Origin of the sequence: Vibrio satsumensis (assembly GCF_050337435.1) — a bacterium.
GTDB lineage: Bacteria > Pseudomonadota > Gammaproteobacteria > Enterobacterales > Vibrionaceae > Vibrio > Vibrio satsumensis.
Genome location: NZ_JAKJSX010000009.1, coordinates 57,672 through 115,342, shown reverse-complemented (window position 1 = coordinate 115,342; position 57,671 = coordinate 57,672). Strand labels below are relative to the sequence as shown.

At 44.9% G+C, this 57,671-nt stretch carries 51 protein-coding genes, 4 tRNA genes and 1 other annotated feature (2 of these 56 cut by a window edge); of the genes, 28 read left to right on the top strand and 27 right to left on the bottom strand.

What is annotated here, in order from left to right:
• Positions 1 to 325, bottom strand: partial view of a ferredoxin-type protein NapF gene (napF, locus tag L4C44_RS13065; RefSeq protein WP_428805188.1) — the 5' portion only. Its footprint begins 191 nt before the window's first position; the window shows 325 of its 516 coding nt (coding positions 1-325); the start codon lies at positions 323 to 325; its stop codon lies beyond the left edge, outside the window.
• On the bottom strand, positions 325 to 891 hold the full coding sequence (locus tag L4C44_RS13060; RefSeq protein ID WP_146489864.1) for a molecular chaperone TorD family protein: 567 nt from the start codon (positions 889 to 891) through the stop codon (positions 325 to 327). Before L4C44_RS13060 ends, napF begins: the two co-directional genes overlap by 1 nt.
• Before the next feature lie 198 nt (positions 892 to 1,089).
• Between L4C44_RS13060 and L4C44_RS13055 the strand changes: the two genes are divergently transcribed.
• The 3 genes from L4C44_RS13055 to L4C44_RS13045 are packed head-to-tail and all read left to right on the top strand — an operon-like array spanning position 1,090 to position 5,007.
• On the top strand, positions 1,090 to 3,528 hold the full coding sequence (locus tag L4C44_RS13055; protein WP_146489863.1) for a DmsA/YnfE/YnfF family dimethyl sulfoxide reductase: 2,439 nt from the start codon (positions 1,090 to 1,092) through the stop codon (positions 3,526 to 3,528).
• A gap of 11 nt (positions 3,529 to 3,539) precedes the next feature.
• Positions 3,540 to 4,160: a DMSO/selenate family reductase complex B subunit gene (locus tag L4C44_RS13050; protein ID WP_004733360.1), complete on the top strand. Its 621-nt coding sequence runs from the start codon at positions 3,540 to 3,542 to the stop codon at positions 4,158 to 4,160.
• 1 nt (position 4,161) lies between these two features.
• Complete coding sequence (locus tag L4C44_RS13045) at positions 4,162 to 5,007, top strand: dimethyl sulfoxide reductase anchor subunit family protein (RefSeq protein WP_146489862.1); 846 nt, start codon at positions 4,162 to 4,164, stop codon at positions 5,005 to 5,007.
• A gap of 160 nt (positions 5,008 to 5,167) precedes the next feature.
• Here the strand turns inward: L4C44_RS13045 and L4C44_RS13040 are convergent, their stop codons facing one another.
• Positions 5,168 to 6,406, bottom strand: a complete 1,239-nt coding sequence (locus L4C44_RS13040) for a CinA family nicotinamide mononucleotide deamidase-related protein (RefSeq protein WP_146489861.1) — start codon at positions 6,404 to 6,406, stop codon at positions 5,168 to 5,170.
• Positions 6,407 to 6,616: 210 nt separating this feature from the next.
• Between L4C44_RS13040 and L4C44_RS13035 the strand changes: the two genes are divergently transcribed.
• From L4C44_RS13035 to L4C44_RS13020, 4 genes are all read left to right on the top strand, one after another.
• The gene (locus L4C44_RS13035; RefSeq protein WP_146489860.1) at positions 6,617 to 7,525 is read left to right on the top strand and encodes a DUF3943 domain-containing protein; all 909 of its coding nucleotides are present in this window, start codon (positions 6,617 to 6,619) and stop codon (positions 7,523 to 7,525) included.
• Positions 7,526 to 7,757: 232 nt separating this feature from the next.
• On the top strand, positions 7,758 to 8,270 hold the full coding sequence (locus L4C44_RS13030; protein ID WP_050646057.1) for a glycine cleavage system transcriptional repressor: 513 nt from the start codon (positions 7,758 to 7,760) through the stop codon (positions 8,268 to 8,270).
• A gap of 191 nt (positions 8,271 to 8,461) precedes the next feature.
• A complete protein-coding gene (locus L4C44_RS13025) occupies positions 8,462 to 10,102 on the top strand; it encodes an Lcl C-terminal domain-containing protein (RefSeq protein WP_428805187.1) in 1,641 nt (546 codons plus the stop codon).
• Positions 10,102 to 10,641 (top strand): Lcl C-terminal domain-containing protein, encoded by a 540-nt coding sequence (locus tag L4C44_RS13020; protein ID WP_048659590.1) that lies wholly within the window; start codon positions 10,102 to 10,104, stop codon positions 10,639 to 10,641. The genes L4C44_RS13025 and L4C44_RS13020 overlap by 1 nt, the downstream gene beginning before the upstream one ends.
• 77 nt (positions 10,642 to 10,718) lie before the next feature.
• Here L4C44_RS13020 and nspC read toward each other — a convergent pair whose 3' ends face one another.
• The 10 genes from nspC to uvrY all read right to left on the bottom strand — a co-directional run bounded on the left by nspC (position 10,719) and on the right by uvrY (position 20,993).
• Positions 10,719 to 11,852: a carboxynorspermidine decarboxylase gene (gene nspC / locus L4C44_RS13015; protein WP_428805186.1), complete on the bottom strand. Its 1,134-nt coding sequence runs from the start codon at positions 11,850 to 11,852 to the stop codon at positions 10,719 to 10,721.
• Positions 11,853 to 12,063: 211 nt separating this feature from the next.
• Positions 12,064 to 13,314, bottom strand: a complete 1,251-nt coding sequence (locus tag L4C44_RS13010) for a carboxynorspermidine synthase (protein WP_428805185.1) — start codon at positions 13,312 to 13,314, stop codon at positions 12,064 to 12,066.
• 8 nt (positions 13,315 to 13,322) lie between these two features.
• Entirely contained in the window at positions 13,323 to 16,274 is a 2,952-nt protein-coding gene (locus tag L4C44_RS13005; RefSeq protein WP_428805184.1) for a pyridoxal phosphate-dependent class III aminotransferase, read from the bottom strand.
• A gap of 895 nt (positions 16,275 to 17,169) precedes the next feature.
• Positions 17,170 to 17,245 (bottom strand) — tRNA-Gly (locus L4C44_RS13000).
• Positions 17,246 to 17,277: 32 nt separating this feature from the next.
• Positions 17,278 to 17,364: transfer RNA gene (locus tag L4C44_RS12995), tRNA-Leu, on the bottom strand.
• 80 nt (positions 17,365 to 17,444) lie between these two features.
• Positions 17,445 to 17,520: transfer RNA gene (locus L4C44_RS12990), tRNA-Gly, on the bottom strand.
• Between the two features lie 36 nt (positions 17,521 to 17,556).
• A tRNA-Cys gene (locus L4C44_RS12985) sits at positions 17,557 to 17,630 on the bottom strand.
• A 266-nt stretch (positions 17,631 to 17,896) separates the two neighbouring features.
• The gene (gene pgsA, locus L4C44_RS12980) at positions 17,897 to 18,454 is read right to left on the bottom strand and encodes a CDP-diacylglycerol--glycerol-3-phosphate 3-phosphatidyltransferase (RefSeq protein WP_019821134.1); all 558 of its coding nucleotides are present in this window, start codon (positions 18,452 to 18,454) and stop codon (positions 17,897 to 17,899) included.
• 46 nt (positions 18,455 to 18,500) lie between these two features.
• A complete protein-coding gene (uvrC, locus tag L4C44_RS12975) occupies positions 18,501 to 20,333 on the bottom strand; it encodes an excinuclease ABC subunit UvrC (protein ID WP_102432892.1) in 1,833 nt (610 codons plus the stop codon).
• A 15-nt stretch (positions 20,334 to 20,348) separates the two neighbouring features.
• On the bottom strand, positions 20,349 to 20,993 hold the full coding sequence (gene uvrY / locus L4C44_RS12970) for a UvrY/SirA/GacA family response regulator transcription factor (protein WP_004729778.1): 645 nt from the start codon (positions 20,991 to 20,993) through the stop codon (positions 20,349 to 20,351).
• A gap of 426 nt (positions 20,994 to 21,419) precedes the next feature.
• Between uvrY and L4C44_RS12965 the strand changes: the two genes are divergently transcribed.
• Positions 21,420 to 23,783 carry a DNA polymerase II gene (locus L4C44_RS12965; protein ID WP_428805183.1) on the top strand — a complete coding sequence of 788 codons (2,364 nt, stop codon included), beginning with the start codon at positions 21,420 to 21,422 and terminating at the stop codon, positions 23,781 to 23,783.
• 84 nt (positions 23,784 to 23,867) lie between these two features.
• Here the strand turns inward: L4C44_RS12965 and L4C44_RS12960 are convergent, their stop codons facing one another.
• Positions 23,868 to 24,635 carry a nucleotidyltransferase family protein gene (locus L4C44_RS12960; protein ID WP_146492137.1) on the bottom strand — a complete coding sequence of 256 codons (768 nt, stop codon included), beginning with the start codon at positions 24,633 to 24,635 and terminating at the stop codon, positions 23,868 to 23,870.
• Between the two features lie 137 nt (positions 24,636 to 24,772).
• Here L4C44_RS12960 and efpL point away from each other — a divergent pair, with 137 nt between their 5' ends.
• From efpL to L4C44_RS12945, 3 genes are all read left to right on the top strand, one after another.
• Positions 24,773 to 25,342: an elongation factor P-like protein EfpL gene (gene efpL / locus L4C44_RS12955; protein WP_017055115.1), complete on the top strand. Its 570-nt coding sequence runs from the start codon at positions 24,773 to 24,775 to the stop codon at positions 25,340 to 25,342.
• A 10-nt stretch (positions 25,343 to 25,352) separates the two neighbouring features.
• On the top strand, positions 25,353 to 25,682 hold the full coding sequence (locus tag L4C44_RS12950; RefSeq protein WP_004741258.1) for an HI1450 family dsDNA-mimic protein: 330 nt from the start codon (positions 25,353 to 25,355) through the stop codon (positions 25,680 to 25,682).
• Between the two features lie 147 nt (positions 25,683 to 25,829).
• Positions 25,830 to 26,312, top strand: a complete 483-nt coding sequence (locus L4C44_RS12945) for an RNA methyltransferase (protein WP_017061495.1) — start codon at positions 25,830 to 25,832, stop codon at positions 26,310 to 26,312.
• 249 nt (positions 26,313 to 26,561) lie between these two features.
• Here the strand turns inward: L4C44_RS12945 and rluB are convergent, their stop codons facing one another.
• From rluB to rnm, 3 genes are all read right to left on the bottom strand, one after another.
• Entirely contained in the window at positions 26,562 to 27,596 is a 1,035-nt protein-coding gene (gene rluB / locus L4C44_RS12940) for a 23S rRNA pseudouridine(2605) synthase RluB (protein WP_017055112.1), read from the bottom strand.
• A gap of 159 nt (positions 27,597 to 27,755) precedes the next feature.
• On the bottom strand, positions 27,756 to 28,376 hold the full coding sequence (locus L4C44_RS12935) for an L-threonylcarbamoyladenylate synthase (protein ID WP_009848751.1): 621 nt from the start codon (positions 28,374 to 28,376) through the stop codon (positions 27,756 to 27,758).
• A 62-nt stretch (positions 28,377 to 28,438) separates the two neighbouring features.
• Positions 28,439 to 29,293, bottom strand: coding sequence for an RNase RNM (rnm, locus tag L4C44_RS12930; RefSeq protein WP_048659601.1), 855 nt, complete (start codon positions 29,291 to 29,293; stop codon positions 28,439 to 28,441).
• 120 nt (positions 29,294 to 29,413) lie between these two features.
• Here rnm and trpL2 point away from each other — a divergent pair, with 120 nt between their 5' ends.
• The 7 genes from trpL2 to trpA all read left to right on the top strand — a co-directional run bounded on the left by trpL2 (position 29,414) and on the right by trpA (position 36,547).
• Positions 29,414 to 29,539, top strand: coding sequence for a tryptophan operon leader peptide (gene trpL2, locus L4C44_RS12925; RefSeq protein WP_009848753.1), 126 nt, complete (start codon positions 29,414 to 29,416; stop codon positions 29,537 to 29,539).
• Positions 29,486 to 29,600, top strand: a sequence feature (Trp leader region). It overlaps the preceding gene by 54 nt.
• A 125-nt stretch (positions 29,601 to 29,725) precedes the next feature.
• A complete protein-coding gene (locus L4C44_RS12920; RefSeq protein ID WP_285953268.1) occupies positions 29,726 to 31,333 on the top strand; it encodes an anthranilate synthase component 1 in 1,608 nt (535 codons plus the stop codon).
• A 2-nt stretch (positions 31,334 to 31,335) separates the two neighbouring features.
• Positions 31,336 to 31,944, top strand: coding sequence for an aminodeoxychorismate/anthranilate synthase component II (locus L4C44_RS12915; protein ID WP_428805182.1), 609 nt, complete (start codon positions 31,336 to 31,338; stop codon positions 31,942 to 31,944).
• A gap of 9 nt (positions 31,945 to 31,953) precedes the next feature.
• Complete coding sequence (gene trpD, locus L4C44_RS12910) at positions 31,954 to 32,949, top strand: anthranilate phosphoribosyltransferase (RefSeq protein ID WP_146492139.1); 996 nt, start codon at positions 31,954 to 31,956, stop codon at positions 32,947 to 32,949.
• A 25-nt stretch (positions 32,950 to 32,974) separates the two neighbouring features.
• A complete protein-coding gene (gene trpCF / locus L4C44_RS12905) occupies positions 32,975 to 34,414 on the top strand; it encodes a bifunctional indole-3-glycerol-phosphate synthase TrpC/phosphoribosylanthranilate isomerase TrpF (RefSeq protein ID WP_428805181.1) in 1,440 nt (479 codons plus the stop codon).
• Positions 34,415 to 34,550: 136 nt separating this feature from the next.
• Complete coding sequence (gene trpB / locus L4C44_RS12900) at positions 34,551 to 35,741, top strand: tryptophan synthase subunit beta (protein WP_017631791.1); 1,191 nt, start codon at positions 34,551 to 34,553, stop codon at positions 35,739 to 35,741.
• Positions 35,741 to 36,547, top strand: coding sequence for a tryptophan synthase subunit alpha (gene trpA / locus L4C44_RS12895; RefSeq protein ID WP_239716192.1), 807 nt, complete (start codon positions 35,741 to 35,743; stop codon positions 36,545 to 36,547). The genes trpB and trpA overlap by 1 nt, the downstream gene beginning before the upstream one ends.
• A 116-nt stretch (positions 36,548 to 36,663) precedes the next feature.
• Here the strand turns inward: trpA and L4C44_RS12890 are convergent, their stop codons facing one another.
• Together L4C44_RS12890 and L4C44_RS12885 are read right to left on the bottom strand one after the other, a co-directional pair.
• Positions 36,664 to 37,461, bottom strand: coding sequence for a slipin family protein (locus L4C44_RS12890; RefSeq protein ID WP_332410480.1), 798 nt, complete (start codon positions 37,459 to 37,461; stop codon positions 36,664 to 36,666).
• An 82-nt stretch (positions 37,462 to 37,543) separates the two neighbouring features.
• Positions 37,544 to 38,950 (bottom strand): NfeD family protein, encoded by a 1,407-nt coding sequence (locus tag L4C44_RS12885; RefSeq protein ID WP_428805180.1) that lies wholly within the window; start codon positions 38,948 to 38,950, stop codon positions 37,544 to 37,546.
• A gap of 409 nt (positions 38,951 to 39,359) precedes the next feature.
• Here L4C44_RS12885 and L4C44_RS12880 point away from each other — a divergent pair, with 409 nt between their 5' ends.
• Positions 39,360 to 40,679, top strand: coding sequence for a dicarboxylate/amino acid:cation symporter (locus L4C44_RS12880; RefSeq protein ID WP_315897550.1), 1,320 nt, complete (start codon positions 39,360 to 39,362; stop codon positions 40,677 to 40,679).
• Between the two features lie 120 nt (positions 40,680 to 40,799).
• On the opposite strand, the gene L4C44_RS12875 is transcribed toward L4C44_RS12880, so the two are convergent.
• Both L4C44_RS12875 and hisC read right to left on the bottom strand, forming a co-directional pair.
• Complete coding sequence (locus L4C44_RS12875; RefSeq protein ID WP_146492143.1) at positions 40,800 to 41,573, bottom strand: ABC transporter substrate-binding protein; 774 nt, start codon at positions 41,571 to 41,573, stop codon at positions 40,800 to 40,802.
• A 10-nt stretch (positions 41,574 to 41,583) separates the two neighbouring features.
• Positions 41,584 to 42,735, bottom strand: coding sequence for a histidinol-phosphate transaminase (hisC, locus tag L4C44_RS12870; protein ID WP_428805179.1), 1,152 nt, complete (start codon positions 42,733 to 42,735; stop codon positions 41,584 to 41,586).
• 181 nt (positions 42,736 to 42,916) lie between these two features.
• On the opposite strand from hisC, the gene L4C44_RS12865 reads away from it, so the two are divergent.
• The 6 genes from L4C44_RS12865 to L4C44_RS12840 all read left to right on the top strand — a co-directional run bounded on the left by L4C44_RS12865 (position 42,917) and on the right by L4C44_RS12840 (position 46,614).
• Positions 42,917 to 43,804, top strand: a complete 888-nt coding sequence (locus L4C44_RS12865; protein ID WP_146492145.1) for a LysR substrate-binding domain-containing protein — start codon at positions 42,917 to 42,919, stop codon at positions 43,802 to 43,804.
• Between the two features lie 287 nt (positions 43,805 to 44,091).
• On the top strand, positions 44,092 to 44,340 hold the full coding sequence (locus tag L4C44_RS12860) for a hypothetical protein (protein WP_017069991.1): 249 nt from the start codon (positions 44,092 to 44,094) through the stop codon (positions 44,338 to 44,340).
• 133 nt (positions 44,341 to 44,473) lie between these two features.
• Complete coding sequence (locus tag L4C44_RS12855; protein ID WP_285953262.1) at positions 44,474 to 45,055, top strand: septation protein A; 582 nt, start codon at positions 44,474 to 44,476, stop codon at positions 45,053 to 45,055.
• Between the two features lie 272 nt (positions 45,056 to 45,327).
• Entirely contained in the window at positions 45,328 to 45,726 is a 399-nt protein-coding gene (gene yciA, locus L4C44_RS12850; RefSeq protein ID WP_009846426.1) for an acyl-CoA thioester hydrolase YciA, read from the top strand.
• Between the two features lie 194 nt (positions 45,727 to 45,920).
• Complete coding sequence (locus tag L4C44_RS12845) at positions 45,921 to 46,217, top strand: YciI family protein (RefSeq protein WP_017063533.1); 297 nt, start codon at positions 45,921 to 45,923, stop codon at positions 46,215 to 46,217.
• A gap of 1 nt (position 46,218) precedes the next feature.
• A complete protein-coding gene (locus tag L4C44_RS12840) occupies positions 46,219 to 46,614 on the top strand; it encodes a GspS/AspS pilotin family protein (RefSeq protein ID WP_285953261.1) in 396 nt (131 codons plus the stop codon).
• 96 nt (positions 46,615 to 46,710) lie between these two features.
• Here L4C44_RS12840 and metE read toward each other — a convergent pair whose 3' ends face one another.
• Positions 46,711 to 49,056: a 5-methyltetrahydropteroyltriglutamate--homocysteine S-methyltransferase gene (gene metE / locus L4C44_RS12835; RefSeq protein ID WP_428805178.1), complete on the bottom strand. Its 2,346-nt coding sequence runs from the start codon at positions 49,054 to 49,056 to the stop codon at positions 46,711 to 46,713.
• Between the two features lie 280 nt (positions 49,057 to 49,336).
• On the opposite strand from metE, the gene L4C44_RS12830 reads away from it, so the two are divergent.
• Entirely contained in the window at positions 49,337 to 50,248 is a 912-nt protein-coding gene (locus tag L4C44_RS12830; RefSeq protein ID WP_428805177.1) for a LysR substrate-binding domain-containing protein, read from the top strand.
• A gap of 117 nt (positions 50,249 to 50,365) precedes the next feature.
• On the opposite strand, the gene L4C44_RS12825 is transcribed toward L4C44_RS12830, so the two are convergent.
• Both L4C44_RS12825 and L4C44_RS12820 read right to left on the bottom strand, forming a co-directional pair.
• Positions 50,366 to 50,566 carry a DUF4250 domain-containing protein gene (locus L4C44_RS12825; RefSeq protein WP_004741624.1) on the bottom strand — a complete coding sequence of 67 codons (201 nt, stop codon included), beginning with the start codon at positions 50,564 to 50,566 and terminating at the stop codon, positions 50,366 to 50,368.
• Positions 50,567 to 50,664: 98 nt separating this feature from the next.
• Positions 50,665 to 51,345, bottom strand: a complete 681-nt coding sequence (locus L4C44_RS12820; protein WP_428805176.1) for a hypothetical protein — start codon at positions 51,343 to 51,345, stop codon at positions 50,665 to 50,667.
• Positions 51,346 to 51,582: 237 nt separating this feature from the next.
• On the opposite strand from L4C44_RS12820, the gene L4C44_RS12815 reads away from it, so the two are divergent.
• Positions 51,583 to 53,985 carry a YgiQ family radical SAM protein gene (locus L4C44_RS12815; protein WP_428805175.1) on the top strand — a complete coding sequence of 801 codons (2,403 nt, stop codon included), beginning with the start codon at positions 51,583 to 51,585 and terminating at the stop codon, positions 53,983 to 53,985.
• A gap of 107 nt (positions 53,986 to 54,092) precedes the next feature.
• Here L4C44_RS12815 and L4C44_RS12810 read toward each other — a convergent pair whose 3' ends face one another.
• The 3 genes from L4C44_RS12810 to L4C44_RS12800 are packed head-to-tail and all read right to left on the bottom strand — an operon-like array spanning position 54,093 to position 57,029.
• Complete coding sequence (locus L4C44_RS12810; protein WP_146492152.1) at positions 54,093 to 54,557, bottom strand: GtrA family protein; 465 nt, start codon at positions 54,555 to 54,557, stop codon at positions 54,093 to 54,095.
• Positions 54,544 to 56,013, bottom strand: coding sequence for an ArnT family glycosyltransferase (locus tag L4C44_RS12805; RefSeq protein WP_285953256.1), 1,470 nt, complete (start codon positions 56,011 to 56,013; stop codon positions 54,544 to 54,546). The genes L4C44_RS12810 and L4C44_RS12805 overlap by 14 nt, the downstream gene beginning before the upstream one ends.
• Positions 56,010 to 57,029 (bottom strand): glycosyltransferase family 2 protein, encoded by a 1,020-nt coding sequence (locus L4C44_RS12800; protein ID WP_285953255.1) that lies wholly within the window; start codon positions 57,027 to 57,029, stop codon positions 56,010 to 56,012. The genes L4C44_RS12805 and L4C44_RS12800 overlap by 4 nt, the downstream gene beginning before the upstream one ends.
• 125 nt (positions 57,030 to 57,154) lie before the next feature.
• On the opposite strand from L4C44_RS12800, the gene L4C44_RS12795 reads away from it, so the two are divergent.
• Positions 57,155 to 57,671, top strand: partial view of a response regulator transcription factor gene (locus tag L4C44_RS12795; RefSeq protein WP_428805174.1) — the 5' portion only. 161 nt of this gene lie beyond the right edge of the window; 517 of the gene's 678 nt are visible here — the first part of the coding sequence; its start codon is at positions 57,155 to 57,157; its stop codon lies beyond the right edge, outside the window.

Genomic DNA, 57,671 nt, shown 5'->3' with positions numbered 1-57,671 from the left:
TAGGCTTCAAGTCAATATAAGGTGTGACCGTTGGATGAAGCGCGCCAGTCGGACACATTTCAGTACATTTGTTACACATAGAACAACTGTTGTAATCCAAATTCAGCAGCGCACTGCCCTCTAGCATCTCAATAACGCTATTCGGACACGCTTGCTCACACAACCCACAACCGTCGCAAAGACGCTCAAACAGCACCTCATCGACCGCTCTTGGCGGCCTTGCATGCAAGCGCTGTGATATCTCTTCATAATCCGCGGCTGCTTTAACCGGTTTAGAAAGTCGAGTTAAGAAACCGCGTCTATTTGAATTTATTTGTTCAGACATTAGTCGATATATAACTTTTTAGTAGCAACGTTTAAATTATATTCAGATGTTAAGTACTTAAACCAACCTATTACATCAACCGATAGCTTTTTATAAAAAGATAGCTCTGATGCTTTATTTAGTTTTTCTAAATAAACAGAAGACCAAGTTAATAAGTGACCTTCAAGTAATTCACCAGCTGAATTAATATTATTATTTTCTAACAAATATGCATGAGCGAATAACATTAAACCAAATTGATCTTCCGGCTCTCTTAAACCTGTGTCTAATTCAATCTGATTCAATTCTAAAAACTGGCGATACTCTACAGTAGAAGCGCCGAACACAACGCGGTCTTTATCTAGGTACACTGAACCCCAAGGTGGCGCTGGCATGTCTCCCACGCCTTCAAACAGGCGGCTGAACTCTGCTGCGAGTGCATCTTCGTCTTCACTTCTCAATGCCAGCAAGCATTCTTGAGAGAGTACTTCGCTCTCAACCAAGGCTTCAACAATGGTGATTAACTGTTCTTTACTTGTCGCTTGATAAAATAGCGAACCCAACAATTTATGCGTATCGATAATCATTATTATTTATAACGTTATAGGTTTAAAGATAATTATATTAATTAATCCATTTTATTCTTTGATCCATTTTATACATTCAATTCATAAACTTTAAATTCCACACTTATTTGACGCCTATCAATCAACATTTAAATATGAAAAGACAAAAACAAAACTACCTATAAAGTGCTAGCCATCAATAGCAAAAGGCATCTTAGAATGACGAATAAGAAAGAATCTGGGGTAATGAATCTTACTCGAAGAGGCTTCATGAAAGCTTCTTCTGCGGTAGGTAGCGCAGCCGCACTCGCGGGCGGTATCGCTTTACCTTTCAAATCCAAACCAGTAGCGGCTGCGGTTGCTGAGAGTGTGGATGAGAAAATCGTATGGAGTGCATGTACTGTAAACTGTGGCTCTCGCTGCCCATTACGTATGCATGTGCAAAACGGTGAAATCAAATACGTAGAAACCGACAACACTGGTACTGACGAATACGGTCATCACCAAGTTCGTGCTTGTCTACGTGGTCGCTCTATGCGCCGCCGTGTTTACAACCCAGATCGCCTGAAGTACCCGATGAAACGTGTGGGCAAACGTGGTGAAGGTAAATTCAAACGTATTAGCTGGGAAGAAGCTTACGATGAAGTTGCTGGCACCATGCAACGCCTTATCAAAGACTATGGTAACGACACTATCTACCTAAACTACGGGACAGGTACACTTGGCGGTACAGTAACTAAGTCTTGGCCACCAGCTCAAACGCTGATTGCTCGCCTAATGAACCTAAGTGGTGGTTACCTAAACCATTACGGTGACTACTCAACAGCGCAAATCGCGAAAGGCTTGAGTTACACCTACGGTGGTTGGGCAAACAACAACTCTTTCTCTGACCTAGAGAACACCAAGCTTAACATCCAGTTTGGTAACAACCCTGCCGAGACACGCATGTCTGGCGGCGGTCTGATCCACCACTATGTAGAAAGCAAAAACAAGTCGAACGCAAGAACGATCATCATCGACCCTCGCTACACCGATACTGCTGGTGGCCGTGAAGATCAATGGATCCCAATTCGTCCTTCTACAGATGCTGCATTGGTAGCGGGTCTTGCACACGTAATGATCACTGAAGACCTTGTCGATCAACCGTTCCTAGACAAATACTGTGTCGGTTACGACGAGAAAACTCTGCCTGCATCAGCGCCTAAAAACAGCGACTACAAATCTTACATCCTAGGTTTAGGTGAAGATGGCGTAGAAAAAACACCAGAGTGGGCTTCTAAGATCACAGGCATTCCAGTTGATACTATCGTTAAGCTTGGCCGTGAAATGGGTACAGCAAAACCATGTGCTATCCACCAAGGTTGGGGCTTACAACGCACTGCGAACGGTGAACTAGCGTGTCGTGCAATCGCGATGCTGTCACTACTAACCGGTTCTGTAGGTGTATCAGGCGGTTCAACAGGTGCTCGTGAAAGTGACATCAACATTCCGTTTGTTCGCTTCCCTACTGTGCCAAACCCAGTTGAAACGTCTATTTCAATGTTTATGTGGACAGACGCAATTTACCGTCATCATGAAATGACCGACATCACTGATGGTGTTCGCGGTGCAGAGCGCCTTAAGAACCCAATCAAGATGATCTGGAACTACGCAGGTAACTGCATCATCAACCAGCACTCAGACATCAACAAGACACACGCGATTCTTCAAGATGAAAGTGCGTGTGAAATGATTGTCGTGGTTGATAACCATATGACGTCTTCAGCAAAATACGCTGACATCATCCTGCCAGACTTAACAACGTCTGAGCAAGACGACTGGTGTATGGATGGTAAAGCATCGAACATGCCTTACTTCATCTACGCGCAGAAAGCGATTGAGCCTCAGTTTGAAGCGAAATCTATCTACGAGATGTGTACTGAGCTTGCTAAACGCATGGGCGTTGAAAAAGAGTTCACGGAGGGTCGTACTCAAGAGCAATGGATTGAGCACCTGTACGCAGAAACTCGTAAGAACGATCCAACCCTGCCAACCTTCGAAGAGATGAAAGAGCTGGGTATCTACAAACGTAGCTACGACCATCACTACATCGCTTACGAAGACTTCCGCAAAGATCCAGAAGCGAACCCACTGACCACACCAAGTGGCAAGATCGAGATCTACTCAGAGCAACTGGCTGATATCGCGAAGACTTGGAAGCTGAAAGAAGACGAAGTGATTCACCCACTTCCAATTTACGCGGACTCTTTCGAAGGCCATAACGATCCGCTAGCAGAGAAGTTCCCACTTCAGCTAACCGGTTTCCACTATAAGGCTCGTACTCACTCGACTTACGGCAACGTTGCAGAGATCAAAGCTGCGGCACCGCAAGAGTTGTGGATCAACCCAATTGATGCGAAAGAACGTGGTATTGAAAGCGGCGACATGGTGAGTATTTTTAACGACCGTGGCGAAGTACACATTCCAGCGAAAGTGACACCAAGGATTCTTCCTCGAGTTGTCGCGCTAGGCGAAGGTGCATGGTACGCACCCGATGGTCAGAAGATCGACCATGCAGGCTCTATCAACGTGCTGACTACTCAGCGCCCGAGCCCACTTGCTAAGGGTAACCCTCAGCATACAAACCTAGTTCAAATCAAAGCGCTAAAGAAAGCATAAGGTAGGTTGGAATGAAACAATACGGCTTTTACATTGATTCAAGTAAATGCACGGGTTGTAAAACCTGTCAGCTTGCTTGTAAAGATTATAATGATCTCGACATCAAAACGAACTACCGTCGCGTATACGAATACGCAGGTGGTGGCTTCACTCAAGATGGTGATACCTGGGTTCAGAAAGATGTCTTTTCTTACTACCTGTCTATCGCTTGTAACCACTGTACTAACCCAGCGTGTGTGAAAGTGTGTCCTTCGGGCGCGATGCACAAACGTGATGAAGACGGTTTGGTTGTGGTTGATGAGAGCGTTTGTATTGGTTGTCAGCACTGCAGCAATGCGTGTCCTTACGGCGCACCACAATACAATGCTAAGAAAGGTCACATGACTAAATGCGATGGTTGTTACCAACGTGTTTCTGAAGGCAAACAGCCTATCTGTGTTGAATCTTGCCCACTTCGTGCATTGGAGTTTGGTGAAATCAATACACTTCGCGAGAAGTACGGCTCTGGTGCGGATGTGGCTCCACTGCCATCTTCAACAGAAACGCTACCGAACATCGTGATTAAGCTGAACAAAAACGCGAAGCCGACTGGCGATACCAGTGGTCACCTAGCAAACCCGAAGGAGGTGTAAGATGATTTTTCATGAGTGGTCTTTAATCTTCTTTACGGTGCTGGCGCAAACTGCAGTTGGTGGTTACTTACTTATTGGTGCTCGCGCACTGGTACTTGGTCATGACGAAGAGAAGCTAAACAGCTACAAGGTTCCAATGTTCATTCTATGGGCACTGATGGGGCTTGGCTTCATGTTCTCGACAACGCACCTTGGCTCTCCACTGCGCGCGTTTAACGCTTTTAACCAACTAGGCTCTGCTTGGCTGTCTAACGAAGTATTTTTCGGTGCGGCATTCTTCACAGTAGGTGGCCTTCAATGGTTACTGTCTGTGGTTAAGAAAGGTGGCGTAGCTATCCAGAAAGCACTGATGGTTGGCGCGATGGTGTTGGGTGCAATCTTCATGTACGCGATGATCAACGTATACATGATCAACACAGTACCTACGTGGGACAACATCTACACACCACTGAGCTTCATCATGACGATGGTTGTGGGCGGTTTATTGCTGTCTCAATTCGTGATTGTATTTGCTAACGACAGTCGCTTTGCGGTTGACCGTAACATCACCATGCTGGCTGTGATTGCTGTTGCGATCAGCTTGCTTGTGACAGTAGGAAAACTGAACCTAATCGGTGACATCCAAACTTCAGCTGCAAAAGCGTCTGAGTTAGTCGATGGTTTAGGTAGCTATGTGATTCTTCAAGTGGCACTGCTGATGGCAAGCTTGTTGATTTGGATTCTACCTATGCTGAACAAAGCAAAAGTGAACCCAGTTAACCTTGGCTTAGCACTAGTACTGTTCTTGGCTTCAGAGTTAATCGGCCGTGGTTTGTTCTACAGTCTACATATGACAAGCGGTTTGTAATCAAGTTCTTACAGACATGAGCTACGTGTAAACATCACTGCTTGTTTGGTTATCTAGAAGGCTAGATAAACAAAAGGCCCAACACCTATTTAGATGTTGGGCCTTTTTATTTCATTTTTCTAACGTTTTTAGTACAGACTTAACGAGTTCGCTTACATACTTACTTAATGATAGCTGCTGGAATAAACATGTCTTTCAATCGCTTAGCCGAAGAGTAAGTGCCAAACATCGGTTTGTTGTCTAGGTGCCTTCTCAGCATATCGGCTGCTACGGTTTTGATGATGGTACGTGCATCTTCACGCTTGTATTGACGGTAGAACTCCAGCACTTGCCCCCACTCGCCTGCTTCGCTCGATAACGCAATACTAAAAGTATTACCCTCTAACTTACCCGTTACTAAGGCTAACTCTGTGCCGCACTTTTCTCTTGTTGCACCAGCCAATGCAAACGTCGCCGCTAGTGGATCGCTCTTTTCAAGCTCACTCTCTTTTGGCTCCGCCATAACCCAAGAGTGGCCGAAGCAATCTTCAACTTGCTCATTCGATTGCAGCCAAGCCGATAGCGCACCTTTAGTTGACACTTCCGATACCGACAGCGTCTTCTTTCTCTCAGCCATAATGTGGCCGATATGATCGATCATCGGCTCATCAACACTGACAACGTTGCTCTCTAATAGCTTGTACACCATTTGCAGCAGCTTAACGCGAGTTTCTAAATCCGACTTAGGTCCAAATAGTTTCACTTCAATAAACGGCAGATAAGAGCGGTAACCCAATTCATAGCCTTGAGGCAATTTCAGCTGGTCTAACACGTCTGATATGCCAGATTCGGACAAACCAAAGGTAAACAACCTGCTGCATTCAGAAGCGACCACTTGAGGATAAGTACGAGCGAGGTCAGGGATAATTTCAAAGCTCACCATGCGCTTAAACTCACTGGGCACTCCCGGAGTGAAATAGAAAGTCGCATCGTTAATCTTAAGTTTGAAACCACATGCAGTGCCGACAGGGTTATCGACGATTTCCGAGTTTACTGGCAGCAAAGCCTGCTTTAGGTTGCTATCAGGCATCGGCATACCACGCCCGGAAAACATCTCTTCCATACGCGCCAGCCATTCAGGGAACATAATGAGTTTCTGCTCTGAGGCAGCAGCCGCAGCAGCTGCACTCATATCATCGGTTGTCGGGCCTAAACCACCATTAACGATAACCACATCATAGTTAAAGCTCAGCATCAGCAGTTCTTCAACAAGAGCATTCATTTGATCACCCACAGTTGAGCGCTTAGCAAGAGCAAAACCATGCTGATAAAACTCAGCAGACATCCAAGCTGCGTTCGTATCTACAATGTCTCCATGAAGAACTTCTTCACCTGTACTTAACATTGCGATTTTCGTCATATTTCTATCCCTTGTTGTCATAAAAAGACACTGCATTATTTACAAACTGGTCTATGGTTGAATTTGGAGCAATTCGCCTTTTCACTAATATTAATAATGTTAAACCTAAGGTTTTCTTAGGAAAAGCTATAAATTATTAGTTCCCTAAATCAGGCATTTAATAGATAATTGTGACCCTGATCAATTCCAAACTTTCTCATGGAGACCCTTGTGGCCAAATCACCGTTACTAGCAAAGGTTACTGCTGCATTTACAATGCTAATGTCAGTTAACTCGGTTGCGAGCCAATACGACTTCGACCAGCCAATCAACCTTTCTTATTCGGATGAATGTGCTCAAGATTACTGTGTTAATGATAGCTTGTACACCTACAAGCCTAATACCAATTACGCACTGAGCGAATCAAGTGACGAGTACGACTTCTCAATCCAACAACCAAAACACATGTTGGTGAGCCAAGAGAAGGATTGGGACTACCTTATGGGCCAAACCTACACCATTTTGGGCTTAAGTGTCGCTACAGTAGGTTTGATGACTCTACTCCCTGAAAGTATCACTAAGTGGGATGATGACCAACGTGACATCAGCTCATTAGGTAAAAAGTGGAAAGACAACGTATCTGAAGGCCCTGTATGGGACCGCGATGAACACTTCCTAAACTACGTGATGCACCCCTATTTTGGTGGTGTTTACTACACCGCAGCTCGACACGCAGGTTACGATGAGTTTGAATCTTTCTTATACTCTTGGACCATGTCTACGTTCTTCTGGGAATACGGTGTAGAAGCGTTTGCCGAAGTACCATCATGGCAAGATCTGTTCATCACTCCATTCTTTGGTGCGGTTGTTGGTGAAATGATGCTAGAAGCAGAGCAAGACATCATTGCTTCAGGCGGCGAAGTGATGGGCTCTCAAACCATGGGTGATGTGTCTCTATTTTTCCTAAACCCTGTTGGACACATCCACTACTGGGTAAGTGATGCTTGGGGCGGTGACGCAGAAGTTAATCTGAATACTAACCCTTGGTGGGATAACCAAGACGCAGCTAGATTCGCATACGATGCTGGTGCGCCATACGATTCTCAGTTTGTTGGTATGAACTTTAAAGTAACCTTCTAATACAGCAACCTAATTACTTTCGTAAAAACAAAACTCTTCTAAAAAGCGGCTCTCTAGCCGCTTTTTTTGTGCCCTACTCTTCATTCTCTTTTTTTGCATCACAGCTTAGTTTCAAAAATTGACCTAGGTCAAACATTGTTCGATGTAACCTTCTACACTGAAATTAAAGAACTTTATCGCGCGATATCAAACATTTAATTAGCAAATAATAATTGAAACTTTGGGGGCTGATATGAACAGTACATTTATCGTAAACTTTATCGGAAAAGCATCACCAGCAACAATCAAACAACTTGCTGCGGTTACTCACGAAAACGACGGCAAATGGCTCATCAGTAAAGTGAACTTTATTGAAGACCAAGTCGCAGGCGTACTCAAGGTTCAACTTCCAGCCATCAACGAATCGATTGTAAAAGAAGCTTTCAGCGCCAACCCGGATCTCATCGTACAGTTTGTCGATTCAGATCATACGCACAATGCTCAAGACACAATCCATCACTTAAGGCTCGACTCTAACGACCGAGCAGGTATCGTCAACGAAGTGACACATGTATTGGATAGACAAGGGATCAGCATTCTAGATATGGATTGCCACCGAGTCTTTATCGCTGGTGGTGGTGGTGTTAGTTCAAGCTTATTCACTTCAAAAATCGCCGTTAAGCTACCAATCGAAGTTCAAATCGATGATGTAGTTAATGAACTCGAAACACTCAGTGAAGACACTCGAGTAATGATTGAAAGCTAATTTAACTTACCTCCTGACGATACCTTAATCGTTGGGAGGCCAACTCATAAATAAGACCTCTCTTACATTACTTACAAAAAAAACGCATCAAAACACCCAAAAAACATAGCCATAGCATATGAAATTAAGCATTTATATAATTTTTTTGATACGATAGATATCTTATATAATTTAGTAGCTTAGGTTCATACATGGAAAGAAAAAGGTCGAGCTGGCAACTCAATGTCATCTCAGCAATCCTTCTTACGACACTTTTTAGCGGTTGTAAAAGTGGTCATGAAAATAACGATAGTGGAACAACTACTACAGGAACAACTTCAAGTACGTCATCTTCCCCTATTACGCTTAGCATCCCAAATAGTGTCTCATTTTCTGAACCACAATCAGGGTCGAAAACAGAATCCATTACCGTTTCTCTTTCCGAAGCATTAGCTCAAGAACTCACCTTAACGATCTCAACTAGTGACGTGACAACTCGCTCTAATGGCACCTTCAAAAACTACGATGCTATCTCAAGCCAAAACGTCAAAATTGCGGCAGGTGCAACCAGCGCAGCTCTACCACTAAACCTTGTGCACAATAATCTGTATGAGGGCAGTAAAACACTTCATTACTCTATTAGTGCTGATAACGGTGCAAATTACACTCTTTCAAACGAACGAACTGTAGTAACTATTGATGATAGCGATACTCAACCAACCGTTAGTTTTAGTAACGACTTAAGTACCGTTGTAGAAGGTGACAGCATTATTCAACAAGCTGTTTTGAGTCATTACACATCTCAAGATGTAACACTTACCCTAACTCAAACCGGTATTGCCGCGCCTGAGGACTTTACTGTTGATATAGCAGGGTTAACTCTTAAATTGCCAGCAGAAACCCTATCAACAAATATCACATTTTCTGCTCGTGATGATAGCTTCGATGAAGGTGGCGAATCGTTAATCTACACGATAGCTTCCGTTGGTAACGCGACTATCGATTCGAGTCAAAACACTCTCGCGTTCTATATTCCTGGGCAGAAAAGTTTCAATGATACTGGGTATGTCACTTATTTTGATGGAACAGACTACGACAGCGTCACTCCTCCAGCATCACATCCAAATCAAGATGCCGATTTTGGTTTAGATGTCACCAATGGAAGTGAACATTCAGATGGGGAATATGGCTTTCGCTACACCAAGCTAGATGCTCACGGAAACCCTCTAATACCTAGCGCTACTGATTGGCGCTGTGTTAAAGATGAGCATACTGGATTGTATATTGAAGCAAAACAAGATCCGATAGCAATGCCCAGCCAGTCCGAGGTCGATACTTGGGTTAAGAAACATAAAGACGACCCTGACGCCAACCCTTACCCTTGGGGCAGTCAATCAAGCTCATGGAGAAGCGCCTCATACACATATACTTGGTACGACTCTGACAATACAACCAATGGTGGCTATGCCGGAGCACCCAATGATCTCTTGTATAGCGCCGGCCCGATATCTTCTCAATGTGCGTACATTAATGATGGTTCGGGAAGTAACTACTGTAATACAAGTAGTTATATTAGTAGCCTAAACAGTCGCTCTATTTGCGGCATTACAGATTGGCGCTTACCTTCACCTGTTGAAGCCCGTTCATTTATCAACTTCAATGTCGGCACTGCACCAGCAGGAGCCATTGATTTCTTTCCTAATCTTGGAGACCGACTCTTCACGCATTCTAGCTCTGTTAAACAAGATGGTAGTGCTAGATGTATCGACTCTCAAAATGGAGAGCTTGAGCTTTGTAATAAAAACATCGCAGGCTCGACAGGAATTGTGGCTGTAAGTGGAGGTATTGAGTAATGAAACTAAAACTATGCTTAGGTGTAATTGCCTCTCTTTTAAGTGCAAATACCATCGCGCAAACCTGCGTGCAAACTCAAACTCCTTCTCACCAAGACGGACAATTTATTGACCGTAAAGATGGTACATTACTCGACGTAACGACTAATTTGCTTTGGTCAAAATGCAACCTAGGCGAAACCTACAATCAATCCAATGACACATGTGATGGTACCGCGATTAAATATCAAAATTGGCAGGATGCGCTCATCGCAACTGAAGATTCGAATCTGACCACTATCGCAGGTCAGGTTGGTTTTAGGTTGCCTAATATCAAAGAGTTAAGTTCAATCGTTGACTATAGCTGTACTAGACCAGCAATTAACCTGACACACTTCCCGACAACAACCAACGAACCATATTGGACTAATACTCCTGACGCTCATAAAATCAACAGTGACTATGATGGTTTAATTATTGATTTTGAAGAAGCTTTGGAAGTCATTACCGACCCAGATGATATTCCACATCCTCTTGTTCGATTAGTGAAAACATTTTAATTAGTTTTTACGGTACAAATAATCAAAAAGAGCAGCTCATCCGCTGCTCTTTTTATTTTTCTGAACAATAAAGTCCGTTACTTAACTGACCATTGTGACAATGAACGTTTGAAGTCTTCATAGCCAAACTCATTTAGTTTTTGAACGTCGCCATTGCTGCGCTCGCAGTAGATTGAGGGCATTTTAAGGCCATTGAACCAGTTCAGTTTCACCATGGTATAGCCTGCGCTGTCCAACAAGTGAAGTTTTTGACCAATCTTTAGTGGCTCTTCAAAGCTTGCTTCACAGAACTGATCGCCTGCAAGGCATGAACATGAACCAATCACGTAGTCATGATTGCCGTTTTCAGACGCTTCTAATACCGACGCTGGTTCATTGTAGATAAGCGTATCAAGGCGATGAGCTTCGGTTGCTGAATCCACAATTGCGGTTTTCTTTACGTTCTCAACAATATCAACCACTGTCACAACTAGGTCGGTTGTTTTAGTGATGATAGCTTCACCCGGCTCTAGGTACATCTGCACGCCGTGCTTTTCAGAGAAGCTTTTTAGCGCAAGGCCCAGTTTCTCGATGTCATAACCCGGCCATGTGAAGAACACACCACCGCCCATACTCACCCAGTCCAACTTATCTAAATGCTCACCAAACTGTTCTGAGATTGAATCAAGCAAACCGATAAATGCATCGACGTCTTTGTTCTCACAGTTCATGTGGAACATCACACCATTAATCTCATCGAAGATCTCTGGTTTGATGTGATCAGCTTGAACACCCAAACGAGAGAATTGACGCGCTGGGTTTGCCAGATCTTGTCCTGCGTAGCTCACACCTGGATTTAAACGTAAACCCAGCGAAGCCTTACCTTCAACGATGTGTCGGTAAGCAGCAAGCTGGCTTTGAGAGTTGAAGATCATCTTATCGCAGATGTCAGCAACTTCTCTGACGTCATCTTCGCTGTAACCCACACTGTAAGCGTGCGTCTCACCACCGAAGGTTTCGTGGCCAAGCTTCACTTCGTATGGGCCAGAGCTTGTCGTGCCATCAAGGTAAGGCTTGATGATGTCAAACACACCCCATGTCGAGAAGCACTTCAGTGCCAATACCAGCTTCACACCTGAAATCTCTTTCAGCTGCTTAGCTATCTCTAAATTCGCAATCAACTTGTCTTCGTTGATCATGAAATAAGGCGTTTTTAGTTCGTTGTTTTGCATGTTAATACCTTGCGGCCCTCGAGTTCACGAAGGCACATGATAATCGAACAAAGCCGACGCAACAGCATCGGCTTGTAATTATATGTTCTCATCATTCCGATGACTTTGAATGGAATTCGCAGAACTTTGCCCTTGTAGCTAGGACATCGCGCGGAGTTTACGAACGTAAATGAGCACGATGGACAACGCGACGAGGGCAAAGAGCCAGAAATTACTTCAAAGTGTGGATCAGAGGTAAACCAGCCGTAGGCTCTAGCTCTTGAACGTGCCAATCTAGACCGATTTCAGGCATGGTTGCTAGGAACGGGTCTGGGTTTAACTGTTCCATGTTGAATACGCCTTTATCAGCCCATTCGCCACGGAAGAACTGAAGTGCAGCCGTAATAGCTGGAACACCTGTTGTGTAAGAGATCGCTTGGTGCTCTACGTCTTCGTAAGCCACTTCGTGGTCTGCGTTATTGTAGATGAATACGCTGCGCTCTTTACCGTCTTTCTTACCTTGAACCCAAGTACCGATACACGTTAAACCAGTGTAACCCGGAGCTAGAGATGTTGGATCTGGTAATAGTGCTTTAAGAACATGCAGAGGCTGAACCACTGTGCCATCGTGCAGTGTTAGCGGTTCAGGGCTAAGAAGGCCGATATCACGCATGCAGTTGAAGTAGTTCAGGTATGCATCACCAAAGCCCATCCAGAATTCGATACGCTTAGCTGGGATGAACTCTTTCATCGAACGAACTTCATCGTGTGCCATTGAGTAAACTTTGTGAGAACCACAGTTCGGGAATTCAAACTCAAGCATACGAGAGTGACACGGTACTTGTTTCCACTCTTCATTTTCCCAGTAGAAAGAGTCACCTTGGATCTCAAGCATGTTGGTTTCTGGGTCAAAGTTTGTCGCAAACTTCTTGCCGTGGTCACCTGCATTCACGTCCATTACATCAATTGAGTCAATCTCATCGAACAAGTGCTTAACCGCGTACGCAGCAAAGATTGATACCACACCAGGATCGAAACCAGCGCCAAGAATACCTGTGATGCCCGCTTCTGCGAACTTCTCACGATAACCCCATTGCCAATCATAAGCTTGTGGTACTTGTTGGCCTTCAGAACATAGGTCAACCGCTACCGATGTATCTAGGTAAGAGACTTTAGTTTGGTAACACGCTTCCATGATTGCCATGTTTACCCAAGGAGGACCAGCGTTGATAACAAGATCTGGCTGAACTTCTTTAATCAAAGCAACAAGCGCATCAACATCATCAGCGTCTACTGAACGTGCTTCTAGTTTCTTAGTTGAATCTTTAAGGTTGTTTTTGCCCTTGATAGATTCGATGATTTTTTCACACTTCGCGATGGTACGAGAAGCGATTATGATATCACCCAGTACTTCGTTATTTTGTGCTGCTTTGTGTGCAACAACCCAACCAACGCCGCCTGCACCAATTTGTAGAATAGCCATAGTTTTAATTACCCTTGTTGTTCTGCTAGCTCAATAGCTAAAGTTTGAATTTTGTTAATTAGAGATTTGAAATCTGATGTCGTTAAGCACGGATTCAAGATAGTGAATTTCAGCGCGCTTTTACCATCCACTACCGTTTCGCCAAGTACGGCAACACCACGAGTCAGCGCTTCCAATCTTAACGTTTGATTCAGTTTGTCTAAATCCATAGCACTGTTTGCTGATTGCTCATTGCTAAGCACCGAACGGAACAGCACCGTCGATAGTGAAGGCTCCGCTAATAGCTCTAAATCCGCTTGATTTTGAATCAGGTCGGCAACTTGAAGCGTCTGCTCTAGGAGATGATCGTACATATCACCCAGCTGCTTTGGCCCAACGCTTTGCATCGTCATGAAGACTTTCAATGCATCGAAACGCTTGGTGGTCGCAATAGACTTATCGACTAGATTTGGCAGCTCATCGTGCTCGCGATTCAAGTAGTCTGCGTGATGCAGTAGGTACTTAAAGTTCGCTTTGTCTTTCAGCAGCACAGCACCACAGCTGATTGTTTGGAAGAACAACTTGTGGAAATCAACGCTCACTGAGTCCGCTTTTTCGATGCCTTTCAGGCGAGCTTTATGGCTACTTAAGATAAGCGCACCACCGTAAGCACTGTCGACATGGAACCAAAGATCTTGTTGGTTGGCGATGTCAGCTATCGCTTCCAGGTCATCAATAGCACCGTGATCGGTTGTACCCGCCGTACCGACAACAGCAAAAGGAATCAACCCTTGAGCTTTAAGTGCTTTCACTTCTGCGTCTAGCAAGTCCGGCTTGATAGTGCCGTTTGCATTGGTGTCAACACAACACACTGCAGCTTCGCCTAAACCCATTAAAGAGGCCGACTTTTGAACCGTGAAGTGAGATTTATCTGAACACAAGATGCGCAGCTTACTCGCGTAATCCGGTAAACCCAGCTTTTGAATAGAGTGACCATCGTGCTTATCCGCAACCCAGTCTCTCGCTAGCAATAAGCCCATTAGGTTACTTTGCGTGCCACCACTAGTGAAAACACCGTCCGCTTGTTCACCTAGTTGGTACTTGTCACACATCCAATCAACCACGCGCTGCTCAACATAAGTCGCAGCAGATGCTTGGTCCCATGAATCCATAGATTGATTCAGAGCCGCGATAATTGATTCCGCTGCTACTGATGCCATAAGAGGAGGCGTATGAAGGTGTGCGATACAGTCAGGGTGCTGCACAAAGATAGAGTTTGCTGCAACTAGGTCAGCGGTGCTATCTATAACGTCAACCAAAGCGTGTTGGTTGTTGTCTAGGTCGACAGCCTTGATAGAAGCCTCTAGCACTTTTGGTTCTAGACCTGAGTATGGAGTTTCAACCTGCTCGAAAACCGCTTTCATTGCCTGAGTGGTTTGGTTCATCACGTTAGCGAATTCGTCGCTACCGCCTAGGCCGGTGTGAATGAAGTGCTTGTTCCACTCTTGATTTGCTTGCTTATCTGAAGCTTGCTCTTCTTGAACACCTCCGCCGGCAGCGATGATGGCTTCTTCCATCACTCGCAGGGCAAAGTCTATCTGTTCGAAAGAGATAATCATTGGTGGCAGGAAGCGAATCACAGATCCATCACGACCGCCCTTCTCGACCATCAAACCACGCTCTAATGCCGCGCGTTGAATAGCTAGGGTCAGGTCACCGTCTGATTTCGGCTCACCAAATTTATTGAGTTCACCGTTTGGTTGCTTGATCTCGGCGCCAAGCATTAAACCTTTACCACGAACTTCAGCAATACAGTTAACGCGAGATTGAATCTTCTCTAACCCATGACGTAGGTATTGGCCTGCAATGTTCGCGTGCTCCACCAAACCATCTCGCTCGATGATTTCCAGTGCTTTAGCACCAGACACCATTGCTAACTGGTTACCACGGAATGTACCGGTATGTTCACCCGCTTTCCAAGTATCGATGCTCTTGTCGAATACAAGCAGCGACATAGGCAGTCCGCCACCGATCGCTTTAGACAAACATAAGATATCAGGGTTAACGCCTGACTCTTCAAACGCGAATCGATGTCCTGTTTTGCCGACACCACACTGAATTTCATCAAAAATCAGTAGTATACCGTGCTCATCACAAATGCGACGTAAACCTTGTAGCCAAGATGCCGGAGCTGGAATTACACCACCCTCACCTTGCACGGGCTCAACGATCATCGCAGCTGGTTTCATGATGCCGGATTCATCGTCATTCAACATACGCTCGATGTAACGAATGCTCGCGTTGGCACCCGCTTCACCACCAATGCCAAACGGGCAGCGTAGGTTGTATGGGAAAGGCATAAAGTGCACATCAGACATCAAGCCACTACGACGCTCTTTGGTGCCTAGGTTACCCATCATGCCCATGGTGCCATTGGTCATGCCGTGGTAAGCACCACGGAAAGCAAACATGGTGTTACGACCTGTGGTTTGCTTCGCTAGTTTGATTGCCGCTTCAACAGCGTCAGCACCAGATGGGCCACAGAATTGAAGAACCGAGTTATTTGAAAAGTCTTGAGGAAGAAAAGCTTTAACTCGCTTGATAAACGTCTCTTTTGCTTGAGTCGTGATATCCAGAGTTTGGTATGGCAAACCAGAATCGAGTTGGTCTTTGAGTGCTTGGTTAATCTCCGGGTGGTTATAACCCAAAGAAAGTGTACCGGCACCGGCTAAGCAATCGAGGAAGAGTTGGCCACGAGTATCTTCAACTAAAGCGCCACATGCTCGTTTAATAGCAATAGGCAGACGTCTTGGGTAAGAGCGAACATCCGACTCATGCTGTTCTTGCTCTAGCAAAATAGCGTCAGGTGTTAGGTCGTAAGTCCCCTCTAAGATAGGAACCATAGTTGAAAATGAATTTGCGATAGTATTGATATCGACTTCAAAGGCGGTAGTCATAAAAGTCCCCTTGAATGTATTCATACTCACCTCCATCAGACGCAACTATCCACCAACCCTCTTTAAATTTGGAGAGAGTTCATAGTTAAGTACGCGTATTGTCTAGAAATGAGATATAGCTGTACGCTCGCATAAGTCAAATGACAAATACGAAATTAAGCCGTCTTAAGACAGCGATAAATTGTTAGCGTGAGCTCAAGGTTCAGTAATGCTACTGTTTTGAAGAATTGGACATTTTTGCAGGATCGGGCAGCTATGAGGAGCTGGTCCCTTTGGAAATGCAGAGCTGATTAGCAATGTTGTAATTAGTGTGTTCAATGTTGGGTTTCCCATTAACATGGCGAACTGCGCCATAAGTATCCCGTCTATCAGCTAAAGGACTAGCCAATACCTACCCTACGTAATGTCCCAATCAGCAAGAATGGTCACTACGCGTATCCCCCAGAAGCAATTGTTGCTCTTCTTGAACATTGTTCATTCCGAGATTGCGCGGAAAAGTAACATAAAGTGAAATGAACGATCAATAGTTTTTAATAATAGCTTGATAAATAGCAGTGGTGGCTAAGCAATTGCTGTAAATATCGTCAACACTATCGTTTAAGAAAGAGCTCCCCTGTTCATTCGTTCCTCGAGCCCGAGGCTGACGAGGCAGGCATACAGGCGGCGTTAGTGATAGCTTTGAGGCTGTGGCATCTTTTCGTCATTCCCTAGTATGAGGAACGAGTTCATAGGGAATCTCGCTTTTAAAAACTAACTTATCTAAACGAACTTGATTGCGAAATTTTGAGATAGAGATAGAGATAGAGATAGAGATAGAGATGAATTCTAAGTGAGGGCTCGAGCAAGCAAAGTACTTACACGCAAAAGCTAAACCACAGAAACCAAAAAGCCCGAACATTTCTGTTCGGGCTTTTTAATTTGGAGCGATACATCGGGTTCGAACCGATGACCTCAACCTTGGCAAGGTTGCGCTCTACCAACTGAGCTAGTATCGCATTTGCTTTATCGAGATAAAGACTTTAATAGATGGTGCCCCGGGCCGGACTTGAACCGGCACAGCGCGAACGCCGAGGGATTTTAAATCCCTTGTGTCTACCAATTCCACCACCAGGGCACGCAATTCTTTATTGCGATGCCGATTACTGAAAAGTAAAACACCATCTTAATGCTGACGCCAATCAACATTACAAAATTTGGAGCGATACATCGGGTTCGAACCGATGACCTCAACCTTGGCAAGGTTGCGCTCTACCAACTGAGCTAGTATCGCATTTTCATTCGTATTCTTTCTAGGAGAAAGAGAGAATGGAGGCGCCTCCCGGAGTCGAACCGAGGTCCACGGATTTGCAATCCGCTGCATAGCCACTCTGCCAAGGCGCCTTAGTAACTCCAATCGAATTGCTCATTGCCATCCTCTTGGGTACGGGATGCATTCTACGGATTCAGACGATTGAGTCAATATTATTTTTGTATTTTTAATTCGTTTGAATAGATTTCATACGAAACAGGCCAAATAGCTGACTTTATGTTCAAAACACACTGTGAGCAGGTTATTCAAAGGAGATCTATATCACATTAGATATCCACTATTGATAACTTAACGTTAGGTTAAAGATCAAAAAAGCGAGCCTCAGCTCGCTTCTTCATCAATGATGTTTTTCGTCTAACAAGTCGTCTTTGGCGGCCATCAAGTATTGCGCCATCGACCAGTAGGTTAGAATCGTTGCAACGTAGAGCGCGATGTAACCAACCCAAACCATCCAATCGTCATAACGCCAAATAAGCACCCACAACGCGAACATCTGAGAAACCGTTTTAACCTTACCGACCCAAGATACTGCAACACTTGCACGTTTACCGATTTCAGCCATCCATTCACGAAGCGCTGAAATGATGATCTCACGAGCTATCATGGTCACTGCTGGGATAGTCACCCAAATCGAGTGGTAATGCTCAGTAATCAGGATAAGAGCCGTAGCAACCAACACTTTGTCAGCCACCGGATCAATGAAGGCACCGAAGCGAGACGTTTGCCCTAACTTACGAGCTAGCATGCCATCTAGCCAATCAGTGAAACCTGCTACCCAAAACACCATCGCTGCAGCAAAAGGAGCCCATTGATAAGGTAGATAGAAAACGACAACGAATACTGGGATCAAAAATAGTCTCAGTAATGACAAAATATTAGGTATATTCAAACGCATATTATTGGGCTCTTATTAATTGCGCTTTAATGGTGCGGGATTTTTACTATTGTTTCAATGCTTGATAAATGTTTTCTGCCAAAGAATGACTAATGCCCGGCACTTTGGCTATTTCTTCGACAGTTGCACGCTTAAGTTCTTGTAAGCCACCCATATATTTCAGCAAAGCTTGACGACGCTTAGGTCCAACACCTTCAATTCCTTCCAAAGCACTGGTTCTTCGCGTTTTACCACGTTTCGCCCTATGCCCTGCAATCGCGTGATTATGGCTTTCGTCACGGATGTGTTGGATAAGGTGCAGTGCTGGAGCATCACTGGGTAAATTGAACTCTTCCCCTTCTAAAGTCACTAGAGTCTCTAAACCCGGTTTACGAGTCACGCCTTTCGCAATACCCATCATTCTTGGTCTAAACGGCCAATCACCCCAATATTGAGAAATGATCTCATGCGCGCGGTTTAGCTGACCTTTACCACCATCGATAAAGATGATGTCTGGGATCTTGTCGACATCGAGTTGCTTCGAGTAGCGTCTCTCAAGCGCCTGAGCCATCGCAGCGTAGTCATCACCACCGGTAATACCTGTGATGTTGTAACGACGGTACTCAGGTTTCACCGGGCCTTCCTGATTGAACACCACACAAGACGCAATCGTGCTTTCACCCATGGTATGACTGATATCGAAACATTCCATGCGCTTAATCGCATCCATCGACAGCACTTCTTGTAGCTCTTTGAAGCGCTGATTGATGGTCATCTTGTGATTAATCTTGGTCGTAATCGCCGTTAACGCATTGGTGTTCGACAATTTAAGGTAACGACCACGAGTACCAGAAGGGTTTGTGTTGAAATGGATCTTACGACCTGCAACTTCACACAAAGCTTCTTGGATTGGTGTGACGTCTTCCATCAGGTCCGCGTTCAGAATCAAACGGGTTGGAATGGTTCTCGCTTCATTATGCGCTAAGTAATACTGACTTAAAAAGCTCGAAAAGACCTCTTCTCGCACCGTATTGTTTGGAATCTTAGGAAAGTGGCTTCGGCTACCTAAGACCTTACCTTGGCGAATCATCAAGATATGAATACACGCCACGCCATTCTCTTGAGCAAAGCCCAACACATCCATATCTTCCATAGAGTCGTCAGATACATACTGTTGTTCTTGCACACGTCGAATCGCTTGGATTTGATCGCGGAAAGCGGCGGCTTGTTCAAAGCGAAGCTCTCGGCTGGCCGTGTCCATCTTCTCGATGAGCGTCTCTAGCACCAACTTATCTTTCCCTTGCAGGAATAGACGAACATAGTCGATAAGCTCACTGTACTCTTCATCAGAGATAATCGAGCTAACACATGGCGCAGCACAACGACCAATTTGATACATCAAGCATGGGCGGGTTCGGTTTGCATAAACCGTGTCTTCACACTGACGAGCAGGAAAGATTTTTTGTATTAAGTGTAGCGTCTCACGCACAGCGCCGGAGTCAGGATAAGGACCAAAGTATTCACCCTTTTTCTTTTTAGCACCGCGGTGCATCGACAAACGAGGATGCTTGTGACCGCTAATGAAAATATAAGGGTACGACTTATCATCACGCAGAAGTACGTTGTATTTCGGCAGGTACTGCTTGATGTAGTTGTGCTCAAGAATAAGAGCTTCGGTTTCCGTGTGCGTTACAGTCACATCAATCTTGTCGATGTTGCTGACTAGAGCGCGTGTTTTTTCACTGTCGACTTTTTTACGGAAATAACTGGAAAGGCGTTTTTTGAGGTTCTTAGCTTTACCGACGTAAATAACAACAGCCTCGGCGTTATACATTCGATAAACGCCGGGCTGTTCTGTTACTGTCTTGAGGAATGAGACTGAGTCAAACAAGTTGGTCACTATACGATCTCAGTGTTAAAGGGTCTCAGTGTCTAACATTCCATGTCTAATCGCTAAGTGCGTCAGCTCTACATCGCCACTGATATCCAGCTTGCTGAACAAACGGTAGCGGTAACTGTTGACTGTTTTAGGACTTAAATTGAGTTGTTCTGAAATATCCGTCACTTTCTGACCTTTGGTAATCATCATCATGATTTGAAGTTCACGTTCAGATAAGTCTGCGAATGGATTTTCAGACGCAGGCGAGAATTGGCTCAAAGCCATCTGCTGCGCAATTTCTGGTGAAATGTATCGTTGGCCACTATTAACCACTCGAATTGCATTTACCATTTCATCCGGACCTGCTCCTTTAGTAAGGTAACCAGCAGCCCCAGCTTGCATCACTTTAGTTGGAAACGGATTTTCCGTATGAACAGTTAAAACGATGATTTTAACATCAGGGTTGAAACGCAAGATTTTCTTGGTTGCTTCTAAGCCACCAATACCAGGCATATTCATATCCATCAAAATAACGTCAGTATTGTTAGTACGACACCATTTTGCAGCATCTTCACCGCTTTCAGCTTCCCCTGCTACGTTCATTCCACGGACGTCTTCAATAATACGTCGTATCCCTGTGCGAACCAGCTCGTGATCATCTACAAGGAAAACATTTATCAAACTTGTATCTCCACACTATTAATTGGCTCTGCAACCACTGTGTCGTTTCATCTGTTTGAAACAATTAAACAAAGGAACAGTGGATCGCAGCATTGAGTACATCTTAACTTAATTACTAAAAAAAAGCTCTGTTGAATATGTGCTGAAACACGAACTTTAGCAAGTACTTATTAACAAATAAACTAACTAAAACAACAAGCTTTTTCTAAAAATCAATCAGTTAAAACAACACCCAATAAAATTACACAAGATAAAGATATTTTCAATACCATTGAATAACCATTCTCGACAATTTCACTTATTTGCTTATAGAGTCCCGTTATTTGGCTCTGTTAACTAGAATTTAGTTAGTATTTTTGCTGCCTGTTGTGCGCTGAGGGTCGCTAGGTGGTAATATTCGATTCCCAATTTCAATAGGTTACTACATTGGATATTCAGCAAGGCTTTGTGCTCACAAGACAAGCAAGAGACTTTTCAGGGCGCACGCAAATCGACTTGTGGTTAAGCACCCCTCAAGGCCCTACTCTACTGACAATTCAAAATGAAAAGCCTGTATTTTTCGTCGCGCAAGCTGATGTAGAAGCATGTCAGGCTATCGCAGCGAAAGAGTCAATCAATTGCAAATTCAAGCCTCTAGGGCTAGCCACATTCGAGCAAACGCCTCTAGCCGCGTGTTATACATCTCTGTCGAGAAGTAGTTTTGGTTTAGCGCAAGCCTTTCACAACGAAGAAATCCAAACCTTTGAAAGCGATATTCGACTCGCCGATCGATATCTGATGGAACGATTTATCAAGGGAAGTATTGAGTTCACCGGATCTGGTACGCAAAAAAATAAGTATCGTCGAGTCTCAAGCGCAAAATGCCGAGCAGGTGATTACTTACCCAACCTATCGGTGGTCTCGCTTGATATTGAGTGTTCAGAAAAAGGCGTGCTTTATTCAATTGGCCTAGACAGCCCGATGGACAGTCGAGTGATCATGGTCGGCGAACCACAACGAGCTGAAACCAATATCCAATGGGTTGCCAATGAAAAAGCTCTTCTAGAGGCCATGATAGCTTGGTTCTCTGAATTCGATCCTGACATCATCATTGGTTGGAACGTTATTGACTTCGATTTTAGGCTGCTGCACAAACGTTCAGAATGGAACGAAGTGAAGCTCAACATCGGCAGAGACAATCAACCCAGCTTCTTTCGTAGTTCGGCACAAAATCAACAAGGTTTTATCACTATTCCCGGGCGCGTTGTCTTGGATGGTATCGATATGCTTAAAACGGCGACCTATCACTTCCGCTCATGGTCGCTGGAGTCGGTATCGCAAGAGCTACTTGGTGAAGGCAAAGACATCCATAACGTTCACGACCGTATGGATGAGATCAACCGAATGTTTAAGTTCGATAAGCCTTCACTCGCTAAGTACAACCTTCAAGACTGTGTGCTAGTAAACCGCATCTTCGAGCACACTCACCTACTCGACTTCGCCATTGAGCGCTCTCGATTAACCGGTGTAGAGCTGGATCGCGTTGGTGGCTCTGTTGCTGCCTTTACTAATTTATATCTTCCTCAAATCCACAGAGCGGGTTATGTCGCACCTAACTTAGAGCCGGAGAACTGGATTGCCAGCCCCGGTGGCTACGTAATGGATTCTATTCCTAACCTGTATGACTCAGTTCTGGTACTCGATTTTAAAAGCCTATACCCGTCCATCATTCGCTCGTTTCTGATTGACCCTATGGGGTTAATCGAAGGGTTAAAGTTGGAAATCGGGCCAACTGAAGATCAAGCGGTTAATGGTTTTCGCGGTGGGCAATTCCACCGCTCTAAACACTTTCTGCCTGAGATGATTGAAAACCTCTGGGCAGCACGTGATGTTGCGAAGAAGAACAACGAAAAAGCATTCTCTCAGGCGATTAAGATCATCATGAACTCATTCTATGGGGTGTTAGGTTCGTCTGGCTGCCGTTTCTTTGATACGCGCTTGGCCTCCTCTATCACCATGCGTGGGCATGAGATCATGAAGCAAACTAAAGTTCTGATCGAAGATAAAGGCTATCAAGTGATTTATGGGGACACAGATTCAACCTTCGTGTCTCTGAACGGCAGCTATGATCAGGAAAAAGCAGACGAGATCGGAAACGCACTGGTCGCTTACATCAACGATTGGTGGACGAACCACTTAAAAGAAACCTACAACCTGACTTCTATACTCGAATTGGAATACGAGACTCACTATCGCAAGTTTCTAATGCCAACCATTAGAGGCTCAGAAACAGGCTCGAAGAAACGTTATGCGGGCTTAATCACTCAAGGTGATAAAGAGAAGATCATCTTTAAAGGACTAGAGAGTGCGCGCACCGATTGGACACCTCTCGCACAGCAATTCCAACAAACCCTGTATGAGATGGTATTTCACGACCAAGACCCTACCGACTATGTCAGACAATTTGTTGATGAGACTTCAGCGGGTAAACATGACGATTTATTGGTTTACCAGAAGCGTCTGCGTCGTAAGCTACATGAGTACCAAAAGAACATTCCGCCACAAGTCAGGGCTGCAAGAATGGCCGATGAAATAAATGCTCAGTTAGGACGCCCTCTTCAATACCAAAACAAAGGACGTATTGAGTATTTGATTACTCTGAGTGGCCCTGAGCCGAAAGAGTATTTAAAGAGTGGTATCGATTATCAGCACTATATCGATAAACAGATTAAACCCGTCGCAGAGGCAATCTTGCCCTTTATTGGCTTAGATTTTGAAAGAGTCAGCGGACAGCAGTTAGGTCTATTCTAAAACTACTTTGAGCTGTAATAGAAACAAAAAAGCAGAGGAGTGTTCAATTCGCTCTGCTTTTTTATATCGATAGATTACGAAGCTCTATCCGATTCGAAACTCTGTTTTCTGGTACTGCTTAACTAGCCACTCTCCAAAACCATCCAGAATGCCGATAACCGAACGTTTCGGAATCGCTCTTCCAGAAAGTAAGATGCCCAATCGTTGAATTTCAACTTCTCTATCTGGGTGATACTTCAAGAACTGTTGGCCACATTCGACAGGATCATCAAACCAATACTTATCGCGATACATCACCAAAGAATAACTTGCTCTTAGCAGCTTCTTGGCAATGATCACTTGCGCGGCCACTTGTTGTTCTGGCGTTGTTGCTCGGGCAATTTTGTTGCGATACACCGCTAACCAGTTTTCAGCATCCATGTTCCAATGCTTGGCAATTTCCCAACTCGTTTCAAAATCACCATAGCAATCCGATAAGTCTTCACCGTGCACACATACCGCCAAATGCTTGAGCATAAAGCCCCAAGTGAAGATGTTGTCGAAATCGACTATCTCGCTCACTAAGGTAGTTTTAATCGCCACTTGAGTGACCTGCGGGAAGCTTTTTTGGAAGCGCCATTTAATGGTGTTTAACAGCGTGGTTCGCTGATCAGGAAACGGGCGATGTGTCACCACAACCACATCAAGATTTGAGCGACCGACGACGGCTTGCTTGCGAGCGACACTGCCATAAATATAGACACTGTGTAGATTAGATCCTAACCCACCTTTTAGAAAGGTAATCAGATCGTTAACCACAGGTTGAAATTCAGGTTGAAATGGCTGTGTTGGGTCAATAACGGGTAGCGGCATAGGTCGTTTCGGTAAATAAAATCATGATTTAACAGTAACTCTATGATCGCCTAGGTGACTTTATGATTCAAGCTATTCCTATTTATAGCATCTCCGAGATATAATCAGCGGATAGACCCACTAAGGACAAACACAAAATGCCTAGAGCAAGTGAAATTAAAAAAGGTTTTGCTATCACAGTAGAAAGCAAAACAGTGATCGTTAAAGATATCGAAGTAACAACACCAGGCGGCCGCGGCGGCCAAAAAATTTACCGCTTCCGTGGTAACGATGTAGCAACTGGCGTTAAAACTGAAGTTCGCCACAAGGCTGACGAAATCGTTGAAACTATCGACGTAACCAAGCGTGCAGTAATGTTCTCTTACGTTGATGGCAACGAGTACATCTTCATGGACAACGAAGATTACACACAATTCATCTTCAACGGTGAAACAATCGAAGACGAACTACTGTTCATCAACGAAGAAACTCAAGGCATGTACGCGATCCTTATCGATGGCAACGCTGCAACGCTTGAGCTTCCAACATCTGTTGAGCTAGTTATCGAAGAGACTGACCCTTCAATCAAAGGTGCATCAGCGTCTGCTCGTACTAAGCCTGCTCGTCTTTCTACAGGTCTTACTATTCAAGTACCTGAATACATCGCGACTGGCGACAAAGTAGTAGTAAACACTGCTGAACGTAAATACATGAACCGCGCAAGCTAAGATACTTATTATGACCGAAGCTAACGACCTAATGTCTTATGACGACGCAATTGACACTGCATACGACATCTTTCTAGAGATGGCACCTGACAACCTAGAACCTGCAGACGTGATTCTTTTCACGGCTCAGTTTGAAGATCGTGGCGCAGCAGAGCTTGTTGAAACTGGCGATGATTGGGTTGAACATGTTGGCTTTGAAGTCGACAAAGAAATCTACGCTGAAGTGCGCATTGGTCTTGTGAATGAAGCTGATGACGTTCTAGACGACGTATTTGCTCGCATGCTGATCAGCCGTGACCCAGAACATAAGTTCTGTCACATGCTGTGGAAACGCGACTAATACCGCTGTTGACGCTCATCTGCATGAGTAAACAAGTATTCATGTAAGCGAGTTAAAAGTTAGCCGAGCCGATTGCTCGGCTATTTTTATCACGCCATTTCTCATCGTGATTACTCACTTTCATCATCAACTTTAGATTCACTGATTATGACCAAAGCAAAAACAGACACACAATCAAAAGGCTATGCCTGCATTGGCCTAGTTAACCCAAAGACGCCTGAAAACGTAGGCTCTGTAATGCGAGCAGCTGGCTGCTACGGCGCCAACTCTGTGTTTTACACTGGTACACGCTACGACCATGCGCGAAAATTCCATACCGACACCAAAGAAAAGCACCTAGCCCTGCCTTTAATTGGTGTTGAAGAGCTGAAAGATATTATTCCAGTAGGCTGCGTGCCGGTTGCTGTTGATCTGATTGAAGGTGCTAAGCCACTACCTGATTACAAGCACCCACCACGTGCGTTTTACATTTTTGGCCCAGAAGATGGCACGCTAAAGAAAGAGATCACCGACTTCTGTCGTGAGACGATTTACGTTCCAACCAACGGCTGCATGAATCTAGCGGCATCAGTGAATGTTGTGCTTTACGACCGACTGGCGAAAGGCGATAACTTCTCGAATCATAAATAGTCAAAGATGCGAAATACGAAATACGAAATACGAAATACGAAATACGAAATACGAAATACGAGCAGATTATAGATGCGCGTACACGAAAGACACGCTTACTGTCGTTTTTATAGCAGCATGTTTTCGATACTCGGTTATTCGCATCCCTCATCTTCTATTGCTTCAGACGTAAAAAAACCTGCTCAATGAGCAGGTTTTTAGTATTCAGTGCTTTCAGCTAATGAAGCTTACGCGTAAGAACTTACGTAATTACTGACGTGTTCTTGGCTTAGCTGGTTTAGCCGGACGACCGTTGTTCAGCTTAGGCTTACTTTTGTTAGCCTGAGGTTTGCCTTTGTTTGCAGCTGGAGCACTACGACCTGAATCAGGTGTTGTAGTACCGCGAGTTGCAGGCTTCTTGCGTTTAGTTTGGTTGCTACGGCCTTTTGGTGCGTTTGCACGCTCTTCGTGACGCTTAACAGCACGACGAATTTTTTGGCTACGAGAACGCTCACGCTTACGAGAAGTGTTTGAAGGATCAAGATCCAACAAAGTCTCTTTCTCTGGCTTAAGCTCAACAAGCTCACGCAGGTAGTTAACTTCTTGAAGATCTAGCTCTTTCCAACCGCCACGAGGCAGTTTCTTATCAAGGTAGATATCACCGTAACGTACACGTTTCAGGCGGCTTACTGTTGTTTCTTGAGATTCCCAAAGACGACGAACCTCACGGTTACGACCTTCGTTAATCGCTACGTAGAAAGTATGATTCATACCTTCACCGCCAGCGTAAACCACATCTTCAAAACGAGCCATGCCGTCTTCAAGTTGTACGCCACGAGTAACGTTTTTTACTTTTTGCTCAGTCACTTCACCAAACACACGTACTAAGTACTCACGTTCAACCTGACGGCTTGGGTGCATTAGACGGTTTGCAAGTTCACCATCAGTAGTGAAAAGCAAAAGGCCCGATGTGTTTGCATCAAGACGACCAACTGAAATCCAACGAGAACCACGGATCTTAGGTAGACGATCGAAAACAGTACGGCGGCCTTCAGGATCGTGACGAGTACAAAGCTCACCTTCAGGTTTGTAGTAAGCAAGTACACGACAAACCACTTCTTCAGAAGCCTTGCCTGAAACAGTATGGCCATCGATACGGATCACTGAGTTCTCGTCTTCAAGACGCTCGCCCAGTTTCGCAACTTGACCGTTAACACTTACACGACCAGATTTGATTAAACCTTCTAGTTCACGACGAGAACCGTGACCAGCTCGCGCTAAAACCTTCTGTAATTTTTCGCTCATTTACTCTTTTCTACCTAATTGTCGTCTTCACAGACGTCGAATGAATTTTTCGCGACCAAATCGCGGTCGCGTATTATCGCAAATAACCTGCCAAAAAGCACTTGTTATTTACTCTGGCAGGTTTGCTGTATCGTTACAGACTGTTAATCAGTAAAGCGATTATTCAAACGGCGCAGGATCGCCAGCACCACGACGTAGAACCACGGCATCATCATCACTAAAGTCAATAACCGTCGTCGGTTGCTCACCTAAGTAACCACCATTCAAAATGACATCAACCGCATGCTCTAGGCTGTCACGAATTTCTTCTGGATCCGACTCAGTTGTCTCGTTACCCGGAAGAATCAATGACGTCGACATCAGTGGTTCGCCCATCGCTTCCAACAAGTCGAGTGCAATCTTGTTGTCTGGGACACGAATACCAATCGTTTTACGCTTGGCGTTCATCAAACGCTTTGGTACTTCTTTGGTTGCTTTAAAGATAAACGTGTAAGCACCTGGCGTGTGTGCTTTCAGTAGACGGAAAGCCACGTTATCGACGCGTGCATACAGTGATAATTCAGAAAGATCACGGCATAACAACGTGAAGTTGTGCTTGTCATCGATGCGACGAATTTTACAGATACGTTCAAGTGCTTGTTTGTTTTCAAGCTGACAGCCCAGCGCATAACCGGAATCTGTTGGATAAACCACTACGCCGCCATTGCGAATAATCGCAACCGCTTGAGTAATTAAGCGTGCTTGTGGGTTATCTGGGTGTACATAAAAAAACTGGCTCATTGTTGATCCTCGTTATCGAATCTCTCGACTCTATCATCAGAAGGAGCTGGTTCACCTAAAGACTATTCAGATGGTGAAACCGTTTGAAACTCCCAATCTTTCCATACTTCTTCGACCCCAGAAGGTAGCCAGAGATTACGTCCAAGTTCCATCCACGGAGATGGGTAATGGAAATCACTGCCTTGGGAGGCTAATAGTTTGTATTGTATAGCATAATCCGCGAGTGTGCGTCTTTCTTGTTGCGCTTGCTGAGGTTGAGCGACTTCCATCGCATCCCCTTTCGCTTCAACAAATGCAGCTAGCAAGCGCTTAACCCACTTGGCTGTAAGGCCATATCGCCCAGGGTGAGCGAGTACGGCTTGGCCACCAGCAGCATGGATGGCCGTGACAGCATCACTCATTGAGCACCACGTCGGCGGCACATAACCTGGGTTATTGCGAGTAAGAAACTTTTTAAACACCTGCTGCATGGTTTTTGCGTAGCCGTTGTCGACTAACCACTTAGCAAAGTGAGCGCGAGTAATAGGCGCATCACCTGCAATCAATTTAACTTCTTCTAGCACCCCTTCACGAGTCGCTTTCTCAAGACGTTGAGCAATCATCTCTGCGCGTCCAATACGGTGTTGCTTCTGTTGCTCAATGAGCGCTTTGAGTTCTGGTGACTCAGGATCAACGTTTAACCCAACAATATGAATATCTTTGTTTTGCCAAACGGTCGAAATCTCAATGCCGTTGATCAGCTGAATAGGAAGGTTGTTATCAGCAATATAGCTGCGTGCTTCAGCAAGCCCATCAGTCGTGTCATGATCTGTAATCGCTAGCGCTTCGATATTAAAGCCAAGCGCTCGGTCAATTAGCTCAGGTGGAGTAAGTCGGCCATCTGAGGCTGTTGTATGACTATGTAGATCAATTCTCATATATTCTTTTTCATTGTTTTCAATTTTTATCGTTATATTTGTGTCAACACACTTGACCCGCAAGTAGAAAACTAGTTAACTAGTACACAAATACGAAGTATCACATTTGATAGGTTCACCATGTTACAAGAATTTAACCAAAACCATAAAGATAAAGTTTTAGAACTTTCTTCAGTAGAAGCAAGTTCAGAGCTTAATTGGTGGCGCACTTGGACAAGTTCTTGGTGGGCTAACGTGTACTTCTAGTTAAACAGTTTGTTTATAAAAAAGTTATCACTAAGCCCGCTTTAATAGCGGGCTTTTTAATTTGTCGAACATCTCACATTCAACTGACTAACAAATCATCGAATTGACCATATTCTAGATTGGGTGAAAGGTATCTTTATGCGACTATGTACGGCAGGAAATTTAAAGAATCATAAAGGAGGTCTTGTGAACAAGGCCATTGAAATCAAAAAGCTGGGAACCATTGAGGTCATCAATTCATCAGTTCCTTACTCGCAAGATCCAACCAGCGTTTTTCATACTCTGTGTGAAAACAAAACAGACAGTTTGCTGTTGGAATCGGCTGAGATTGAATCCAAACAGAACCTAACAAGCCTGCTCCTTATCGACTCTGCTGTTCGTATCGTATGTCGCGGACATGAAGTAACCTTTCAAGCATTGACTGAAAACGGTCAAGCGCTTATCAAAAATCTCACTCAAAACGTGAAAGCAGAAATAAAATCTGACCTTACTGATAACGTTTTGACGCTGACTTTTGTCGAGCCGAGCAACGAATTAGACGAAGACTCACGTTTAAGAGAAGCCTCTTCATTCGATGCACTGCGTTTGGTTCAGCACAGCTTTGAGCAAGACGCAGATAACAAACACGCGCTATTCATGGCGGGCTTATTCGCTTACGACATCGTGGCTAACTTTGAACCGCTAGGTGATGCTCAAGCAACCAACAATTGTCCTGACTTTGTATTCTACGTTGCGGAAACACTATTGCGTTTCGACCACCAAGAGAACGAAGGCCTACTTCATGCGAGCTTGTTCGCTCAAGATGACAGTATCAAAGCGCAATTAACTGACCGTTTAGCCGACATTCAAACTCAGTGCCAGTCACTGAAAGCAATCACTGAAGTAACGCCGCTCGACAACGTTGAAGCGGTACCGAGCGTTTCAGATGAAGACTTCTGCCAAACGGTTCGTGATTTAAAAGAGTACGTAGTTAAAGGCGACGTATTCCAAGTGGTGCCCTCACGCCGCTTTACTTTACCTTGCCCTGCTCCACTGGCGGCTTATAAAGAACTTAAGCAAAGCAACCCAAGCCCTTACATGTTCTACATGCAAGATGAGCTATTTACTCTGTTTGGTGCTTCTCCAGAAAGCGCGCTGAAGTACGAAACTGAAACCAACCAAATCGAGATCTACCCAATTGCGGGCACTCGTCGTCGCGGTAAGCGTCCTGATGGTCAAATCGATTTCGACCTAGATAGCCGTATCGAGCTTGAACTGCGCACCGACAAGAAAGAAAACGCAGAACACATGATGCTAGTCGACCTAGCGCGTAACGATGTGGCACGTATTGCCGAAGCTGGCACTCGCCACGTAGCAGACCTACTGAAAGTTGATCGCTACAGCCATGTGATGCATTTGGTTTCTCGTGTTGTTGGTCAACTGCGTGAAGACTTAGATGCGCTGCACGCTTACCAAGCTTGTATGAACATGGGTACGCTAACAGGCGCACCAAAAATCCGCGCAATGCAGCTTATTCGTGATGTAGAAAAAACGCGTCGTGGTAGCTATGGCGGTGCAGTAGGTTACCTAACAGGTGAAGGCACGTTAGATACGTGTATCGTGATTCGTTCTGCTTACGTTGAAGATGGTGTAGCACAAGTACAAGCTGGCGCTGGTGTAGTATTCGACTCAGACCCACAAGCAGAAGCTGATGAGACTCGCGGCAAAGCTCAAGCGGTCATCTCTGCGATTCAAGCAGCGCATACTAAGAGCTCTGCTACAAACCAACACTCATCAAATAAGAAGGAGTCGTAATCATGGCTGATATTGTATTCATCGATAACTTCGACTCGTTCACTTACAACCTTGTAGACCAATTTCGTTCATTAGGTCACAGCGTTAAGATTTACCGTAACAACATTCCCGCAAAGGTGGTTGAAGCGGCGATCAACGAATTAGACAACCCTGTTGCCCTACTTTCACCTGGCCCCGGCGCTCCAGCAGACGCGGGCTGCATGCCTGAGCTGATTCAGCTGCTAAAAGGCAAAGTGCCAATGATTGGCATTTGCTTAGGCCACCAAGCGATCGTTGAAGCTTATGGCGGTACCGTTGCAGGCGCAGGCGAAATCATTCATGGTAAGGTGTCAATGATGGAACACCAAAACCATGCGACTTACCAAGACTTACCTTCGCCACTGGCTATTGCTCGCTACCACTCTTTAGTGGCAACGCATGTATCCGATAGCCTAACGGTGACCGCTGAAGTCGATGATTTGGTGATGTCTGTAGTTCAAGAACAAGACAAGGTTTGTGGATTCCAATTCCACCCTGAATCAATTATGACGACCTACGGTGCAACGCTTCTAGCAAACGCTATCGAATGGGCTCTTGAGAAACCTCTTCGCCTTGAAAAGACTGGAAAATAGGAAACGATCATGGAACAGATTAATAAACTTTACGAACAGCAGTCTCTTACTCAAGAAGAAAGCCAACAATTGTTTGATGTGATCATCAAGGGCGAACTTGACCCAATCTTGATGGCTTCAGCGCTAACGGCACTGAAAATCAAAGGCGAAACGCCCGATGAGATCGCAGGTGCAGCGAAAGCACTGCTTGCGAATGCAAACCCGTTTCCGCGCCCTGATTACGATTTCGCAGACATCGTAGGTACAGGTGGCGACGGTCACAACACCATTAATATCTCGACGACTTCTGCATTTGTTGCCGCAGCGTGTGGCTTAAAAGTCGCGAAACACGGTAACCGTAGTGTATCGAGCAAATCAGGCTCTTCCGACCTACTGGATTCATTCGGTATCAACCTAGCGATGACAGCAGAAGACACACGTACTGCTGTTGATGAACTTGGCGTAGCATTCCTATTTGCTCCGCAGTATCACGTTGGTGTACGTCACGCGATGCCGGTTCGTCAAACAATGAAAACGCGCACTATCTTCAATATTCTTGGCCCACTGATTAACCCTGCTCGCCCTAACATCGAGCTAATGGGTGTTTACAGCAAAGAGTTGGTTCGCCCGATCGCAGAAACCATGCTGCAAATGGGCATGAAGCGTGCTGCGGTTGTTCACGGTAGTGGCCTAGATGAAGTGGCGATTCATGGCGAGACTATCGTTGCTGAAATTAAAGATGGCGAGATTAACGAGTACACCGTAACTCCGGCTGACTTTGGTTTGAACACTCACCCTCTTGAAGCAATCAAGGGCGGCGAGCCAGAAGAAAACAAAGCCATCACAACCGATATACTGACGGGTAAAGGCACTGATGCTCAAGTTGGCGCAGTGGCAGTCAACGTTGCTCTACTGATGCGTCTATTTGGTCATGAAGATCTAAAAGCCAACGCACAACAAGCAATTGACGCGATGAACTCAGGTAAAGCTTACGAGCTTGTGCAAAAGCTTGCTGCTCACGCCTAACGAACGACGAATCGAGACAAAGAACATGACACAGACTACCGATAAACTGTCGACCCACGTTTCAGTCAAAGAAGCTGAAATGGCGGAAGTATTAGCAAAAATCGTTCGTGATAAATACCAATGGGTTGAAGCACGTAAGCAGACTCAACCATTAGACGAGTTTAAAGCGTCACTAACTGCAACAGACCGCAGCTTTTATGATGCTCTGAGCGGCGAGCAAACTGTTTTCATCACTGAATGTAAAAAGGCATCTCCGTCAAAAGGTTTAATCCGTGACGAGTTTGACCTGGACTACATTGCATCGGTTTACAACAACCACGCAAACGCGATTTCTGTACTGACAGACGAGAAGTACTTCCAAGGTGACTTTGAGTTTTTGCCTAAGGTTCGCAGCATTGCTAAGCAGCCTATCCTGTGTAAAGACTTCATGGTTGATACCTACCAAGTGTACTTAGCTCGTCATTACTCAGCTGATGCTATCTTGTTGATGTTATCAGTATTGGATGACGAAGAGTACAAAGCGTTGGCGGAAGTTGCTCACTCACTCAATATGGGTGTATTGACCGAAGTCAGCAACGAAGAAGAACTTCACCGCGCAGTCGCTCTAAACGCTAAGGTGATCGGCATTAACAACCGTAACTTACGTGACCTTTCGACTGATTTGAACCGGACTAAAGAGTTGGCGCCGCTGATTCGCGAACTGGCTCCAAACGCAGTCGTGATTTCAGAGTCTGGCATCTACACACATCAACAAGTTCGTGACCTTTCAACGTTTGCAGATGGCTTCCTAATCGGTAGCTCTCTAATGGCAGAAAAGAACCTTGAGCTTGCTGTACGTAAAGTAACGCTGGGTGAAAACAAGGTGTGCGGTTTAACTCACTCTGATGATGCAGCGAAAGCGTATCAAGCTGGTGCGGTATTCGGTGGTCTGATTTTCGTTGAAGCATCTAAGCGTCATGTGGATATCGAAGCGGCTCGTTTGACTATGAGTGGCGCACCTTTGAACTACGTGGGTGTGTTCCAAAACCACAGCGTTACTGACGTTGCGAAAACGGTTTCTGAGCTAGGCTTGTTCGCTGTGCAATTGCACGGTGATGAATCTCAAGCATATGTCGATGAACTAAAACAGTCACTGCCTGAAAGCGTTGAGATTTGGAAAGCTTATGGTGTTGCTCCCGATGCTGAAAGCTCGCTACCAGAATTACTGGAAAGCAACGTGACTCGTCACCTGCTAGATACTAAAGTGGGTTCTCAAACTGGTGGCACAGGCCAAGTGTTCGATTGGAACCTAATCAACAACCAAAGCGCAATCATGTTGGCGGGTGGCCTAAACCCAGAAAATGCTAACCAAGCCGCTAAGTTGGGTTGCTTAGGATTAGACCTAAACTCTGGTGTTGAATCTGCTCCGGGCAAAAAAGACGCTGACAAGCTACAACGTGCTTTTGCAGCGATTCGTAATTACTAGTCTGGCTTTTAACGCCAAAGCCAAAACTAGAAAGCGAAAACTAAAAACATATTTGTGAGCTTTGCCTTTGCGAAGCTCAAACAAGACTAAACGACTTGGTGTGAAGACACGCCAATAGAATTGAAGGAATAAGATAATGGCTAAACTCGATGCCTACTTCGGTGAATACGGTGGTCAATACGTACCGCAGATCCTAGTGCCAGCACTAGACCAACTTGAACAAGCATTTATCGATGCACAAGCCGATCCTGAGTTCCGCAGCGAATTCATGACGCTTCTTCAAGAGTACGCGGGTCGTCCAACGGCACTAACGCTAACTCGCAACCTAACTAAAGGTACAAAAACCAAACTGTACCTTAAGCGTGAAGACCTACTTCACGGTGGCGCGCACAAAACAAACCAAGTATTGGGTCAAGCGCTACTTGCTAAACGTATGGGTAAGCAAGAAATCATCGCTGAAACAGGTGCTGGTCAACACGGTGTTGCGACGGCGCTAGCATGTGCTCTATTGGGCCTTAAGTGTCGTGTATACATGGGTGCTAAAGACGTTGAACGTCAAAGCCCGAACGTGTTCCGTATGAAGCTAATGGGCGCAGAGGTTATCCCTGTTCATTCTGGTTCTTCTACGCTAAAAGATGCGTGTAACGAAGCGCTACGTGACTGGTCTGCAACTTATGAAGATGCGCACTACCTACTAGGTACGGCTGCGGGTCCTCACCCATTCCCAACTATCGTTCGTGACTTCCAACGCATGATTGGTGAAGAAACCAAGAACCAAATTCTAGCGCGTGAAGGTCGCCTTCCTGATGCGGTTATCGCTTGTGTCGGCGGTGGTTCAAACGCTATCGGTATGTTCGCTGATTTCATTGAAGAAGAAACGGTTCGCCTAATCGGTGTTGAACCAGCGGGTAAAGGTATTGATACCGACCAACACGGCGCGCCGCTTAAGCACGGTAAAACAGGTATCTTTTTTGGTATGAAAGCACCACTGATGCAAGATGAGAACGGCCAAGTAGAAGAGTCTTACTCTGTATCTGCGGGTCTAGATTTCCCATCAGTAGGTCCTCAACACGCGCACCTGAACGCAATTGGCCGTGCTGAATACGAAAACGTAACCGATGACGAAGCGCTAGAAGCGTTCCAATCTATCGCACGTAACGAAGGTATCCTCGCAGCGCTAGAGTCATCTCATGCTTTAGCTCATGCAATCAAAATGGCTCACGACGAACCTGAAAAAGAACAGCTATTAGTCGTTAACTTATCTGGCCGTGGTGACAAAGACATTTTCTCTGTACACGACATTCTTAAAGAGAAAGGAGCATTATAATGGATCGCTATCAATCACTCTTCAATCGCTTAGCTGAAAAGAATCAGGGTGCATTTGTACCATTCGTAACGGTTGGCGATCCTAACCCTGAACAATCGCTTAAGATCATGGAAACTTTGGTTGAAGCGGGTGCAGATGCGCTTGAGCTTGGCATCCCATTCTCTGATCCACTAGCTGATGGCCCAACGATCCAAGGTGCGAACATTCGTGCGTTAGACTCAAAGGTAACACCTGATGTGTGTTTTGATCTTATTGGTCAAATCCGCGCAAAATACCCAGAGCTACCAATCGGCCTACTGATGTACGCGAACTTGGTGTACGCACGTGGTATCGAGAACTTCTACGAGCGTTGTGCGAATGCGGGGATCGACTCAGTATTGATTGCTGACGTACCAACTAACGAAAGTGCTGAGTTTGTTGCAGCTGCTGAGAAGTTTGGCGTTCACCCAATCTTTATTGCGCCACCAACAGCAAGTGATGAGACGCTTAAGTCAGTGTCTGAACTAGGTGGTGGCTACACTTACCTACTTTCTCGTGCTGGCGTAACGGGTGCAGAAACAAAAGCAAACATGCCAGTAACGGCACTGCTTGACCGTCTGAACAAGTTTGATGCGCCACCAGCATTGCTTGGTTTCGGTATTTCTGCTCCTGAGCAAGTCAAAGAAGCCATCGAAGCTGGCGCTGCCGGTGCTATCTCTGGCTCAGCGGTTGTGAAAATCATTGAAAACAACGTTGAACAACCAGAAGCAATGCTTAAAGCACTGGCTGAGTTTGTTACGCCAATGAAAGCGGCTACGCAGAAGTAATCAACGATCATTAAATAGACGCTCGTAATCAATGGTCAATAAATAGAACCAACAATTCAAATATCAAAAGGCTCCACAGATGTGGCGCCTTTTTTATTGCTTGCCATCCACGCTAGCTAATCATCCACTTTCATCGCTTTCTTAATCGCGGCCTCATTAAGTGTTGCTTTGATCGGGTCGGTTATCTTCTCCACTAGATCGATTGGCATTGGGAAAATGATGGTGGAGGTTCTTTCGTTAGCCACCTCAGTTAGCGTCTGCATATATCGCAACTGAATAGCATTAGGTGCTTTGTTCAGCACTTCAGCTGCCTCACGTAACTTAGTCGATGCTTCTAGCTCACCGGTCGCGTGTATAACCTTGGCTCGACGAGAACGTTCCGCCTCGGCTTGTTTAGCAAGGGCTCGCACCATGCTGTCATCAAGATCAACATGCTTGATCTCAACATTGGCAATCTTGATGCCCCAGTTATCGGTGTGTTGATCCAGTATCGCTTGCAAATCTCGATTGAGTTCTTCTCGCTCTGACAACAACTCATCCAACTCATGCTGACCGAGTACTGAACGCAGCGTTGTTTGCGAAAGTTGGCTGGTGGCCTCAAGATAATTCTCAACATTATTGATAGCCATCTTCGGATCGAGCACTCGAAAATAAACCACAGCATTGACCTTCACCGACACGTTATCTCTAGTGATCAAATCTTGTGTTGGTACATCCAAAACGATAGTTCGTAGATCCACTCGCACAATTTGTTGGATAAAAGGAATGATAATGATTAACCCCGGCCCTTTCACACCGTAAAAGCGCCCAAGGAAGAACACCACTGCACGTTCATATTCGCGCAGTACTCTGAACATACTGGCTATCAATAAGATAACGAGCACGATGACAATACCTATAGTGTGTATAAACATAACCGCCCCCTAATGGTAACGATGGCTAAGCAATTAATAATTCAATCAAGTTTGTCCTAGCATTCCGCGCTAACAGTCCGCACTAACCAGATTTCGATGATGTCTCATCGGGCAGCGCCTCAACATCTAACAGCAATCCAGTCAGTTTGGTCACTCTGATAATCTGCCCCGCTTGCAGTTCACTCGCGCATTTGGCTTGCCAGATCTCACCTTCGACCAATACTCGACCTGCTCCTGGGAAACCGCTTACCACTTTACCTGTATCACCGACAACCGCTTCCATCCCCGTAGTCACTGGCTTGCTTCTCACTCGAACTAACATGGATATGGTGACGACGATAAAGGCAACAGAGAACAAACTGATCCCAATGATTAGCGGCAATGCAATTTGGTAACCCGGTACCTCTGTGTCCATCAGCATGATCGAGCCCAAAGTGAATGCGGCGACGCCACCCAACCCGAAGATACCAAAACTCGGGCTAAAGGCTTCTGCCACCATTAGGGCAATTCCCAATAGAATTAACGCAAGGCCTGCGTAACTCACTGGCAGCATTTGTAAGGAATACATGGCGAGTAGCAAACAAATTCCCCCTAATACACCCGGTAAACCAACGCCGGGGTTATAGAACTCAAGGAGCAAGCCATAGATACCGATTAGCATCAGAATGTAAGCAACATTTGGATTAGTGATCACCGAAAGCAAACTAAAGCGCCAGTCTTGTTCTCGCTCGACAAAAGCAACATCACTAAGTTGGACTTCCTGACTGACACCATTGATTATGATGGTGCGTCCATTACTCAACTCAACCAATTGCTGTAGGTCGCTCGCGATGAAATCAATCACGTTAAGTTCGAGCGCATTCTCTGAGTCCAAACTCGCCGCTTCTCTTACCGCTTTTTCTGCCCATTCTTCGTTACGTTTGTGCAGCTTAGCCAAACTAACGATGTAGGCAGCAGCATCATTGATGACTTTCTTCTCCATCGCAGTGGAGGCTTTTACTTGGTCTGAATTCTCTTGTTTCGTTTCGTCTTGCTCACTTGCTGACGCGTTATCATCTTTATTGGCATCGTCTTGAGGTGATAATGGATTAGTCGGCGCTTTGCCACCGCCAAGAGACACCGGCGTGGCTGCGCCCAAATTAGTTCCGGGCGCCATGGAGGCAATGTGACTAGCAAGTAGAATGTAGGTTCCCGCACTCGCCGCACGTGAGCCCGCGGGCCCAACCCAAGTTGCTATCGGAATCGGTGACGTGGTGATGGATCGAATAATGTCGCGCATCGACGAATCTAACCCGCCGGGCGTGTTCATTTTCAAAATGATGAATTTAGCTTGCTCATCGTGAGCTTGTTCTATTTCTCTAGTGAGGTAGTCACTGGTCGCGGGACCTATCCCTCCATTCACCTCAATAACCCAGACATCATCGGCCTGAGCAAACACAGAGCTGAACAACAGAAAAAACGCAAACAAGTACTTTAATATAAAAGTCATAGCCCCTCTCCTTACAACTGAGATGCTAGATAGACGTTTTATTTAAAGCGTAGAGATAACATCTTGGTAATAAATAGATACCTTAAGCATAGTTCAGGCGAAATTTCACACAACACGCATCTTTCAATTCACTCAAATCCCCAGACTAAAAAACACCCAAAAATGAAAACCAAATGTTAACAAAACAGTTCTAATACCAACACCTCGAAATCATTCACAAAGCACCCAGCAAAAAGACTTTTATAAATCCAACAAATAACATCGCAATAAAAAACCAAAGCAAACGATTGCATTGTTGTGCAAAATCAACAAATGACATTAGACCACCTATTTTTGGAGGACTTTCACCTCTGCTCATATTGATAAATGTAAAGGATACGTGTAAAACTCTTCGCGAAATATTAATCCAATGGTACATCGTACATTGGTGAGTAGTTCTGGGATTTTTATATTTAGTAGCACAGAGGTTATGGAAGTGTTAAAAGAAAAGAGTTTACTAAGCAACATCGGCGTTCAAGTCGTTATTGCAATGATCGTCGGTACTGTAGTCGGTGCGATGATGGGTGACAGCGCAACTATGTTCGCTCCACTGGGCGCTATCTTCATCAATTTGATCAAGATGCTGGTTATCCCTCTAGTAGCAGTTGCACTGATTTCAGGTGCTGCTGGTCTGGGCAACAGTTCATCTGCAGGTAAAGTCGGTGTAACAACACTAGGTTACTTTGCACTAACGTCTGCACTTGCTGTAGCACTAGCGCTGGTAATGGGTGAAGTATTCGAACCGGGTCGTGGTATCGATGTTTCTGGCGTTGAAGGCATGTTCTCTTCTGAATACGCTGCGAAAGGCGAACTTCCAACGTTCTGGGCAACCATCACTGGCATGATCCCTACCAACGTTTTCCAATCATTGAATGAAGCAAACATTCTGCAAATTCTCGTTTTCTGCTTGTTCTTTGGTATCGCGCTTTCTAAGCAAGCGAAAGAAAAACGTGACCCTATCATCAATGGCGTAAACGCGATTGTTGACGCTATGGTTTGGATGATCAACAAGGTGATGATCATCGCACCACTTGGCGTATTCGGCCTAATGGCAGAAGCAGTAGGTACTTTCGGTTTCGGCGCACTTATGGTTGTGTTCAAACTGTTCATTGTTTACATCGCTGCGATCCTGATTTTCGGCTTTGTTGCCTACCCACTGATGATTCAAATCTTCACTAAGACTTCAGCTAAGAAGTTCCTAGTAGCAATGAAGAAGCCTCAAGCGGTAGCACTATCAACTGCTTCATCAATGGCAACACTACCAGTAACAATGGAAACAGTTGAGAAAGAGCTTGGCGTTCGTAACTCTACTGCTTCATTCGTTCTGCCTCTTGGCGCGACGATCAACATGTCTGGTAACGCGATCTACTACGGCCTAGTGGCTATCTTCTTCGCACAGCTGTTCAACATCGACCTATCTATGGGCGCTTACGTTGCTATCATCGTAACGTCTACGCTAGGTGCAGTTGGTCAAGCTGGTGTTCCAGGTCCTTCTTTCCTAGTGGTTGCAGTTCTTCTTGCGGCTGGTATCCCTATCGAAGGTCTACCTCTGTTGTTCGCTCTCGACCGTATCTTCGACATGATCCGTACTGCTCTAAACATCACTGGTGATGCAGCATGTGCCGTAATCGTTGATTCTCTAATCGAAGACGAAACGAAAGAAGCTGAGCTACAAAAACAGCAAGCGTAATAAATAAACGCTAAGCTAGTGGTGACTGAATTAGCACCACCAGCTTAAACTAAAAAATCCGAGAGCCTCACAGCCCTCGGATTTTTTGTTTTTGGTGTTCTAATTTAGGCGTTAGACGAATTATAAATCAGCGCCATAGATATCAAACGTAAAGTACTTAGACGCGATCTTGTCGTAGGTACCGTTCGATCTGATCTCCTCAATCGCGGCATTGAATTGTTTCGCCAGTTTTGAATCCTGTTTTCTTAATGCTAACGCCGTACCCTCGCCAATGTAGGCTTTGTCGGTTACTGCTTTGCCTTTGAACTCAAAGCCCTCGCCTTCTTTCTTATCTAAGAAAGCCAATGACAGTTGATCTGAGTTGCCGAAAGTTAGATCTAGACGACCGTTTTGCAGATCCAGATAAACTTCATCTTGGCCGGTATAACGCTTAATGTTTGCCACATCGCCAAACTTGTCAGTTACGTAGCGATCGTGAATCGTACCTTGCTGAACACCGATGGTTTTGCCTGCTAAGCCTGCCTCATCAACGCTGAACTCCGCGCTTTTAGCAGCAACAAACACAGCTGGGGTCTGGTAGTACTTATCAGTGAACAAGATCTTGCGCTTACGCTCTTCGGTAATACGCATCGACGCCATGATCACATCTGACTTTCTTGCCAATAAACTTGGAATCAACGAATCCCAACTTTGTGAAACCCAAGTACAATCGAGCTTCGCTTGCTCACACAAGGCATCAGCTATCTCAATATCAAACCCGACAGGCACACCGGCACTGTTTTTGTAGTTGAATGGCGGATACGTAAAGTCTGACGCCAAACGGATTTCTTTTGCCTGTACCGTTGTACCAAGTAAAGCGGCCGTACAAGCGAGTCCTAGTATTATCTTTTTCATCATTGCCATCCTAGATATGATCTTTATCGAGTTGAGATTGAATTTCTATATATTGATCTTGTTGATGCTTTCGTTTTTGCTGATCTTGTTGAGTCTGTTGTAGCTCGGTTTGGTAGCGTGTAAGTGACGTTATCACTTCTAGCATGCTCTCTTGGCTACCAATACTGATTCGTACGCAGTTACGCAAGGCAGGTTCGTGGTTTTGATTCCTTATCACAATGCCATCCTTCGCCAATACACTGAATACTTGATACCCAGGTTTTTGACGTAGCAAAATAAAGTTCGTCGATGAGGGGTAAACTGACTCGATGAAATCAAACTGCGTTAACTCACAAGCAAACCAGTTACGTAGTTCAACCAATTTTAGCGTTGCGTCTTCCATCACTGAGACTCGTTCATCAGACAAAGCGTCTAAAACGATTTGAGATGAACAATCTGGCATCGGATAAGGTGGAATCAGCTTCGCGATATACTGCATCACATTTTGACTCGCTAAGATAAAGCCACAACGAACCGCAGCCAATCCAAACGCCTTCGACAAAGTGCGAATCACAACCAAATGTGGATAGCGTTCAATAAGGCTAACGGCTGACGTTTGTGGTTCAAATTCGATATACGCTTCATCGACTACCACTAGCGACTTTCCAATCGTGCCTTCCAGTACCTGAATCAAATCCAATTTAGGAATCACATTACCCGTTGGGTTGTTTGGTGAACAAAGAAACACGATATTCGCCAGTTCCGCTTTATTCACGATATCAGCGACGTTCAGGCTGAAGTCTTCCTGCAATGGAGAGTCCAAGGTATTAATCGCCAATGCATCGGCGCAAAACTCATACATCGCATACGTTGGAGAACAGATAAGTATGTTGTCGCTCGCCGGTTTACAGAATGTTCTGATCAGCAAATCAATCGCTTCATCTGCACCACGAACGGCAACAGTCGCAGCATCAGTGCCACAGTAATCTTGGTAAGCCTTAGCAATATCTTGTGGTAAGAAGTCTGGGTATCGGTTGTGACTTGCTTCTCCTTGAAACAGCGAGCTTTCCAATTCATTGGCGTTTAGCCAGACACGTCCATCACCACCAATTCTTCTAGCCGATTGATAAGGTATTAATTTTTTTACAGCCTGAGGTACTAAGCTATCAATAAAAGATGTCAAGAAGCTATCCCTTTCACAAAATCACAATGTCTTCATCATTGCCTTAATATTCAAAAAATGTGACTTATACACATATTGAATCACAAATGATGATTAAGTATTTACATTCAAACAGAACACTATTGATAAATGAATCGAAATAATCACATAATAGTCATGATAAAAAATCATAGGTAAAGATATGAATCGCACACTACCTTCAACCAAAACCTTGCTCGCGTTTTTGTCTACGGCAAGGCATCTCAACTTTACGCGAGCTGCACATGAGCTCAATGTCACGCAAGGTGCAGTGAGTCGTCAGGTGTTGTCGTTTGAAGAAAGCCTTGGCTGTGATCTCTTCTATCGTCATGCTCGCGGGCTGTCTTTAACGCCGAAAGGAGAAGAACTGGTTCCCTTGATACAAGGAACGATTCATCAACTGCAATCGGCTCTAAATCAAGTGGCTAGCTCTCCCTCCAAGATCAAACTCAACGCACCGAGCTGTATTACCTCTTGGTTATTGCCTAAGTTGATGTCTTTTCAACAGGCCTATCCTGATATTGATGTCGAGCTCACGTCGACCATCAAGCACGTTTTTGAGCCAAGCTTTGATCCCTTCGATGCGGTGATTATTTATGGCAAGAAACCAAACCAACACTCAATTGTTAGCCAACTACTGTTCAACGAGCAACTAGCTCCTGTCTGCCAAGCGCAAAGCATTACCAAAAGCCATCTTGTCAACGACGCGTCGACCATCATCAAGCCACACAAGCTTGCCCAATACACTTGGCTACACGCCAACAATGAGCAGAGTGATTGGCGACTTTGGTTGGAACACATAGGAAGCCACGACCTTTCAAGTAAGAACAACCAGCAATTCGCGACACTCGATCAAGCTATGAATGCTGCCATTCAAGGGTTTGGTATTGCCATAGGCGACATCACGCTGGCCACGCAAGATATTGATTTAGGTAGATTGGTGAAAGTGAGTGAAGGCAGTGTCTTTTCGGGAAATGGATACTTCCTATTACAACCCAAAAACCGTCAGAATGCCTCGCTATCAACCTTAGTCGATTGGCTAGTCGATTAACGGTTATCAAATTGCCAATTCAGGAGCCTAAAAGCTTCAGTAGATCGTCATAATGAGAATTTTACCATTCTCAAAATAAAACTATTTTCCGTCAGCCCCGTATTGGTGTTTAGAGAATAGAACGTACGTTCCTTTAACTAATTGAAAAGAAGTTCAATTCTATTTGATTGGGGAGACGCTCTATTCAATTGGAAAAAATGGCATTCGAATTGCTTTGTCATAGATAACCCAACCAATATACAGCAGGTTGCACCATTTGAACTGCAGCTTGTCACGGAGGATAGGCTATGACCTTACAAAGACATACGTATTACGGCTTAATTCACCATGGAATTAAAACCCTGCTAATGGATCGAATTGGCCACTTCACAGAGCGTGAATATCACGAGTACCTAGATCTAACAACGGGTAAATCGACGTGTTTTGCCATGAGTGAGCAAGAACTCGAAAATACCTTAGATAGCTTGAAGAGCGAAGGCTACCTTGAAGACATCAAGAAGCTGATACCTCGCTACCAAACCTCGTCAATGAGATAATCTGTTAAAACTCGTTAAACACGATGAGCGGTTAGATTGAATTAATTAGTACCCAATTGTCTCGGGCTATTTAGCATCGAGACAGTTTTCGTTAGACTGTCTGCAACTCAATTAACTGGATAGTCAGTGCCTCATGAAACAAATTCTTGATTTCATTCCTCTCATTATTTTCTTTGCGCTGTATAAGATGTATGACATCTATACAGCGACTGGTGCTTTGATCGTTGCATCTGCAGTTCAAATTATTTTGACGTACTTCATCTACAAGAAAGTAGAAAAAATGCAGATCATCACGTTCCTTATGGTTGCCGTATTTGGTGGCATGACCATCTTCTTGCACGACGACAACTTCATCAAATGGAAAGTGACGATCGTTTACGCTCTATTCGCTATTGGCCTGACAGCCAGCCACCTTATGGGAAAATCAGCAATTAAAGGCATGTTGGGTAAAGAGATCACACTGCCTGATGCCATATGGGGCAAGATTAACTGGGCTTGGACTCTATTTTTTACCCTATGTGCCATTCTCAACGTTTACGTTGCTTTCAGCCTACCATTGGATGTGTGGGTTAACTTCAAGGTGTTTGGCCTGCTAATAGCAACATTACTATTTACGCTGCTTACGGGTGCCTACATCTATAAGCATTTACCAAAAGATCAACAGCTACAAAAAGAGCAGCAAGAGCTAACTGATAAAAATACTGACGAGAAGTAACCCCAAGGGGTGAGTCCTCATTCCGTTTTTGTTACAATTCTTGTCAATATGCTATACCTAGCGGCCAATGATACTCGTGATCATTGGCCGTTGGCTTTTCTGTGTTGCGGAAACTGGTCAAAATAAAGCCTATTATTTAGTGACAATCTCACTAAATTAACGGCCATCTGGTTTCTTGTTGTTCATTGCACTCATTTGCCAATGTACCCAACCAGTCACAGTCAACACATCAGTTTTTATTTAAGATAATCAATACCACCAAGAGTACTACAATGACGATTCAATCAACTTTGAACCCAATTGGTTCTTTACTTCTTCGCACCTTGGCGATGCCTTCTGATACCAATGCAGCAGGCCAGATTTTCGGTGGTTGGATAATGTCTCAACTCGACCTTGCTGGCGGCATACTGGCAAAAGAGATCTCTAACGGCAAAATAGTCACCGTTTCAGTATCGAGTATCGAGTTCAAACAGCCGGTTTCAGTAGGTGATGTGGTGTGCGTTTATGGTGACTGTACTAAAATTGGTCGTAGCTCGATGAATATCGACCTAGAAGTATGGGTTAAGCCTGTACTTGATCACGGCATCGGCGACCGTTACAAGGTGTGTGGCGCGACGTTCAATTACGTGGCAGTTGATGAAAGTGGCAAGCCTCGCTCTATCAATAAATAGGACTTTCGACAGCCCTATCGCACTGTAAGGTCTTTAGCCATTTCGATTAAAAATGCTAAAGACCTTCTCACTCTCCCGAACCAATTCACAATTTCTTATCATTAGTCCTTCCAATACCAATTAGTTCGCGTAAATTAGCAAGATAGCGAATTTAAACGCCCCAATTTAGTGAAGTAAAATAAGGATATCTCAATATGTGGTACGTGATTTTTTCTCAAGACGTCGAAAATTCATTAGAAAAACGCCTAAGTGTTCGCCCACAACATTTAGAACGCCTACAAACACTTCACGATGAAGGCCGACTGTTAACAGCAGGCCCAATGCCAGCCATTGACTCAGATAACCCTGGTGAAGCAGGCTTCACAGGTTCGACTGTGATTGCTGAGTTTAATTCTTTAGAAGATGCACAGACATGGGCAGACGCAGACCCGTACATCGCTGCTGGTGTCTACCAAAATGTTATTGTTAAACCATTCAAGAAAGTATTTTAACGTGAAAAAATGGATTATTGGCTCACTGGCTTTAGCTCTGCTTGCAGGCTGTTCATCAAGTGAGCATGACGAACAAAGACAGCTAGAGATGATGGCTCAGCACCGTGCTGGCGTTTTATCTGCCGGCTTGCCGATTGAGTACGGCCCGTTGTCGGTCATGCGAGTACTCGCAAAAAACACCGTGATTGAAATCATGATGATCTACAACCAAGATGCTAAAGGTGCGAAGCCTTTAAACCAAGTTGTTGATATGAGTGTGAATAGCTACTGCACTAACTCAGAAGTAAGAGCAAACCTAGACATGGGCTTGGCTTACAACATTAAGATTCGCAACACACGCGGACAATTGATGGTTGAGAAGCTGATCAGCAAAGATACTTGCCAGAGCAGCAGCTAGATTCGAGATTCGAGATTCGAGATTCGAACAAATATGAACTTCAAAGCCTCGCAGTTGCGAGGCTTTTTATTTTGAGTCATATAGCTCTAATGATAGTTAAGCTTCTGTTGACTCCCACTCTTTACGCAGTGCCTTAGTCGCAGAGACTAAGTTAGTCAGTGCTGCTTCTGTTTCTGCCCAATTACGTGTCTTTAGACCACAATCTGGGTTTGCCCATAAACGTTCTGCCGGAATTTTCTCCGCTGCTTTCTTCAACAGACCAATGATCCACTCTTGCGATGGAATGTTTGGCGAGTGAATATCGTAAACACCTGGACCAATAGCATTCGGGTAATTGAACTCTTCAAACGCTTTAAGCAATTCCATATTCGAACGAGAGGTCTCAATGGTAATTACGTCAGCGTCTAGTGCGGCCACTGAATCAATGATTTCGTTGAACTCGCTGTAACACATGTGTGTATGGATTTGCGTCTCAGGCTTGGCACTCGCGGCTGAGATCTTAAAGGCATCAACTGCCCATTCTAAGTATTCTGCATGGTCACGTTTTTTCAATGGTAAACCTTCACGAATCGCAGGTTCATCAATCTGAATAATGTTGATTCCTGCATCTTGTAGGTCAGATACTTCATCACGCAGCGCAAATGCTAATTGGTTAGTAATATCTTTACGCGAGATATCCTCACGCGGGAACGTCCAACACAAAATAGTGACCGGGCCAGTCAGCATGCCTTTCATCAGCTTAGATGTCAGTGATTGTGCATAAGTCGACCACTCAACCGTCATCGGTTTTTCACGCTCAATGTCCGCGACCACAATCGCAGGTTTCACGCAGCGAGAGCCGTAGCTTTGTACCCAGCCAAATTTGGTGGTCTGAAAACCTGCTAAGTTCTCTGCAAAGTACTCCACCATGTCGTTACGTTCCGCTTCTCCATGCACCAACACATCTAAATCGAGTGCTTCTTGACGCTTCACCGCATCGGCGATATGACCTTTTAGTGCAGTCGTGTATTTCGCTTCACTCAATTTCCCGCTGCGATAAGCGCTGCGCTGAACACGTATCTCACCAGTCTGTGGAAAAGAACCAATCGTAGTCGTTGGCAGTAATGGTAAACCTAAAACTTCCGACTGATGTGCAGCTCGCTCTGGGTAAGGGGCACTACGGTCAGCGAGTGCTTTGGTAATCGTGTTGAGGCGAGCCTGTACCTGTGGCTTATTAACATGAGTTGCACTCTTACGAGCTACAATCGGCTGGCTATAAGTCTCGCACGCTAAAATGGCATTTTGATCGCCGTCCAGCGCTGCACCCAATAAGCTCACCTCAGTCACTTTCTGTTTTGCAAAGGCAAACCAACTCTTCACTTCTTCGCTGAGTGTCTCTTCTAACTCAAGGTCGACTGGGCTATGCAGCAATGAACATGAACTTGCGACCCACAATTTGTCTCCTAGCCTCTCTTTCACTGGCTGTAGTAACTCAAGCTGCGCGGCTAAGTCAGCTCGCCAAATATTACGGCCATTGATTGCACCTGCAGAGAGCACCCAATCTTCAGGTAGTTTATTCACCACTTCATCAAGTTGCTGCGGTGCGGCAGCCAAGTCGATATGTAAACCATTCACTGGCAGTTTTACGATTTTATCTAACGTATCAGTCACCGAATCAAAGTAAGTAGTAAGCAATAGTTTCACATCGCCTTGAATCACTTGATAAGCCAGTTTGAATGAATCAGCCCACTTAGTTTCAAGTTCCAGGGATAGTATGGGCTCATCGATTTGCACCCACTCAACACCTAACTTGGACAGTTTAGCCAAAATCGCTTGGTAGGCATTAAGAAGACGAGGCAACAAAGTTAAACGGTCAAAGCCCTCTTCCACTTCTTTGCCTAGGTACAAGTAAGACAGCGGGCCAAGAAGGACAGGCTTAACTTTGTGTCCTGCTTTTATCGCTTCATTCACTTCATCAAACAGCTGCGGCCAACTCACTTCAAACAAATCATCTTTACTGAACTCCGGAACGATGTAGTGATAGTTAGTATTGAACCACTTGGTCATGTCAGATGCCGCAGCACCATCTTTGGCACTTTCTGAACCATGTTTCCCGCCACAACAGGTTGGCTGCTTTTGAGATTGCCCGCGACCAACACGGAACAAGGTATCTAAGTCTGGGAAGGCTTTCTCTTCTTCAGATCCACCAGCGTGACGTTTGGGCACATGACCTAAAAGCAAAGTCGTAGTTAATACATGGTCGTACCATGCGAAGTCACCCGCAGTTGCAAAGCTTAGATTCGCTTCGGCTTGTACATTCCAGTTACGATTTCTCAGTTCGCTGCCGAGCTGTTTAAGCTCTGATTGGTCAATCTCGCCACGCCAGTACTTCTCTAGTGTAAATTTCAGTTCGCGTTTTTCACCGATGCGTGGGTAGCCAAGAATATGCGTTGTCGTAGTCATGAACCTGTTCCTTATTCAATAATTATTAGTTTCTGTTCAAACTGCCTGTCGTAATGTTGATTACTCAAAAAGGCGTCTGGATGGCTAAACTATCTACCCAATCTGAATAATGAACAACGTCCAAATATTCATCTTGTTTATTAAAAATATTCATCTTGAATAAACCAAGGATGAGGAACTTAAATCCATCTGGACATCTAGACGTTTACAAATGATAAAAAACCCCGTAGGGTGATTATTAAGAAATATTGAATTGGCTTAGGGAATATGAGGAATACTCATGATAGAGCTTAAACACCTTCGAACATTGACCACCTTAAGAGACAGCGGTTCACTCACCGCAACAGCGACCTCTCTTCACCTGACTCAGTCGGCGCTTTCTCATCAATTGAAGGACCTAGAGGCGCGTATTGGTGGGCAGTTGTTCCTACGTAAAACTCGGCCAGTAAAGTTCACCTCTGAAGGTGAGATCTTGCTAAAACTCGCTGATGAGATACAGCCAAGAATCGCTAAAGCAGAGAACGAACTCGCAAGCCTGAAAGAGGATGTGAATGGTCGTTTGCACATGGCGATCGAATGTCACTCATGTTTCCAATGGTTAATGCCTGCTCTGAAGGAGTATCAAGTTGCTTGGCCAAGCGTGACTCTCGATTTCTCATCCGGTTTTGGCTTTGAGCCCCTACCTGCGTTAATGGCTGGTGAATTAGACTTGGTGATCACCTCAGATATTCAGCCGCGTTCAGAGGTTCACTATGAACCACTCTTTGATTTCGAGATGCGTTTGATCACCGCAATTAACTCGCCTTTGGCTGATAAGCCAAGCGTTGTTCCGCAAGATCTTAGCGATCTCACTATGCTCTCCTACCCTGTTCAAAAGCAGCGTTTGGATGTTGTGAAGCACTTTTTACAACCTGCTGGCATTGAACCGAAGAAGTGGAAGCAGGCAGACAACACATTGATGTTGGTACAAATGGTATCAGCCGGATTAGGTGTCGCGGCATTGCCAAATTGGGCGATCAGTGAGTTTTCAAGACAAGGCTTAATCGCCAGTAAGCCTTTAGGCAAAGGGCTTTCAAGAAGACTGTTTGCAGCGGTAAGAAATTCAGAAAAAGACAAGCGTTACCTGCAAGCTTTCTTTAGTACAGCAAGGCAGCAGAGTAAGAGTCACCTTGATGGGATTGAAGTCGTTTAGTCATATAGGTTGTTAGATCAACAAGAAGTACAAAAACAAAAAAGTCACAGATTACCTGTGACTTTTTAGATTCTGCAGCATTGATTGTGCGATACCTGTTCATTCGTGAAACATAGATTATCTTGCGTATGACTTAAATTGGTTCGTCAGTGGATCGTATTGATAGCCGAGCATGTCTAGCTTACCTACGACACTTTCTATATCCATTTCATACATGCTAATCAGTTCTTCAAAACTGTCGCACTCTAAGCGCAGTTTTTCATTCACTATTCCCAGCAAGATAATACTATCTAGGCTTTTGACGTTACTTAAATCCATCTCGTACTCCTTACGAACACTCTGACTAGAAATAAGTTTAGAACGCTTAATCGCCCCACGCTAAAAAACAGATCACACTTCTTAACTCACAGAAATGCTTACAGCGCCCAAATTGGTGTTAGGCCAACGACAGCGGCTAACAACATCAGTAGTGACACCGTAAGTTGGACCTTCTCTGGCGTTTTAACAAACAGTAGGTGCCAACACCACACCACGATTGAAGAGATAAGTAGTGCGAAGCTAAACAACAATGCTGAGATAACAGGTTCTAACTGAGCTTCAGAAAGTGAGTAAACGTTCACAACCGTCGCAAGTACTACCAGCATCCCTGTTAATACACCTACAACTGGCAAAACACGGTGAAACGCTTGCAAGCGCGTTCTTGCGATAGTCAGCAATAGATGAGCAAACGCCGCACCTAGTAATACCACCAACAGCAGAGTCGTAATGATGCCGACTGTGGTTACTTGTTCAGTCGCTTGAATTGCAACGTATGACAGCGCTAAACCGCAAGCAAGATACATCACCCAGATAGGGCCAGAATCACGAGTCTTCTTAGTTTGAACTTGTGAGTAGAAATAAAAGATTGCGAATACGACAAGGAATGCTTCAATTTTAACCGAAGCAACGGCAAGCCAAAGCACGCCAATCGCAGGCAACACCTTGTGGATACGACCACGTTGTCCTGGGCAAATATCCCCTTTTACCAGGATGAGGGTTAAGATCAGTTGGGCTCCTAAAAGCATCGGAGCAAATTGTACTAATAACGTTTCGACCATTGTGGATCTACTTCTTCAGACTTATTTTCGCGAATAATATCAAAAACTGCTGCGAACACTAATCAAAATCATAAATTAGCGACGTTATTCAAGGCTTCAACTATGCTGTTTTATGGCTCTTTTGTCGCCATTTACCGTAAAAAGACGAAAGACACCAGAACTAACAGGGGCATGTTCTACTGGCTAGTCTAGTCTCATGCCGCTATAATTCCCGCCTCAAAAATCAGAGGTTGAAATATGTACAGCGATATCACTCCTATTCACGAACACAAAAAATACTGGGCCGAGTGCTACGGAACTGCACCCTTTTTGCCTACCAGTAGAAAGGAGATGGATGCTCTTGGATGGGATAGCTGTGACATTATTATTGTAACTGGTGATGCGTATGTCGATCACCCGAGCTTTGGTATGGCTATCATCGGCCGTCTCCTTGAAGCTCAAGGTTTCCGCGTGGGCATTATTGCTCAACCAAAGTGGGACAATAAAGATGCCTTTATGAAGCTAGGTAAACCTAACCTATTCTTCGGCATTACAGCGGGTAACATGGACTCCATGATCAACCGCTACACCTCTGATCGCAAATTACGTCACGATGATGCTTACACGCCAAATAACGAAGGTGGTAAGCGTCCTGACCGTGCAACTCTGGTTTACTCTCAGCGTTGTCGTGAAGCCTACAAAGGCACGCCAATCGTTCTTGGTGGTATTGAAGCGAGCTTGCGACGTGTTGCGCACTACGACTACTGGTCGGATAAAGTTCGTCGCTCTGTATTGTTTGATGCAAAAGCAGACATCCTTCTTTTTGGTAACGCCGAGCGCGCACTGGTTGAAGTGGCACACCGCATCGCTGATGGCGAAGACATGTCAACGCTAACAGACATTCGTGGTACAGCAATCAATCTTGCTGCAGCGCCTGAAGGCTTCAAAATCATCGACTCTTCTCGTATCGAAAAGCCGAACAAAGCTTACGTACCGGTGAACCCGTACGAAGTGGAAACGCAATGTGATACTAAGAAAGATGAGAAAGAAGAAGTAAAAGCGCAGCCGATTACGATTCGCCCTTCTCGTCACGATGCAAAAACAACAGCCGTTCGTATCCCTGCATACGAAAAGCTAAACAACGACCGTATTCTTTACGCTCACGCTAGCCGTATCTTGCACCTAGAGACAAACCCGTATTCAGGTCGTGCTTTGATTCAACGTCATGGTGACCGTGAACTTTGGGTTAACCAAGCACCAATTCCATTGACGACTGAAGAGATGGATTACGTGTTTGGCCTTGCTTACAAGCGTGTACCTCACCCTATGTACGGCAAAGCGAAGATTCCTGCTTACGACATGATCAAAACCTCGGTGAACATCATGCGTGGTTGTTTTGGTGGTTGTTCTTTCTGTTCAATCACAGAGCACGAAGGTCGTATCATTCAGAACCGTTCGAAAGAATCGATCTTGGATGAAATCGAAGACATTAAAGATAAAGTACCTGGCTTTACCGGTACTATTTCTGACTTGGGTGGTCCAACGGCGAACATGTACCGTTTGGGTTGTTCAGATCCGAAAGCAGAAATTAACTGTCGTCGCCCATCATGTGTGTTCCCTAAGATCTGTGAGAAGCTAAACACAGACCACCAACACACGATTGACCTATACCGCTCAGCAAGAAAAGTACCGGGCGTTAAGAAGATCATGATCGCTTCTGGTGTTCGTTACGACTTAGCGATTGAATCTCCAGAATACGTACGTGAGCTTGTGACTCACCACGTAGGTGGCTACTTGAAGATTGCTCCAGAGCATACTGAAAAAGGCCCTCTGGATCTGATGATGAAACCGGGCATGGGCACTTACGACCGCTTCAAAGAGATGTTCGAGAAGTACAGCGCTGAAGCCGGTAAGAAACAGTATCTAATTCCTTACTTCATCTCGGCTCACCCGGGCACAGAAGATGAAGACATGCTTAACCTTGCGTTGTGGCTGAAAAAGCACAACTACGAGTGTGACCAAGTACAGAACTTTTACCCATCACCAATGTGTAATGCAACGTCGATGTACTACTCAGAGACGAACCCTCTGAAGCGTGTGAAATATAAGAAGCGTGAAGATGTTCCTGTACCGAAAGGTGACCGTCAACGTCGTCTGCATAAAGCACTGCTTCGTTACCACGATCCAGAAAACTGGAAGATCATCCGTGAAGCTCTGATCAGCATGGGTAAACAGCACTTGATCGGTGATAAAGCAAACTGCCTAGTACCAGCAGAAGATTTTGATGCACAAACACCAGCACAACGTCGTAAGTCTGGTCGTCACGGATCACAGCGTTTTGCTACTAAGCACAGTAAATCTCAACCGGGATTAGGCGGCGAGAAGCCACGCAACCATTCCAAATCTGGTGGCAATAAGCCTGGTGGTAAGAAGCCGAATGGTAACGGAAACGGTAGCCAAGGCAATGCTAACCAAGGTAACGGTAAGCAAAACGGCGGCGGTAATGGCAACGCTCGTAAACCTGCAACTGGCTTTATTAAGAAAGGTCCTAGTGGTCAATCACAAGGCAATGGCGGCGGAAACCGCAACAAAGCCGGCAATGGTCAAGGTGGCAAACCTGCTGGCAACGGAAAGAATCGCCAACGCGCGACACAACGCTAATATTGTGAGCCAATAACTTAATAGTAATGAAATACAAAGCGCAGCTATTTAGCTGCGCTTTTTTGTGTTTGTACCAGTTGTCACTTGGCTATGTGATTACAAAGAATCTAACGAGTGAAGACCCAATATTGACTAAACAGGTAGTTAGTCACCATACCGACCAAGATACCAACTGCCATTGCGATAAACACAGCGCCAGTAAACACTGGCAGTAGTTCTGCCATCAACTTAAAGCACAGTAGATTAGGTACCGCTGATATCGATGCGGAGAACATGAATTTTTGCCACTGAATCAGTTTATCAGACCAACTCCCCTTCCCCTTGAACCCAAAAGTCAGCACGCGATTACCAAACCACGTTGTCGTTGCAGCAGCAATGAACGAGCCTATTCTCGCCGTCATTAAAGGCAAACCTACAATGTAATGCAGCAAGGCGAATACCGCACAATCAACAACAAACCCACCAGCACCAACCACAGCAAATCGAACCATCTTGTGATGGGATTGGAGCTTTTGACTGTGTGCCTGAAGCTTGTTGTTGAGCATTTGCAGTCCTGAGTTAACGCTGAACATCACTTTCACTTCGAATGTGGCTCAACGACAAATTTGGTTTGATGTTTTGGCTATGACAGCTAAACAAAGCACGCTTTATTTTCACCGTTGGTTCCAAAATACAAGTTAACGCGTTGTCTTTAATCTTGGTTTCTACTTCTGCTCTTTTACCAATCAAGTAGAACTTGTCGATGCCATCTAGTTGCTCGATATCGAGCAGTTTCTTTGCTTGCCCATGGCTATAAAATTGGCCTGAGAATGGTCGCTTACCCACATAGAAGCTTGGCGCAGAATCCGTAATCTGTTCAAAGATGATACGGTCACTCTTCTCGTTCGCCTTACCTAGGTTTAGGTAAACCATCGCAATCATCAGCAACACTGGCAGAACTAAGGCCACGCTGGAGAACCACTTCTTATCTTTTTCCACTACGAGTATAGCAACCAACAAACCAAGAGCAGGAATACCTGGTAACACGTAAGCAGGAAGAATATTGCCCGCCATAGTGAAAAGAATCAAAGGTGAAATCAACCAACACACAAGGAATGAAAACAGTCCGCTATTCTCAACGTTAATTTCTGCAATTCTCTTGCGTCGAGCAAATGCCAATATCGGTAATACAATCGACCAAGGCGCAGCGGCTTGAATCCAGAATACCCAGATCATGCCTCGTGTTTCATCATGAGCAGATCCATAAAGATCCCCCTCCCAGCCACTCACAACAAAACGCTTAAAATGTTCGCCAACAATAAAGTAATCAATGAAACCCGGTGTCGCCATCTCTGCCATGATGTACCAAGGCAAAGCGATCGCTAACATCACACCTAAACCAGACAACAATGGGAAACGTTGCCAAAGCGCTTTAAAAGCGCCAAAGAAACCGTGTTGTAAGACCAACCAAGGGAATACTGCGATACCCATGATGACAATCGCTACCGGCCCTTTTGCAAGTAAGCCTAATGCCAAACCAATAAAGCCAACGTAACCCCAGTATCTATTAGTCTTCGCACTCCCTTCCCCCTTCCAACACAGGTAGAAGCCTAGCATGGCAATAGTCATCGCTAAGGTTAACGCAATGTCTGTCATCACAGCACCCGCAGCGATAGAAAAAATACCACATGTCGCCAATACAACGGCTGCAACTAAAGCGCTTTGTCCTGTTCGCTTCGCCATGTAAGCCGTCAGCAAAATTGTTACTACACCCGCTAACCAATGAGGAGCTCGAACGGCAAATTCACTTAGGCCGAACAACTCAATACCGGCAGCACTCATCCATGTAAACAGCGGCGGCTTACCCCAGAAAGGAATGCCATAATCAAACTGCGGCGTTAGCCAATTACCCGTTTCCACCATTAGACGAGCCATTTCACCGTAGCGTGCTTCGGTGGTGTCCATTAATGGGTAGGTTGCCAAAGATAAAAGCCTTAAAACCAATGCAAAAGCCAACAAATACCATAGGTGCGTTCTGTTCAGGCTCATGCTGACTCCTCTAATTTAAAATGTGTTTTTAACGCGGGTGTATCAACCACAGACTGGATCAGATACAAAGGGCGATTCTTGGTTTCGATAAAAATACGACCTATGTATTCCCCCATTAAACCAATACTCAGAAGTTGAATGCCGCCGAGGGCAAGTTGTACAACCATCATGGATGGGTAGCCCGTGATAGGCTCACCAAACATCATGGTTTTGAACACAATGACCATCCCATACACAAAAGCCGTTAAGGCAACGAGGCCACCAACTGCTGTCGCAATGCGCAGTGGGCGAATTGAGAACGAGGTGATGCCATCCATCGCCAAGCCAATCAGCTTCAAGTAGTTCCACTTAGTCTCGCCACAAAAGCGAGCGTCACGCTTAAACTGAATCGTCGCTTGTCTGAACCCCGGCCATGAGAAAATGCCTTTCATGTAACGATTACGTTCAGGAAGCTGGTTGATATGATCGACGACTTCACGACTCAACAGTCTGAAGTCGCCCACATTTTCAGGAACATCGATCTTTGCTGCCACGTTCATGACTTTGTAAAAGCTTGCCGCTGAAAACTTCTTGAACCACGTTTCACCGTCACGTTGGCTGCGCTGCATGTTGACGACGTCATAACCTTCTCGCCATTTGGCAACCATTTGTGGAATAAGCTCCGGCGGATCTTGCAGGTCTGCATCTAACAGGATCACCGCTTGTCCGCGGCAATGCTCAAGGCCAGCACTCATGGCTGACTCTTTACCAAAATTTCGACTTAAACCAATCACAGAGATTGAGCTATTGATTGAAGTGAATGAGCTCACTAAGTCCAAGCTGTTGTCTTTGCTACCATCATCGACATAAACGATCTCGCTGGTGATGGGTAAGCTATCGAGAACTTTAGTTAGGCGAGAGTGGAACTCTTCCAACACCTCTTGTTCATCGTAAAAAGGCACAATGATAGACAGAGATACCGCAGGGTTAATCTGCGAAGTAGATATCTTAGGGCGGCTAATATGAAGTTCAGACATAATACAATCTTCTATTTTCTAATCTGGAGTCAATCTACCCTCCCATAAGTGAAAGTTATGTTATTGACATATTTTTCACGCTCACTCAGGATAATGTTACTGTCTATTTCTGTATGAGAATCAAAATGAAACGAGTTCTATTAGTCGAAGATAACCGTGAAATTGCAGGTGTCTTGTTTGATTACTTTGAGTGTATTGGTATGGAACTCGATTATGCGGACAACGGCGAACTGGGCCTGCAACTCGCAATGGAAAACTCATTTGATATCATCATATTAGATCTAATGCTGCCGAGAATGGACGGCCTAACCGTTTGTAATAAACTGCGAGACCAAGGCAACGCAACACCCATTTTGATGCTCACTGCACTGGATAGCCGCGAAGACATGTTAAAAGGCTTTGACCACGGTGCAGATGACTACCTCACCAAGCCTTTTGACTTGGATATTCTAGAAGCGAGAATGAACGCGTTGGTTCGTCGTTACCGCGGAAAAGTCGCCTCTTCTAAACTTCAGTTCGATGAACTCACCATCGTTCAAAAGACACGCAAAGCGTACCGCCAAGACAAATTACTTGCACTGAACCCAACCACTTACACCATACTTGAGATGCTGTGCCAAAACGCACCTGAAGTGGTCACTC

Bases quoted from the DNA above. Each gene is read 5' to 3' on its own strand.
- trpA (WP_239716192.1), top strand. From the start codon at position 35,741: ATGGATCGCTATCAATCACTCTTCAATCGCTTAGCTGAAAAGAATCAG.
- L4C44_RS12815 (WP_428805175.1), top strand. From the start codon at position 51,583: ATGTACAGCGATATCACTCCTATTCACGAACACAAAAAATACTGGGCC.
- L4C44_RS12825 (WP_004741624.1), bottom strand. From the start codon at position 50,566: ATGGATTTAAGTAACGTCAAAAGCCTAGATAGTATTATCTTGCTGGGA.
- L4C44_RS13030 (WP_050646057.1), top strand. From the start codon at position 7,758: ATGAACAGTACATTTATCGTAAACTTTATCGGAAAAGCATCACCAGCA.
- L4C44_RS13005 (WP_428805184.1), bottom strand. From the start codon at position 16,274: ATGAATACATTCAAGGGGACTTTTATGACTACCGCCTTTGAAGTCGAT.
- L4C44_RS12800 (WP_285953255.1), bottom strand. From the start codon at position 57,029: ATGTCTGAACTTCATATTAGCCGCCCTAAGATATCTACTTCGCAGATT.
- L4C44_RS12880 (WP_315897550.1), top strand. From the start codon at position 39,360: ATGGTACATCGTACATTGGTGAGTAGTTCTGGGATTTTTATATTTAGT.
- L4C44_RS12915 (WP_428805182.1), top strand. From the start codon at position 31,336: ATGGCTGATATTGTATTCATCGATAACTTCGACTCGTTCACTTACAAC.
- trpB (WP_017631791.1), top strand. From the start codon at position 34,551: ATGGCTAAACTCGATGCCTACTTCGGTGAATACGGTGGTCAATACGTA.
- L4C44_RS13025 (WP_428805187.1), top strand. From the start codon at position 8,462: ATGGAAAGAAAAAGGTCGAGCTGGCAACTCAATGTCATCTCAGCAATC.
- L4C44_RS13050 (WP_004733360.1), top strand. From the start codon at position 3,540: ATGAAACAATACGGCTTTTACATTGATTCAAGTAAATGCACGGGTTGT.
- L4C44_RS13055 (WP_146489863.1), top strand. From the start codon at position 1,090: ATGACGAATAAGAAAGAATCTGGGGTAATGAATCTTACTCGAAGAGGC.
- L4C44_RS13040 (WP_146489861.1), bottom strand. From the start codon at position 6,406: ATGACGAAAATCGCAATGTTAAGTACAGGTGAAGAAGTTCTTCATGGA.
- pgsA (WP_019821134.1), bottom strand. From the start codon at position 18,454: ATGCGTTTGAATATACCTAATATTTTGTCATTACTGAGACTATTTTTG.
- L4C44_RS13045 (WP_146489862.1), top strand. From the start codon at position 4,162: ATGATTTTTCATGAGTGGTCTTTAATCTTCTTTACGGTGCTGGCGCAA.
- L4C44_RS13010 (WP_428805185.1), bottom strand. From the start codon at position 13,314: ATGGCTATTCTACAAATTGGTGCAGGCGGCGTTGGTTGGGTTGTTGCA.
- L4C44_RS12820 (WP_428805176.1), bottom strand. From the start codon at position 51,345: ATGGTCGAAACGTTATTAGTACAATTTGCTCCGATGCTTTTAGGAGCC.
- trpL2 (WP_009848753.1), top strand. From the start codon at position 29,414: ATGTTACAAGAATTTAACCAAAACCATAAAGATAAAGTTTTAGAACTT.
- L4C44_RS12945 (WP_017061495.1), top strand. From the start codon at position 25,830: ATGACCAAAGCAAAAACAGACACACAATCAAAAGGCTATGCCTGCATT.
- rluB (WP_017055112.1), bottom strand. From the start codon at position 27,596: ATGAGCGAAAAATTACAGAAGGTTTTAGCGCGAGCTGGTCACGGTTCT.
- L4C44_RS12805 (WP_285953256.1), bottom strand. From the start codon at position 56,013: ATGAGCCTGAACAGAACGCACCTATGGTATTTGTTGGCTTTTGCATTG.
- efpL (WP_017055115.1), top strand. From the start codon at position 24,773: ATGCCTAGAGCAAGTGAAATTAAAAAAGGTTTTGCTATCACAGTAGAA.
- L4C44_RS12950 (WP_004741258.1), top strand. From the start codon at position 25,353: ATGACCGAAGCTAACGACCTAATGTCTTATGACGACGCAATTGACACT.
- L4C44_RS12890 (WP_332410480.1), bottom strand. From the start codon at position 37,461: ATGTTTATACACACTATAGGTATTGTCATCGTGCTCGTTATCTTATTG.
- L4C44_RS12935 (WP_009848751.1), bottom strand. From the start codon at position 28,376: ATGAGCCAGTTTTTTTATGTACACCCAGATAACCCACAAGCACGCTTA.
- L4C44_RS12885 (WP_428805180.1), bottom strand. From the start codon at position 38,950: ATGACTTTTATATTAAAGTACTTGTTTGCGTTTTTTCTGTTGTTCAGC.
- L4C44_RS12810 (WP_146492152.1), bottom strand. From the start codon at position 54,557: ATGTTCAGCGTTAACTCAGGACTGCAAATGCTCAACAACAAGCTTCAG.
- nspC (WP_428805186.1), bottom strand. From the start codon at position 11,852: ATGCAAAACAACGAACTAAAAACGCCTTATTTCATGATCAACGAAGAC.
- rnm (WP_048659601.1), bottom strand. From the start codon at position 29,293: ATGAGAATTGATCTACATAGTCATACAACAGCCTCAGATGGCCGACTT.
- trpCF (WP_428805181.1), top strand. From the start codon at position 32,975: ATGACACAGACTACCGATAAACTGTCGACCCACGTTTCAGTCAAAGAA.
- yciA (WP_009846426.1), top strand. From the start codon at position 45,328: ATGACGATTCAATCAACTTTGAACCCAATTGGTTCTTTACTTCTTCGC.
- L4C44_RS12830 (WP_428805177.1), top strand. From the start codon at position 49,337: ATGATAGAGCTTAAACACCTTCGAACATTGACCACCTTAAGAGACAGC.
- L4C44_RS12875 (WP_146492143.1), bottom strand. From the start codon at position 41,573: ATGAAAAAGATAATACTAGGACTCGCTTGTACGGCCGCTTTACTTGGT.
- L4C44_RS12960 (WP_146492137.1), bottom strand. From the start codon at position 24,635: ATGCCGCTACCCGTTATTGACCCAACACAGCCATTTCAACCTGAATTT.
- L4C44_RS12865 (WP_146492145.1), top strand. From the start codon at position 42,917: ATGAATCGCACACTACCTTCAACCAAAACCTTGCTCGCGTTTTTGTCT.
- L4C44_RS12845 (WP_017063533.1), top strand. From the start codon at position 45,921: ATGTGGTACGTGATTTTTTCTCAAGACGTCGAAAATTCATTAGAAAAA.
- L4C44_RS13060 (WP_146489864.1), bottom strand. From the start codon at position 891: ATGATTATCGATACGCATAAATTGTTGGGTTCGCTATTTTATCAAGCG.
- metE (WP_428805178.1), bottom strand. From the start codon at position 49,056: ATGACTACGACAACGCATATTCTTGGCTACCCACGCATCGGTGAAAAA.
- L4C44_RS13020 (WP_048659590.1), top strand. From the start codon at position 10,102: ATGAAACTAAAACTATGCTTAGGTGTAATTGCCTCTCTTTTAAGTGCA.
- trpD (WP_146492139.1), top strand. From the start codon at position 31,954: ATGGAACAGATTAATAAACTTTACGAACAGCAGTCTCTTACTCAAGAA.
- L4C44_RS12860 (WP_017069991.1), top strand. From the start codon at position 44,092: ATGACCTTACAAAGACATACGTATTACGGCTTAATTCACCATGGAATT.
- L4C44_RS12855 (WP_285953262.1), top strand. From the start codon at position 44,474: ATGAAACAAATTCTTGATTTCATTCCTCTCATTATTTTCTTTGCGCTG.